38 protein-coding genes and 1 tRNA gene are annotated in these 43,342 nt (G+C 70.3%); 15 read left to right on the plus strand and 24 right to left on the minus strand.

Annotation, left to right across the window (positions count from 1 at the left end; genetic code table 11):
- Both AB7U46_RS10765 and AB7U46_RS10770 read right to left on the minus strand, forming a co-directional pair.
- On the minus strand, positions 1-6,704 hold a 6,704-nt coding region (locus AB7U46_RS10765; protein WP_428336972.1), incomplete at its 3' end, for a CHAT domain-containing protein.
- A 39-nt stretch (positions 6,705-6,743) separates the two neighbouring features.
- Positions 6,744-8,429 (minus strand): alpha/beta hydrolase, encoded by a 1,686-nt coding sequence (locus AB7U46_RS10770; RefSeq protein ID WP_428336973.1) that lies wholly within the window; start codon positions 8,427-8,429, stop codon positions 6,744-6,746.
- Between the two features lie 158 nt (positions 8,430-8,587).
- On the opposite strand from AB7U46_RS10770, the gene AB7U46_RS10775 reads away from it, so the two are divergent.
- The 4 genes from AB7U46_RS10775 to AB7U46_RS10790 all read left to right on the plus strand — a co-directional run bounded on the left by AB7U46_RS10775 (position 8,588) and on the right by AB7U46_RS10790 (position 12,841).
- Entirely contained in the window at positions 8,588-10,609 is a 2,022-nt protein-coding gene (locus AB7U46_RS10775) for a mechanosensitive ion channel family protein (RefSeq protein WP_428336974.1), read from the plus strand.
- A gap of 321 nt (positions 10,610-10,930) precedes the next feature.
- Positions 10,931-11,701, plus strand: coding sequence for a hypothetical protein (locus AB7U46_RS10780; protein ID WP_428336975.1), 771 nt, complete (start codon positions 10,931-10,933; stop codon positions 11,699-11,701).
- Between the two features lie 205 nt (positions 11,702-11,906).
- Positions 11,907-12,122, plus strand: a complete 216-nt coding sequence (locus AB7U46_RS10785) for an SH3 domain-containing protein (protein WP_428336976.1) — start codon at positions 11,907-11,909, stop codon at positions 12,120-12,122.
- On the plus strand, positions 12,086-12,841 hold the full coding sequence (locus AB7U46_RS10790) for a M15 family metallopeptidase (protein ID WP_428336977.1): 756 nt from the start codon (positions 12,086-12,088) through the stop codon (positions 12,839-12,841). Before AB7U46_RS10785 ends, AB7U46_RS10790 begins: the two co-directional genes overlap by 37 nt.
- A 187-nt stretch (positions 12,842-13,028) precedes the next feature.
- On the opposite strand, the gene AB7U46_RS10795 is transcribed toward AB7U46_RS10790, so the two are convergent.
- Genes AB7U46_RS10795 through phnG form a run of 8 tightly spaced genes read right to left on the minus strand, consistent with a single transcriptional unit; the run spans position 13,029 to position 19,193 of the window.
- On the minus strand, positions 13,029-14,165 hold the full coding sequence (locus AB7U46_RS10795; RefSeq protein ID WP_428336978.1) for an alpha-D-ribose 1-methylphosphonate 5-triphosphate diphosphatase: 1,137 nt from the start codon (positions 14,163-14,165) through the stop codon (positions 13,029-13,031).
- Positions 14,162-14,725 (minus strand): phosphonate metabolism protein/1,5-bisphosphokinase (PRPP-forming) PhnN, encoded by a 564-nt coding sequence (gene phnN, locus AB7U46_RS10800; protein WP_428336979.1) that lies wholly within the window; start codon positions 14,723-14,725, stop codon positions 14,162-14,164. The genes AB7U46_RS10795 and phnN overlap by 4 nt, the downstream gene beginning before the upstream one ends.
- A gap of 2 nt (positions 14,726-14,727) precedes the next feature.
- Entirely contained in the window at positions 14,728-15,411 is a 684-nt protein-coding gene (phnL, locus tag AB7U46_RS10805; RefSeq protein ID WP_428337009.1) for a phosphonate C-P lyase system protein PhnL, read from the minus strand.
- A gap of 15 nt (positions 15,412-15,426) precedes the next feature.
- The gene (gene phnK / locus AB7U46_RS10810; protein WP_428336980.1) at positions 15,427-16,230 is read right to left on the minus strand and encodes a phosphonate C-P lyase system protein PhnK; all 804 of its coding nucleotides are present in this window, start codon (positions 16,228-16,230) and stop codon (positions 15,427-15,429) included.
- Positions 16,230-17,093 carry an alpha-D-ribose 1-methylphosphonate 5-phosphate C-P-lyase PhnJ gene (locus tag AB7U46_RS10815; RefSeq protein WP_428336981.1) on the minus strand — a complete coding sequence of 288 codons (864 nt, stop codon included), beginning with the start codon at positions 17,091-17,093 and terminating at the stop codon, positions 16,230-16,232. The genes phnK and AB7U46_RS10815 overlap by 1 nt, the downstream gene beginning before the upstream one ends.
- Positions 17,090-18,178 (minus strand): carbon-phosphorus lyase complex subunit PhnI, encoded by a 1,089-nt coding sequence (locus tag AB7U46_RS10820; RefSeq protein ID WP_428336982.1) that lies wholly within the window; start codon positions 18,176-18,178, stop codon positions 17,090-17,092. Before AB7U46_RS10820 ends, AB7U46_RS10815 begins: the two co-directional genes overlap by 4 nt.
- Positions 18,178-18,747 (minus strand): phosphonate C-P lyase system protein PhnH, encoded by a 570-nt coding sequence (gene phnH, locus AB7U46_RS10825; protein WP_428336983.1) that lies wholly within the window; start codon positions 18,745-18,747, stop codon positions 18,178-18,180. Before phnH ends, AB7U46_RS10820 begins: the two co-directional genes overlap by 1 nt.
- Positions 18,744-19,193 (minus strand): phosphonate C-P lyase system protein PhnG, encoded by a 450-nt coding sequence (gene phnG, locus AB7U46_RS10830; RefSeq protein ID WP_428336984.1) that lies wholly within the window; start codon positions 19,191-19,193, stop codon positions 18,744-18,746. The genes phnH and phnG overlap by 4 nt, the downstream gene beginning before the upstream one ends.
- A gap of 77 nt (positions 19,194-19,270) precedes the next feature.
- Between phnG and phnF the strand changes: the two genes are divergently transcribed.
- Positions 19,271-19,990 carry a phosphonate metabolism transcriptional regulator PhnF gene (gene phnF, locus AB7U46_RS10835; RefSeq protein WP_428336985.1) on the plus strand — a complete coding sequence of 240 codons (720 nt, stop codon included), beginning with the start codon at positions 19,271-19,273 and terminating at the stop codon, positions 19,988-19,990.
- Here the strand turns inward: phnF and AB7U46_RS10840 are convergent.
- Genes AB7U46_RS10840 through phnC form a run of 5 tightly spaced genes read right to left on the minus strand, consistent with a single transcriptional unit; the run spans position 19,975 to position 24,627 of the window.
- On the minus strand, positions 19,975-20,595 hold the full coding sequence (locus AB7U46_RS10840; protein WP_428336986.1) for a chloramphenicol acetyltransferase: 621 nt from the start codon (positions 20,593-20,595) through the stop codon (positions 19,975-19,977). The genes phnF and AB7U46_RS10840 overlap by 16 nt on opposite strands.
- A 27-nt stretch (positions 20,596-20,622) precedes the next feature.
- Positions 20,623-21,960 carry a phosphonate ABC transporter, permease protein PhnE gene (phnE, locus tag AB7U46_RS10845; protein ID WP_428336987.1) on the minus strand — a complete coding sequence of 446 codons (1,338 nt, stop codon included), beginning with the start codon at positions 21,958-21,960 and terminating at the stop codon, positions 20,623-20,625.
- A complete protein-coding gene (gene phnE / locus AB7U46_RS10850) occupies positions 21,957-22,811 on the minus strand; it encodes a phosphonate ABC transporter, permease protein PhnE (protein WP_428336988.1) in 855 nt (284 codons plus the stop codon). Before phnE (AB7U46_RS10850) ends, phnE (AB7U46_RS10845) begins: the two co-directional genes overlap by 4 nt.
- Positions 22,812-22,864: 53 nt before the next feature.
- Positions 22,865-23,761 (minus strand): phosphonate ABC transporter substrate-binding protein, encoded by an 897-nt coding sequence (phnD, locus tag AB7U46_RS10855; RefSeq protein ID WP_428336989.1) that lies wholly within the window; start codon positions 23,759-23,761, stop codon positions 22,865-22,867.
- A gap of 47 nt (positions 23,762-23,808) precedes the next feature.
- A complete protein-coding gene (gene phnC, locus AB7U46_RS10860; protein WP_428336990.1) occupies positions 23,809-24,627 on the minus strand; it encodes a phosphonate ABC transporter ATP-binding protein in 819 nt (272 codons plus the stop codon).
- Positions 24,628-24,820: 193 nt separating this feature from the next.
- On the opposite strand from phnC, the gene efeU reads away from it, so the two are divergent.
- The 4 genes from efeU to efeO are packed head-to-tail and all read left to right on the plus strand — an operon-like array spanning position 24,821 to position 28,919.
- Positions 24,821-25,660: an iron uptake transporter permease EfeU gene (gene efeU / locus AB7U46_RS10865; protein ID WP_428336991.1), complete on the plus strand. Its 840-nt coding sequence runs from the start codon at positions 24,821-24,823 to the stop codon at positions 25,658-25,660.
- Positions 25,661-25,663: 3 nt separating this feature from the next.
- Entirely contained in the window at positions 25,664-26,797 is a 1,134-nt protein-coding gene (locus AB7U46_RS10870) for a cupredoxin domain-containing protein (RefSeq protein ID WP_428336992.1), read from the plus strand.
- Between the two features lies 1 nt (position 26,798).
- Positions 26,799-28,097 (plus strand): iron uptake transporter deferrochelatase/peroxidase subunit, encoded by a 1,299-nt coding sequence (efeB, locus tag AB7U46_RS10875; protein WP_428336993.1) that lies wholly within the window; start codon positions 26,799-26,801, stop codon positions 28,095-28,097.
- Between the two features lie 21 nt (positions 28,098-28,118).
- Entirely contained in the window at positions 28,119-28,919 is an 801-nt protein-coding gene (gene efeO / locus AB7U46_RS10880; protein ID WP_428336994.1) for an iron uptake system protein EfeO, read from the plus strand.
- Positions 28,920-28,988: 69 nt separating this feature from the next.
- Here the strand turns inward: efeO and AB7U46_RS10885 are convergent, their stop codons facing one another.
- Genes AB7U46_RS10885 through AB7U46_RS10900 form a run of 4 tightly spaced genes read right to left on the minus strand, consistent with a single transcriptional unit; the run spans position 28,989 to position 32,741 of the window.
- A complete protein-coding gene (locus AB7U46_RS10885; RefSeq protein WP_428336995.1) occupies positions 28,989-29,765 on the minus strand; it encodes a heme ABC transporter ATP-binding protein in 777 nt (258 codons plus the stop codon).
- Positions 29,766-30,824 (minus strand): FecCD family ABC transporter permease, encoded by a 1,059-nt coding sequence (locus AB7U46_RS10890; RefSeq protein WP_428336996.1) that lies wholly within the window; start codon positions 30,822-30,824, stop codon positions 29,766-29,768.
- A gap of 1 nt (position 30,825) precedes the next feature.
- Positions 30,826-31,668 (minus strand): heme/hemin ABC transporter substrate-binding protein, encoded by an 843-nt coding sequence (locus AB7U46_RS10895; protein WP_428336997.1) that lies wholly within the window; start codon positions 31,666-31,668, stop codon positions 30,826-30,828.
- Positions 31,665-32,741 carry a hemin-degrading factor gene (locus AB7U46_RS10900; protein ID WP_428336998.1) on the minus strand — a complete coding sequence of 359 codons (1,077 nt, stop codon included), beginning with the start codon at positions 32,739-32,741 and terminating at the stop codon, positions 31,665-31,667. Before AB7U46_RS10900 ends, AB7U46_RS10895 begins: the two co-directional genes overlap by 4 nt.
- Positions 32,742-32,925: 184 nt before the next feature.
- Between AB7U46_RS10900 and AB7U46_RS10905 the strand changes: the two genes are divergently transcribed.
- The 6 genes from AB7U46_RS10905 to AB7U46_RS10930 are packed head-to-tail and all read left to right on the plus strand — an operon-like array spanning position 32,926 to position 37,665.
- Positions 32,926-35,022, plus strand: coding sequence for a TonB-dependent receptor domain-containing protein (locus AB7U46_RS10905; protein ID WP_428336999.1), 2,097 nt, complete (start codon positions 32,926-32,928; stop codon positions 35,020-35,022).
- Positions 35,016-35,426 (plus strand): hypothetical protein, encoded by a 411-nt coding sequence (locus AB7U46_RS10910; RefSeq protein WP_428337000.1) that lies wholly within the window; start codon positions 35,016-35,018, stop codon positions 35,424-35,426. Before AB7U46_RS10905 ends, AB7U46_RS10910 begins: the two co-directional genes overlap by 7 nt.
- Positions 35,423-36,097 (plus strand): MotA/TolQ/ExbB proton channel family protein, encoded by a 675-nt coding sequence (locus AB7U46_RS10915; RefSeq protein ID WP_428337001.1) that lies wholly within the window; start codon positions 35,423-35,425, stop codon positions 36,095-36,097. The genes AB7U46_RS10910 and AB7U46_RS10915 overlap by 4 nt, the downstream gene beginning before the upstream one ends.
- A 12-nt stretch (positions 36,098-36,109) precedes the next feature.
- Positions 36,110-36,478, plus strand: a complete 369-nt coding sequence (locus AB7U46_RS10920; RefSeq protein WP_428337002.1) for an ExbD/TolR family protein — start codon at positions 36,110-36,112, stop codon at positions 36,476-36,478.
- Between the two features lie 3 nt (positions 36,479-36,481).
- Positions 36,482-36,868, plus strand: coding sequence for an ExbD/TolR family protein (locus tag AB7U46_RS10925; RefSeq protein WP_428337003.1), 387 nt, complete (start codon positions 36,482-36,484; stop codon positions 36,866-36,868).
- Positions 36,865-37,665: a TonB family protein gene (locus tag AB7U46_RS10930; protein WP_428337004.1), complete on the plus strand. Its 801-nt coding sequence runs from the start codon at positions 36,865-36,867 to the stop codon at positions 37,663-37,665. The genes AB7U46_RS10925 and AB7U46_RS10930 overlap by 4 nt, the downstream gene beginning before the upstream one ends.
- 3 nt (positions 37,666-37,668) lie before the next feature.
- Here AB7U46_RS10930 and AB7U46_RS10935 read toward each other — a convergent pair whose 3' ends face one another.
- The 5 genes from AB7U46_RS10935 to AB7U46_RS10955 form a co-directional block, all read right to left on the minus strand.
- The gene (locus AB7U46_RS10935; protein ID WP_428337005.1) at positions 37,669-39,063 is read right to left on the minus strand and encodes an MATE family efflux transporter; all 1,395 of its coding nucleotides are present in this window, start codon (positions 39,061-39,063) and stop codon (positions 37,669-37,671) included.
- A gap of 140 nt (positions 39,064-39,203) precedes the next feature.
- Positions 39,204-39,278 (minus strand) — tRNA-Glu (locus tag AB7U46_RS10940).
- A 155-nt stretch (positions 39,279-39,433) separates the two neighbouring features.
- Positions 39,434-41,176 carry a single-stranded-DNA-specific exonuclease RecJ gene (gene recJ / locus AB7U46_RS10945; RefSeq protein WP_428337006.1) on the minus strand — a complete coding sequence of 581 codons (1,743 nt, stop codon included), beginning with the start codon at positions 41,174-41,176 and terminating at the stop codon, positions 39,434-39,436.
- 174 nt (positions 41,177-41,350) lie between these two features.
- Positions 41,351-42,328: a class II fructose-bisphosphatase gene (gene glpX / locus AB7U46_RS10950; RefSeq protein ID WP_428337007.1), complete on the minus strand. Its 978-nt coding sequence runs from the start codon at positions 42,326-42,328 to the stop codon at positions 41,351-41,353.
- Positions 42,329-42,460: 132 nt separating this feature from the next.
- Positions 42,461-43,342 (minus strand): homoserine dehydrogenase (locus AB7U46_RS10955; RefSeq protein WP_428337008.1); only part of this gene is annotated, 882 nt, incomplete at its 5' end.

The raw sequence follows: 43,342 nt of genomic DNA on the forward strand, positions 1-43,342 counted from the left end.
GCCTCGCTCAGCGCCGCCGCATTGCCCGCCCCCTCCATGCGCTTGGCATAGAAAGTCTCGGCCTGTTCGCGGGTCGCCTCGTCATCCACCTGCCAGAGCGTCGCGATCACCGCCCGCGCGGGCGCGAGCACGAAAGCATGCGAGAGCGTGCGGTATTCGAGCCCATCCGCCCCGATCCCGCTTTCGCAGGCCGACAGGAACACAAGCTCGGTCTCTGGCATCGCAATCGACATGATCTGCGCCAGATCCATATGACGGTTGCCCGCCAGGAGCAGGAAGCTGTCCTTGGGCGAGGTCGGGTCGAGCTTGCCATGGGTGGCGAGGTGGATGAACGGCGCGTCGCCCGCATGGGCTTGCAATTCCTCGTAACTCGCCTCCTCGCCCAGCCGCAATTCGACCATGCCCTCGGCCTCGAGCAGCCCCGCCACGGTCTCGGCCTCGGCTTTTGCCGCGGGCAGAGAGCCGTCGGGATCGCCAAAGACGAGCGGCGCGAAACCTGCCGAGGGCAGCGCGCCGATCATCGTGTCGAGCGCGTAAAGGCTCGGCGCCACCGCCAGGTCGAAGCGCTCGACCGCATAGACCGGCCCGCGCGGGCCCTCCTCGCGAATGAGCGCGCCGAAGGGCAGGTAGGAGAGCGCGCCCGCGGGCGAGACCACCAGCGCGGCGCCCTCGGGGATGTCGTTCTCGATCGGGCGCAAGAGCTGATCGTAAAGCCAGGCCAGCGCGGCTTGCGTGTCGAGCACCTCGCCCGCCGCCATCGCGCCCGCCTGTGCCGCGACGGCCAGCGCGTCGGTGGGGGCGGGAGGCGTCGGATCGGGGCCCTCGTCGGCGCCAAACAGGCGCGTTTGCCCGCGCGCCTGGCCCGCCAGGGCCTGCGCCACTTGCCGCACCCTTGCGTCGAGCAGCTTCGGATCAAGCTGCACCTCGCGCAGGGTTTCGCCGGTGCTGCTCACGAGGTTGATGTAAAGGCTTTGACCCGCGGGCAGATATTGCGCCACCACCACGCCTTCGGGCAGCTTGCGGGCGAAGCCGCGCAGATCCATCGGATTGAGCTGCAACATGTTGAACAGGGACGGGTTTTCCTTTTCAAGCTTGCCCAGAAGCGCCAGGTCGCGTTGCTTGGCACGCAGGATCTGCCGCTCCAGATCGGCCTTGCGCGCGGCATCCTCGCCCACCGCGCGGTCGAGCTTTTCCTCGAGCGCCGAGATCGCACGGGCCGACTTGCGGAAATTCGCCGCCACCTTGCCGGCCTCGCTGTCGGGCGGCAACGCGTCCATCAGCACGTCGTTCACCGCCCGCATCCGCCCCTGTTCGAGCGCGGTAAAGGCGAATTCGCTTTGTGCCTGCGAGATCAGGAAGGCTTCGGGCCCGGCGCCGCGCGGATCGTAGACGGTCACCCCGGCATCGGTGGCGATGTAGACGCGGCCCTCGGGATCGGTCTCGAGCGCATGCACCACGCGCGCGCCGTAGCTGGCGAAGTCCTGATCGGGCAGCATCCAGTTCAGCCGGTCGGGGTAGAACCAGGTCTCGCCCTTGCGCGCGACGACCCCGGCGGCGGAACCGTAAAGCCAAAGGTCTTCGCCCAATTGCACCCCGCGCGTGCCCAGATAAAGCGCCGGATGCGCGTCGCGCAGCGCCATGTAGCTGCGGTCTTCGGCGATGCGGAACTCGGTCCAGGTCTTGCCCGCCAGCCGCGCGAAGCCGCGGTTGGTGCCAAGGATGGCCGAACCGTCGGGCTGGGGCGTGAGCGATGTGGCGAACCACGAGCCCGCCACATCGAGCGTGCTTGGCACGAAGCGGGTGCCGTCGAATTCAAACAGCCCGCCTTGCAGCCGGCGGTTGCGGTAGCTCAGATGGGCATTGTTCGAGGCCACCAGCAGGATGCGCCCGTCAGGCGCCTGATAGAGCCCGTGCAGGCTGTCGGACCAGACCGGGTAATCGGCGGGGCCGGTGTAAAGGCTGAACTCGGTCAGCTCACCGTCCGGCTGCCAGCGAAAGGCGCTCGCGCCGGCAAGGGCCCAGATCGTGCCGTCCTGCGCCGCCAGAATGTCACGCAGCGGGCCTTGGCCGCGGTCATCGGGCACGCTCTGCCGGGTGGTGAACAATTCCTCGGCGGCCGTGGCGCCGGGGGGAAAGCGCATCACCCGGTTGCCCGAATGGGTGATGAGCGCGCCATCGGGGGCGCGGCGCAGGATATGCGCGTCAAGTGGCGCGAAAAATTGCGCGCCCGCGGTCAGATCGTCGTGGTGGATCACCTCGAGACTGCCGCCGCCCGCAACGAAGGTGACGCCCAGCTCGGGGAAGGTGAGCAGATCGTCGACCCGCCCCTCGTGGGCGAGCCGGGCCTGCCCGCGCACCACCGCCGCCACGCCGTCCGAGGTCAGCATCCAGAGCTGCCCGTCGCGTTCCACCGCACGGCGCAGGCCGGTGGGGCGGTCGCGGCCGGGTTCGCCGAAGGCTTCGAAGCCCGAGCGCCCCATCACCGCGCCCCCCTGGTCGGTGAGCACGGTCAGCGCCACGCGGTCGGGCAAGGCCCGCAGCTCGACCAGCCCCGCCGGCGCATCGGTGCGCGCGATGGTCTCCTGTCCCGCGACGGGGGAGAGCGGCCCCGGGAGGGCGAGGGTGGCGGCATCGGGCTCGGTCTGCGGCCAGTCGGCGCGCAAAAGATCCTCGCCCGCGATCAGGTAAAGCGCGTCCTCGTGTTCGGGGGCGAGCGCGTCGGTGACCCGGTAATCGGTGAGAGCGACCTCGCCGCGCGGGCCGTGAAAGGAAAGCCCCGTGCGCCCAAGCACCAGAAACCCGTCGCGCGCGGGGCGCAGGGCCTCGATCGCCTGGGGGCTGCGCGCGATCTCGGTCAGCCGCTCCAGATCCCAGATCACCAGCCCCGCGCCATTGCCGAGCGCCATGCGCGGCCCGTTCACCGCCAGCGCCGCCAGCGGGCCTTCGGGGAGCGCCGGGTCGTCGGTTTTCCACAGTTGCGCCTTAGCGGTGTAGTCGCCCGACAGCATCATCAGCCCCGCGCCGGTGGCGAGCCAGAGCCGGCCCAGATCATCCTCGGCGAGCGCGGCGACGGCGGAATGCGGGTCGAGCTGCGCAGGCGCGAGCGAGGCCGAGAAGGCGCCCGCCGCCCGGTCGAAGCCGAACCATTCCCAAAAGCCGCGCCGAAAGACCGCCATGCCGCGATCCGAACCTACCACCACATCGCCATTGGCGCGAACCACCAGATCCGACAGGCGCAGGCCGCGTTCGACCAGCGCGCGGGGGAATACGTCGGCGCGCGGGTAGGAGCGCCAGAACCCCGGATTGGTCAGCGCCGAGGCGCGCAGCCAGCCCGCCTCGGACAGGAGCCGCAAGCCGCCCTGCGCGAGTTCCGCGCCAAAGCGCGCCTGCGCGCCGACCGCCTCGGGGGACAGGGGGGTAAGCCCCAGCGCCCAGTCTCGCATCTCCTCCCAGTCGGACCAGCGATCTTCCGGCAGGCCCTCGGGGCGGATCAGGGCCGCGAGCGCGCGCCAGCGCGACACCGCCTCGAGGCCCAGCGTCTGAAAGGCGGCGGCCTCGCCGGCCTCGACACCCTCTTCCTCGGCGGAGCGGGCGGAATAATAGATGTCGGACAGAAGATCCTCGGCGCGCCCGGCATGGGCGGGCAGATCGCCGAGCCGTTCAAGCAGCATCCGCGCCAGATCCATCTGCGCCCGGCGATAGTCGAGCATCGAGACCGTCTCGTCCTCGTTCGCCTCTTCCACCCGCGCCTGCATCGCGTTCAGCTCCGGGTCATCGACCTGCATGTCGGAGAAATTCCCGCGCTGGACGTCACGCAGATTGCCGAGCACCGTCTGAAAGCCGTTGAACGCGCCGATCACCGCCGCGGCGATGCGCGAGCCGCCCTCCGATCCGTCCGGCGCCTGCGCCTGCGTCTCGGTGATTTCGCCCGCGGCATCGTAGCTGACCAGAAGCCGGCCCAGTCCCTCGACCTCGATTCGCGTCGGCTTGCCCGCGGCATTGTAGTCGAAACTCAGCGCGGGGCTGCCCTTCTGCTCCATGCGCACGATCGGCGACACGGGATGTTCGGGGTCGTGCGGCGCATAGATCAGCCGCGTCTCGACGCGATCGCCGAGGAACATCCGCTCGACATTGCCATCCGCGTTGTAATCGACGCCGCCCTCGACGCGCCCGACCTTGAACCGCGTCATCCGCCCGGTCACCGGGTGATATTGCGCCTCCCATTCGGTGCCGTCGGGCTGGATCATCGAGACCCGCATCGCGTTCAGGTCAAGCTGGCGGATCGTCGGCTGAGGCTTGCGGGTATCGGCGCGGGCGGATTCGAACCAGGAGATGTAAAGGTCGGATTCCGAAACCGAAACGCCCTTGTCATATTGCTCGGCGTAGTGCCGCTTGTAGGCGCCGAGGGTCTTGTAGGCATGGTCGGTTTCGACCTTCACCGCAGCCTCGGGATCCCAGCGCTTCGCGCGTTCGAGATAGGCCAGCGCCACCACCGGCGAGCCGCCCCATTTGTTGTGTCGATGCGCAAAACCGCTCAACCGTTCGGCGTTGCGCGGCTGGCGCTCGACATAGGCGTGATGCGCGATGAAGGCGAGCGCGCCGCCGCCAAGGTTCTCCTGAACATCGCCCTTGTAGAGGTTTCCGACCGCGCCCTCGTCGTCGGGGTGGGTGCGCTGGTCTTGCAGTGCCGCGACGGTGAGCGCCTGCGACGGCCCGATCCGGCTCAGCAGGAAATAGCGCAATTTCCAGTAGCGATCCTCGCCAAGGCCAAGCGCGCGGGCACGGTCGAGATCGGCCAGCGCCTGCTCGATCCGCGCGACGTCATACATGCGGCCGGCATAGACGGCGTCGTCAACCTGCCCGGCACGTTCCTCCAGCAGCTCCGCGAGCTCGGGCGCCTCGGCCCCCGCCGCCTCGAGCCGCGCGAGCCCCGCATCGAGGCTGGCGATCGCGCCCTGCCAGTCGTCGGGGGCGGCTTTCGCAAGCGCTTTCGCGCGGCGCAGCTCGGGGAAGGCCTCGCGCGGGGCGGCCAGGCGGGCGCGTTCCCAGATCGAGAGATCCTGCTTCGTGGCGCGGCCGAGCTGCGCCCAGGCCTCCGCCTGGTCGGGATGGCGCGCCACCACCGCTTCGAGCAGATCGGTGGCCTCGGTCATCCGGTCGGACTTGTCCGCGTAATCGACGAGCCGGGCAAGGCGCCAGTCCGAGACCGGATCGAGCAGAACCGCGTCGCGGATGGTGTCGAAAGCCTCCTCCGGGCGGTCCTGTTTCGACAGGTCATAGGCGAAATTGCCGTGCAGCCAGGCGGCGCGGGGCAGCTCTGCGAGGGCCGCGACGTGCAGCGCGTCAAAGCCCGCGCGGTCGCCTTGTGCCGCCAATATCTTGCGGGCCGCGTTGAAGGCCGTGTCGCTTGGCGCCCCTCCCGCCGCGCGATAGGCCTCGAAGGCGGTCAGGGCCTCCTGTGGGCGGCCGTCCGCGTCGAGCGCCTTGATCAGCGCCGCCGCCGCGGCCGTGTCGCGCGGATCTTGCGCCACCGCCTTGTTCAAAAGCGGCACGGCCTCGCCGGCAAAGTCCTCGCGGGTCAGCATGTCCCCGAAGGACACCAGCAGGGGGCGCAGATCGGCCCCGCTTTCCATCGCCTTCAGCCCCGCCGCACGCGCCTCGCCCAATTCGCCCGCCTCGGTAAAGCCGCGCAGCGCGGTCAGCCCGGCCCATGCCGCGCGCGCGGCCTCGGGCTGGTCGGCGCGGGCCGCGGCCTCGGCGGTGCTGCGCGCCGCGTCGAACCGCCCGAGCACCGCGAGCGCCTTCGCGACCCGCTCGGCCGCATCGCGGAACGGATAGACGGCCTCCTCGCGCTCATAGGCGGCGAGCGCCTCCTCGGTGCGCCAGAAGCTTTGCTGCTGCGCGCCCAGGCGGCGCTGCGCATTGGGGTCATTCGGCGCGACGGCAAGCCAGAGCGCGGAGAGGTCGCGCATCTCGGCCGCGGTTGTGTCGGGCCGCGAGAGCAGCGCGCGGATCAGCGCGCCGCCGGGGGCCCGGTCGACGCCCGGATGCGCCACGAGCCAGTCGATCACCGGCGCGGGCTCCGCGATGAAGGTGCCGCCCAGCAGAAAGGCGGCGCCGAAATCGGCCGGGAAGGTCTCGACCAGCCGCTCGGCGATTTGCAGGCAATCCGCGCGCGCCCCAAGCCCGCAGCTCGCATAGGCGATCTCGTAATCGGCCCAGTAATCGGCGCGGGGCCGGGCGAGCGTCGCCTCGGAGAGCGCCGCCAGAAGATCGTCGCGCCCCATCCGCGCCGCCTGAAACGCCTGCGCGGCAAGGGTCAGAACGGGGGCAAGATCTTCGGGCGGGCTTGGCAGGAGGTTCGGCCCCATCGCGCCTTTCGCCCATTGCGCCCAGGCCCAGACATGGCTCGCCGAAGGGTGCGGGGCGGGGCTGCGCAGATCGGCTTCGGTCGCGGCGATCAGCCCGTCGATGTCGCCCGCCGCACGAAGCGCGATCCAGACGGCGATGCGCGGGTCATCCTCTTTCGCCACGGCGCCCTCGAACGCAGGCGCGAGATCGGCAAGGGCCGCGGGGGCATAGACGCCCTCGGCGCTGACCGCACCGGTCGGGTCGGGGGCAAAGGGGCTTTGCGCGGTCTGGGCGGCAAGAGCCAGCGGTGAAAGGCAAAAGGTGACGAGCAAGGCGGGGAAAAGGCGCGACATCGGAATGCTTTCAGTTGGGAAATGGGAGGGGGCGGCGCGCTATTGCGCCAGCGAAGCCTGCATGACCTTCATCACGCCCTGCCAGAATTCGACCTGATCGCCCGGCGACGCATCCAGCCGCCGTTGCCCTTCTGCCAGCGCGCGCGCGCCGTAGACCCGCATCAGATCGCCCGCCGTGCGCACCACCTCGACCCGGCAGCCATCGGGCTCGACCTCCCAGAGCCGCCCCTGCGTGGCCGCGCGCGGCGCCACCGAGCAACGCTCGTCCGCACTCCAGCCCAGCCGCACCAGCCCCAGAATGTCGCCCAGAATCTGCGGCGCGTCGCCGAAATAGCTGTGGCCCAGACTGTCGGCCTCGATCAACGAGGCATCCACCGTGTCGAGCCCGTCGATCGTCACCACCTGATCATTGGCGTCGCCGAGCCGCGCGCCGCCGTTCACCTGCCGCGACAGTTTCAGCGCCAGATCGTGTTTCGAGGCGTAAAGCGTCACCCCGTCGACATGGTCGCGCAGCACCGGAAAGCGCGCCAGAAACTCGGCGCGATCGACGTCGGGGGCGGCCAGAACCAGCTGGCCGATGTGCCGGTCGGGGTGGCGCAGCAGGAAGGTCTCGAGCGCCTCGAGCAGGTAGCGATTGCCCATCGAATGCGCGATCACATGCAGCTTGCCGCTGCCGCGCGTCGCGATTTCGAGGAATTCTTCCATCGCCGGGCGGGTCGAAACCACGCCATTGGCGTCGGACAGATAGCCGTAGAGCGAGCCTTTCGAGGGCCAGCTGTAATACATCGTCTTGCCCGGAAATTCGAGATCGTAGCTTAGCTGCGCCGCACGCAACGCGCCGTCGTGAAAGGACACATTGTAACCGTGCACGAACAAAAGCCGGTCCTCGGCCTCGCAACAGCCCGCGGCGAAAGCCTCGCGCCCCATCTGCTCGATCTCGGCCAGAACGACATGCTCGTTCGGGTCGAGATGGTCGGTGAAAAGCCAGCCGCCGGGGCGCTCGATCATCCCGGCGAAGTGGTTGGGCGGGATCGTCACGACAAGCTTGCCCACCGACAGATCGCCGCGCTCCGAGCCATAGGCCTGCGCCGGATCGGGGTTGCCGGTGGGGCGTCGGTTGGTGCCATACCAGACGGTGACCGCATCGGGCTTGCCCGCGATGCGAACGGAGGAGGGCGCGCCGGACTTGTTGGCCTCGACCACCACGGCGCGCATCGAATCGAGTTGCGGCAGGATTTGCGGCATCACGGCCTCGATCTCGGGGCGCAGCGCATCGAGACGCGCCAGCAGCGCCGGGTTCTCCGGCCCGAGCCGCTTTTCGAGCGTGTCATAGGCCGCGAGCCGGGCGTTCAACGCCGCCTGCGCATCGCCGAGGCTGTCCTGCGCCGCCGCGGTCAGATCGAAGCTTTCGGTGCGGCGCGGATCGGTGGCGGCGAGGCGGCCGGCCAGCGGCGCAAGGAACGTCAGCGCGCGGGCGGGCTCACCCGCCGTCAGGGCGGCGCGGGCGAAGATCAGCCGCAGGTCGTCGTCGTCATGCTCGGCAAGCAGTGCGTCGGCCAGATCGAGCGCCGCTTTCGGCTCGCTGGCCAGCAGCGCCTCGACCTGCGCGAACCGCTCGAGCGTCGCGACCGAGGGCGCCTCGGAAGGCGTGTCCTGCCCGAGAGCGGGCGCCAGGGCCGCCATTTGAAGGGCAAAAACGGCACAGGCAATGCTGAGAGCGCGCATCGAGATCCATCCTTCCTGTCGTTCCGACCCTCTCGGGGCAAGGCATTCCGGCCCGCATTCGCCGCGGTTTCCTTCCTATCCAAACCGTCTTGTTCGCCTGTGTAAACCTGCGATAGCATCCCAAACGTGACAAAAGACCGCGTTTTGGAGAGATGGGCATGAGACGGGCCTATATGTGGGGGCTCGTGGGCCTTCTCCCGATGCACGCCTTGGCCGGATCGCCCGAGGCGCCCGCAATCGCCACCTCGGGTTTCGTGCAGGGCGCGATGGCGGTCTTCGAGGTGCTGGCGCAAAGTTCCCGCCACGCGGCGCTGCAACTTGCGGCGCTCGGTGCCGATTTCCCCAACTTTCCCGCCACGCTGGCCGCGTTTTTCGCGCGTCTCGGCGAGACCGGCTTCAGCCTCGGCGCGCTGGTGGCGCGGGTGGCGCTGTGGCTGGCGGTCGGCGCGCTGGCCGAGCTTGGCTTTCGTGCCATGCTGGCCCGGTTCCGCCGCGCGGCCGGAGAGGGCGGCAGAACCCTTTGGCTCCTCGGCAATCTCGCGGCGATGATGGTCTTCGCGGTGGTCGGCGGCTGGCCCCTGCTGATGAGTGTGCAGGCCAATACCGGAGCGCAGAAGTTCGTCGTCAGCTACATGCTGGCGCTTCTGATGATGCGAGGCTTTGCGCTGCTCGCCCGCCTCGTGCTGGCGCCCTGGCGCCCCGCGCTGCGCCTCGCCGCGGTCAGCGACGCCGAGGCGCTTCGTCTGTATCGTCACCTCGTCATCCTCGCCGGCGCAGCGATCTTCTTTCTGTGCACCACCACGCTTCTGCGCGTGGGGGGGCTCGCCCCGTCCGCCGTTTTGACCTTCGCGCTGATCACCCGCACGCTGGTCGCCGCGGGCGTGATCGCGGCGATCCTGGTGCATCGCGCGCCCATCGCCCGGATCCTCTCGAGCGATCGCCACGGGCGGCGGCGCGCGGCGGGCTGGCAGGGGCTCGCGGGCGTCTGGCATCTGCTCGCGGCCTCCTATGTCGCGCTGTCCTGGGCCATGAGCTCGATGCTCCTGCTCCTCGGCCGGTTCGAGGCCAATACCCTCGCCGTCGCCAGCGTCTTCCTGATCGTTGGCCTCCTCGCCCTCTGCCTGCTGCTCGACGACTGGGCCGCGCGCAGCGATGCCGCGACGCCCCCCCCGCCGCCCGGCCTGAGCGCCCCGCCGAGTTTCGCGCAATTCTTCTCGCGGCTCGGGCGCGCGCTGGCCACCGTCGGCACACTCACCCTTCTGGTGCGGCTCTGGAGCGGGCCCTGGGACATCTGGCGCAACCCGCTGGCCGAGGCGTTGGGCCCGGCGCTCACGCAACTGCTGGTGACCCTGCTCATCGCCTATGTGCTCTGGCAGGTGGTGGCGATCGGCTCCGAGCGGGTGGTTTGCGCCGCCACCTCCGGCGGTGGCGCGCGCCAGACCCGGGTTGCCACCTTCCTGCCGCTGATCCGCAACACCACCTTCGTCGCCATCGCCCTCACCGCGACGATGATCGGGCTCTCGGCGATCGGCGTCGATGTGCTGCCGCTGCTGGCGGGCGCCGGGGTGGTGGGCATCGCGCTGGGCATGGGCGGGCAGGCGCTGGTGAAGGACATCGTCTCGGGCATTTTCTTCCTGCTGGACGATGCGTTCCGGGTTGGCGAATATGTCGACACGGGGCTGGCCGAGGGCACGATCGAACGTGCCGGGATCCGCTCGCTGGCGATCCGCCATCCGCTTGGCGCGCTGCACACCGTGCCATTTGGCGAGATCCGCACCATCGCCAACCATTCGCGCGACTGGATCTCGTTGCGGCTCGATTTCCGCTTGCCCTTCGATACCGACCTGAGGCTCCTGCAGGCCGAATTCGAGCATCTGGCCGAGGCGCTTCTGGCCGATCCGCATCTGGCGCCGCTGTTCGTCGGACGGCTGGAGTTCGGCGGTGTGGTGATGGTCGATGAGGGGGCGATGATTGTGCGCACCAGCTACAAATGCGTGCCCGGAGAGCAATACCGGCTGCGCCGGATCGTCTATGACGCCGTGCAAAAGATGTTTCAGGACAAGGGGATATCGGTTGCCGTGCGCGAGGTGCGGGTGCGCGGCGAGGGCGCGGCAGAGCATGGCCCCGCGGCCACCGCAGGCGGCGTCGCCGCGCTTGGGGCCGGGGAGGAGATGCGCTGAAAGCCGGCGGCAAGGTCGGCCGGGGCTCCGGTGCGGCTTTGGGGAGCGGACAGAGGGGATGTTTCGCGATGCGCCTAATGCTCTGGCCCCGATCGTCTGCGCCTCTGATCGCGGTCGCGCGGCGCCCCGCGCACGGCGGGGCCGCGCACCCGCGGCCTTCCTGTCGGAGAGCTGGCGACATCGCCCGGACCTGAGCCGTGAAAGCTGTGCGCTCAGCTGCGGATCGCGCTTCTCGCCACGGTTGCGAGCGGCGGCTCCCTTGGGCTAGGCTTGCCCCGACGCCAACGACACTTCTTCGCCCCCCAGCCCCCGAAGAGAACCATGCATCGCCGTACCTTCACGCTTTCCGCGCTCGCCGGTGCTGCGGCCCTGTGTCCGCTCTGCGCGCGCGCCCAGCAGGGCGCCGCCGCGCAGGGCCGCGCCGAGGATATCGTGCTCTGTGCCTCGGGGGGCGGCGCGGAAATGGACGAGCTCAACCGCGTCAGCGGCACCGGGACTGCGGCGCTCGATCGCGCGCTGAGCGAGGAACTCAACAGCCAGTCGCGCTTCTTCAACCTGCGTCCGGCCTTTTACATCTACACCGGCGGGCTCGCCAATGCCTTCGCCACCCTGCGCACCTTCCCCGAAACGCCGCAGACCGACGGCTCGATCCTCTATCAAAAGGCGCTGCTGTTGCAGCATTTGTCGCAAGGCGCACTGGGGGGCTCGGTCGTGGCCGGGGTGATCGCGCATGAATTCTCCCATATCGCCCAATATCATCATGCCGCGCTGTTCCAGCGGCTGCGCGACCGACATCGTTCGGTGAAATTCGTCGAGCTGCATGCGGATTACATGGCCGGCTTCTACATGGGCAACAAATTCGCAGACAGCCCCGAGCAGATCGACACTTTCGCGCAGGCGCTCTTCGAACTGGGGGACGATCACTTCTCGCAAATTGGCCACCACGGCACCCCCGAGCAGCGCTATGTCGCGATGAAGGCCGGGTTCAACTACTACCGCAGCTTTCCCGGCCGAGGCATCGAACCGGCCCTGCTTGAAGGGGAGGCCTTTATCCGGGAATATTTCCCGGCATTCGACCGGAAGGGGAACTGAGATGATGCGACTGGGCGGCCCCCTGGTGACGGGCCTTGCCGTCGGCCTGCTCCTGGCTTTGCCCGCCCGGGGGCAGGCGCAATGCTATCCGGGGCTCGGGAATTGCTCGGACGGAGGCAGCGTGCCGCAGGCCCAGCCCGTCCCGGCCCCCAGCCCCGCGCCTCAGAGTGCCCCTGAACGCTCCGTCAGCGGTCCGAGCTGGAAGGTGAAGGCCTCCGTCTCGCAGGGCTATCAGAATGTGCGCTCGGGACCGGGCACGATGTATCCGGTGCTCTTCGCGATCCCGGCGAGATCGGGTGGCATCCGGATGATCGCCTGCCAGCGCCCCGATGCGGGCGGCGGGCGCTACGACTGGTGCCAGATCGAATGGAAGGGACAGACCGGATGGTCCTCCGTCAATGGCTTCGAGCCGGAGTTCTGACCTGCCTCGGGCTTGCCGCGCCCGCCGCGGCGCAGCCCCCGCAGAAGGGCTTCGTGCGGCTCTCCGACGTGGCGCCGGGGATCGCACAGGATATCCGCTACGCCGGCCCCTATAATTTCACCGGCGCCCGGGTGCCGGGCTACGAGGCGCCCGAGTGCCTGCTCACGAGCGCGGCCGCCGGGGCGCTCCTGCGGGCGGAGCGGGCGCTGCGTCCGGCGGGGCTCAGGCTCGTCGTCTACGATTGCTACCGGCCTGCGGGCGCGGTCCGGCATTTCGCCGCCTGGGTCCGGGCGGCGGGCGCCCCCGCCTACAATCCCGCATTCTTCCCCGAGGTGGCGCGCCGCGATCTTGTCCGTCAGGGCTATATTTCCGACAGATCCAGCCATTCGCGCGGCTCCACCGTCGATGTCGGATTGCTCGCGCTTGGCGAAGAGCCGCCGCGCATGCGGGCCAATGGCGCGCCATGCGATGCCCCCCACGGGCAACGCCCCCTTGAATCGAGCATCGACATGGGCACCAATTTCGACTGTTTCTCGCCACGAAGCGCGCAGGAGGCCGCTTCCTCGCCCGAGGCGGCGCGCAACCGCCGGACGCTGAGCGCGGCGATGGCCCGTGCCGGCTTCCGGCCCTATGCGCTGGAATGGTGGCATTTCACCCTGCGCGACGAGCCATTCCCCGGCACGCAATTCGAGTTTCCCGTCACGCGTGAGGCCCTGTGATCCCATTGTGAGCTGACTGGGGCAGGGCCGCTTTCCGCGTCTGCCGCGCGCCCTGCGCCGCCTGTCCTGCGCTCGGACCAGCGCTGCCGGCGCTTCGACCGCGAGGGGCATCTGTGCGCCGGCCGGCCTTGCGGAAACAGCGCATCACCGATCATGCACAGGACGAGGTCCAGCGCATGAAATGCCGTCACATGCGCGCGCCCTTGATCCAGACCCCGCGCACCGCGCCCGCGCCGCCGATCCGTTTCACCCGGATCAGATCGGCGCGCTTGCCCGGCGCGATCTCGCCGCGATCGGTGAGCCCCACCGCCGCCGCCGGCGCCGCCGTCACGGTGCGGATGCCGCGCGCGATGTCGCCCCAGAGATCGCCGAGCATCAGCGCCGAGGACAGCAGCGCCGAGGGAACGTAATCGGAGGAGACGATGTCGAGCAGGTCGGCCTCGGCCAGATCCTTCGCCGCGACATTGCCCGAATGCGAGCCGCCGCGCACGAGGTTCGGCGCCCCCATCATCACCGCGATGCCCTGCGCATGGCAGGCCGCCGCGGCCTCGATCGTGGTCGGGAATTCGGCGAAGCGCACGCCATGCGCGGCCGAGCGCGCGACCTGCGCGGCGGTGGTGTCGTCATGGCTCGCGAGCACCGCGCCGAAGCTCCGCGCCGCCGCCACCGCGGCGATCTCGTGATCGTCGCCGAAACTCTCCCGCAGGCTTTTCAGCTCGGCGACGTGATCGTCGAATTCCGGGTCGCTGAGGCCAAGCTTGCCCTGCACGTAATGTTTCAGCTTCGTGATGTCGCGGAACTGCCGTTCGCCCGGGGTGTGATCCATCAGCGAGACGATGCCGACGCGGTCCTCGGGGCCGAATTCGTCCAGCTCCTCGCGCAGCGTCTCGGAGCAGACCTCGGCGCGCAGGTGCAGGTAATGGCTGATCTTCAGCCCCCCCGCCGCGCGCAGCTCGAGCAGTTCGGAGGCGAGCGCGCGGGCATATTTCGGGTAGCGCCCGCGGCTGTTCGGGATCGAACCGACGCGCATCGCGTCGAAGACGGTGGTGATGCCGACCGAGCAGAGCTCGGCGTCATGGGCGATGATCGCGGCGGCATGGGGCCAGTTCACCTTCGGGCGCGGCTCCATGTGGCGTTCGAGGTTGTCGGTGTGCAGCTCGATCAGCCCGGGCAGCAGCAGATCGCCCTCGCAATCGGTGGCGCCCGCCGGCACCGCGGCGCCCGGCACGATCTCGGCGATCTCGCCCCCGCGCAGAATAAGCGCGCCGCGCAGCGCCTCCCCGGGCAGGATCAGCGTGGCATTGGCAAGGATCGTTTCGGTCATTCTTTGGCTCCGGTCAGGGCGGGGAGGGGCGCGTCGATCGCGGCGATCAGCCGGGCGACGCCCTCCTCCTTCGTGCGGTCGTTGGGCAGGCTGCGGCGGGCGATGCCGGCAGGCAAGGCGAGATCGGCGCGCGCGAGGCGGCGGGCGATCTCCTCGGCGCTTTCCCGCCCGCGCGCGGCAAGACGGTGAGCGAGCACCGCGGGATCGACGGTGATCTCGATCACCTCGAGCGCGGGGAAAAGCGTCTGCGCCTCGGTGAGCGCGCGGCGGGCGCCGTTGAAGATCACGGTGCGGCCCTGCGCGACGGGCGCGAATTCGGCGGTGCGGATGCCATAGCTGAGCCCATGCGCCGACCAGTGCAGCGCGAAGGCGCCGGCGGCGCGCAGCGCGGCGAATTCCGCGGGGGTGACGCTTTCGAAGGGCTCGCTCGCGTCGTCGGCGGGGCGCGAGATCACGCGCCGGGCGCGGTGGATTCCGGGGCGCGCCGCGATCAGCCCGGCGAGGAGCGTGTCCTTGCCCGCGCCCGAGGGGCCGACGAGCGCGATGATCCGCCCGGCCATCGTCAGGCCGCCTTCGCCGGGGTGAACCGGGTCACGTCGATCTCCAGGTCGCACAGCCGTGCGCGTGCCGCGTCGTCGTGGAAGATGCCGACGATCGCCGCGCCACGCGCCTTCGCCGCTTCGATCAGTGCGAGCACCACCTCGCGGTTTCGCGCGTCGAGCGAGGCGGTCGGCTCGTCGAGGAGCAGCACCGGAAAGGGATGGGCGAAGCCGCGCGCGATGTTGACGCGCTGCTGCTCGCCACCCGAGAAGGTGGTGGGGGAAAGCGGCCAGAGCCGCTCGGGGATGTTGAGCTGCCCGAGCAGATCGGCGGCGCGGGTGAGCGCCGCGGCCTCCGGCACCCCCAGCGCGAGGAGCGGCTCGGCCACCACGCGCAGGCAGGGCACTCGCGGCACCACGCGCAGGAACTGGCTGACATAGCCGAGCGTCGCGCGGCGCAGCGCGATGATCTCACGCGGGGCGGCCTGCGCCACGTCGAGCCCGGCGACCCGGATCACACCGGAGGCGGCGCGATAATTGCCCCAGATCATCCGCATCAGCGTCGATTTCCCCGCGCCCGAGGGGCCGGCGAGGGCCACGCATTCGCCGCGGGCGACGGAAAGCGCGGCGCCCTCCATCACCGAAATCACCGCCCCGCCCTGATTGTGCAGGGTGAAGCTTTTCGACAGGTTCTCGATCAGGATCATCGGTTCGGTCATCGGCTACACCTGCAGGACGGAGGACACGAGAAGCTGGGTATAGGCGGCCTGCGGATCGTCGAGCACCTGATCGGTCAGCCCCTGTTCGATCACGCGCCCGTCCTTCATCACCATCAGCCGGTCGGCGAGCAGCCGCGCGACGGCGAGGTCATGGGTGACGATCACCACGCTGAGCCCCATGTCGCGCACGAGCCCGCGCAAGAGGTCGAGGAGCCGCGCCTGCACCGAGACGTCGAGCCCGCCGGTCGGCTCGTCCATGAACACGAGCCGCGGCGCGGTGACGAGGTTGCGCGCGATCTGCAGCCGCTGCTGCATGCCGCCGGAGAATTGCCGCGGCCGGTCGTCGATGCGGCGCGCGTCGATCTCGACCCGACCGAGCCAGTCCTCCGCCGCCGCCCGGATCGCACCGTAGTTGCGCGCGCCGACCGCCATCAGCCGCTCGCCGACATTGCCGCCGGCGGTGACCCCCATGCGCAGCCCGTCGCGCGGGTTCTGATGGACGAAGGCCCATTCCGTCCGCGCGAGCACGCGCCGCTCCGGCTCGCTCATCGCGCCGAGGTCACGCCCGCGATAGGCGATCGTCCCGGCCTCGGGTGCGAGATGCCCGGCGAGGCAGCCCAGCAGCGTCGACTTCCCCGACCCGGATTCGCCGACGATGCCAAGCACCTCGCCCGGGTAGAGATCGAAGCTCACCCCGGTGCAGCCGATCCGCGCGCCATAGCGCTTTTCCAGCCCCGCGACGGTGAGGAGCGGTTCCTCCGCGCCCGGGCTTTTCCTGGCGAAAATACTCGGATCCGGCCCCTCCATCACGCGGCCTCCCCGGGCGAGAGGCGCCCGCGATGCCCGGCCGCGCGCCGGCTTTCGCAGAAATCCGTGTCCGAGCAGCAGAACATCCGCCCGCCGCGGTCATCGACGATCACCTCGTCGAGATAGCTCGTCTCGCAGCCGCAGAGGTCGCAGGCGTGATCGGCTTTCGTCGCCTCGAACGGGTGATCCTCGAAATCGAGGCTGACGACCCTGGTGTAGGGCGGCAGCGCGTAGATCCGCTGCTCGCGCCCGGCGCCGAACAGCTGGATCGCCGGGGTGTCGCCAAGCTTCGGATTGTCGAATTTCGGGATCGGCGAGGGGTCCATCACATAGCGATCCTCGACCAGCACCGGATAGGCGTAGGAGGTCGCGATCGCGCCATGCCGCGCGATGTCCTCGTAAAGCTTCACATGCATGAGCCCGTATTCGGCCAGCGCATGCATCCGCCGCGTCTCGCTTTCGCGCGGTTCGAGAAAGCGCAGCGGCTCCGGGATCGGCACCTGATAGACGAGGATCTGCCCTTCGATGAGCGGCGCCTCCGGGATCCGGTGGCGGGTCTGGATCACCGTCGCTTCGCCGGTGTGGGTGGTGGTCTCCACCTCCGCCGTGCGCGCGAAGAAGCGCCGGATCGAGACCGCGTTGGTGGTGTCGTCGGCGCCCTGGTCGATCACCTTGAGCCGGTCCTCGGGCACCAGGCAGGCGGCGGTCACCTGCACCCCGCCGGTGCCCCAGCCATAGGGCATCGGCATCTCGCGCGAGGCGAAGGGCACCTGGTAGCCGGGCACCGCGAGCCCCTTCAGGATCGCGCGGCGGATCATACGTTTCGTCGCCTCGTCGAGATAGGCGAAAGTATAGTCGCTCATTGCGCGGCCTCCTGCCGGGCGCCTTCCGCCGCGCGCCGCAATTTCCGGATCAGCTCGAGCTCGGACTGGAAATCGACGTAATGCGGCAGCTTGATATGTTCGAGGAAGCCGGTCGCCTGGATGTTGTCGCAATGCCCAAGCACGAATTCCGCGTCCTGCGCCGGGGCGCCGGTGTTCTCCTCGCCGAGCTCCTCCCAGCGCAGCGCGCGGTCGACGAGGCTCATCGAGATCGCCTTGCGCTCGCTCTGGCCAAGCACCAGCCCATAGCCGCGGGTGAATTGCGCGGGCTCCGTCTTCGATCCGGTGAACTGGTTCACCGTCTCGCATTCGGTGAGCTCGATCTCGCCGATGCCGATCGCGAAGCCGAGCTCGGGGATCTCCATCTCCACCGCGCAGCAGCCGATCCGCAGCTCGCCGACGAAGGCATGCGTCCGGCCATAGCCGCGCTGCGTCGAATAGGCGAGCGAGAGCACGAAGCCCTCGTCGCCGCGGGCGAGCGCCTGCAGCCGCAGCGCGCGCGGCGCCGGCATCTCGAGCGGTTCGCGGGTGAGATCGGGCGGTTCGCCCGCATCGGCGCCGAGCGGCTCCATCAGCCCGTCGCGGTCGAGCAGGCCAAGCACATGGGGCGCCGCGGCTTCCTCGGCCGGGCGGCGCGCGGCCTGCGGCGGGGCCTCGCCCTCGGCCATCAGTTTGAAATCGAGCAGCCGGTGGGTGTAGTCGAAGGTCGGGCCGAGGATCTGCCCCCCCGGCACGTCCTTGAACGTGGCCGAGATCCGGCGGTCGATCGCCATCGTCGCGGTCTCGACCGGGCGCGAGGCGCCGAAACGCGGCAGCGTGGTGCGATAGGCGCGGATGAGAAAGATCGCCTCGATCAGATCGCCACGCGCCTGCTTGATCGCGAGCGCGGCGAGGTCGGGGTCATAAAGCGAGCCCTCCGCCATCACCCGGTTCACGGCCAGCGCCATCTGCTCGCGGATTTGCGCCACGGAAAGTTCGGGCAGCGCGGGATCACCGCGGCGCGCCTCGGCCAGCCAGTCATGAGCGGCCTCGATCGCGCGCTCGCCGCCCTTGGTCGCGACATACATCAGAGCGCCTCCACTTCGGTGGACCGGGGCAGGGCGGCGATCTCGGTGCCCGCGCAGAGGTAGAGATCGAGGCCGAGCGGATAGAGCCGGTGGTTGCGCGCGGCCTCCTCCGGGTCGGGCAGGCGGGCCAGCATTTCGGTCGCGATGCCCGGGCCGGAGAGCCGCGCGTTCGGCGGCGTCAGCGCCGGCATCTCGACGATCAGCGTCGCCGCGCGGTCGGGGTAATCGGCGGTGCCGATGGCAAAACGATCGAGCGGTTGCAGCGCCTCCCACGTGCCCAGCGCGAAGGTGGCCTGCGATGCCGCCACCAGCGGCGCGCCGCAGTGAAAGGCGATCCAGCTGCGCAGCGCGGGGCTGTCATGCGAAGGGGCGAGGTGCAGCGGCGTCGCGGCGTCGCACAGCGTCAGCAGCACCGCGCCCGCCGCGGGCGAAAGCGGCGCGGGCGGGGTGGCGCCGGTGATCGGCTGCAGCCGTCCGGGGCGCGCCATCGCCTCGAGACAGGCGCGGAAGGCGCGGGCCGCATCGCGCGGCGGATCGGCGAAACCGCCCGAAAGCATCGCGTCCTTCATGCGTCTTCCCCCCGCACCATGGTGAAGAATTCGACCTTCGTCGCCGCCGCCTTCTCGGCGCGGGCGCTGCGGCGCGCGGCCTCCTCGGCGCGCAGCGGGGCCAGCACCTCGGCCGCGATCCGCGCCGCCCGCGGCCCCTGCATCAGCGCGTCGATCAGCGCGGCGCGGGTCGCATGCGCCTTGTCGCGGCCCTGCACATAGCCGTGGCCGACGCTGCCATCGGCAAGCCGCAGCGCGCAGCGCGTCACCGTCATCTCGCCGAGGTTGAAGGCGCCGCCCGCCGCCCCGATCCGCCCGCGCACCATCACCGCGCCCACCTCGGGCGCGCGCAGCCAGTCATGCGGGGCGAGGTCGGGCATCAGCGCGGCCAGCCGCTCGGGCCGCGCCCGGGCGATCAGCCCCATCCTCTCCTGTCTCATCTCGGTCGTCTCTGGGTCACTCGACATCTTGCGGACTTGTCTAGGTTTCTATACAACTAGACAAATATGATCCGGAATGCGCGGCGGAGGCAAGTGAAACTTCGATGACGAGGAAAGACCCGGTCTGGGCGGCGATCGCCGCCACGCTGCGCGGCGAGATCGCCGCCGCGCTTTACCCCGAGGGCGCGAAGCTGCCGACCGAGGCGGCGCTTGCGGCGCGCTTCGGGGTGAACCGGCACACGGTGCGCCACGCGCTCGCCGCGCTCGCCGAGGAGGGGCTCGTCGTCGCGCGGCGCGGCGCCGGGGTCTTCGTCGCCGCCGCGCCGCCCGCCGATTACGCGATCGGGCGGCGGGTGCGCTTCAATCAGAACATCGCCGCCTCGGGCCGCACCCCCTCGCGCCGGGTGCTGCGGATCGAGACGCGCCCGGCGGACCCGGCCGAGGCGGCGGCGCTCGGCGTCGACCGGGTGCATGTCTTCGAGGGGGTTTCCTTCGGCGATGCGCTGCCGATCTGTGTCTTTCGCTCGGTGTTCCCGGCGGAGCGTTTCCCGGCGCTGCCCGAGGCGCTCGCGCGGCTCAGTTCGGTCACCGCGGCGCTCGCCGAACAGGGGGTGGCCGATTATTTCCGCGCCTCGACCCGGGTCACCGCGAAGATCGCGCGCGGGCCGCGGGCGGGGCTTTTGCAGGTGGCCGAGGGCGCGCCGATCCTGCGCACCGAGGCGGTGAGCGTCGATCCCGCGGGGCGGCCGGTCGAATATGGCATCAGCTGGTTCGCGGGCGATCGCGTCGCGCTGACACTGGCGCCCGATCAGGACCGCTCGTAACGCTCGAGGAAGGCCTCGGCGGGCAGCGCGCGGAAATCGGCGAGCCGCGCGCGCAGCGTCGCGTGGTCCCAGTCCCACCAGGCGAGCGCGAGGAGCCGCTCGGCCACCGGTTCGGGGAAGCGGCGGCGCAGCGGCTGCGCCGGGCAGCCCGCGACGATCATGAAGGGGGCGACATCCTTCGTCACCACCGCGCCCGAGGCGACGATCGCGCCGGTGCCGATGGTGACTTCGGGCTTCACGATCGCGCCATGCCCGATCCAGCAATCGGCGCCGAGCGTGGTGCGCCGCGCCGCGCGGGCGGCGAAGAAATCGGCGTCATCCGCGGCATCGTCGAAATAATAGGACGAGCGGTAGAGGAAATGGTGCTGCGCCGCGTTGCGCCACGGATGATCGGTCGGCCCGATCCGCACCATCGCGGCGATATTGGCGAATTTGCCGACCGAGCTATTGGCGATGTCGCACAGCCGCTCGCAATAGGCGTAATCGCCGAAGTCGGAATTGAGCACCACCGCCCCCGCGCCCACCTCGCAATAGGCGCCGAAACGCGCGTTGGTGATCTGGGCGCCGTCATGGATCAGCGGCTCGGTGGGGGACAGTTTCGGCATCTTGCCTCCGGGGCAAAGGGGGCGGGCTCAGCCGCGGATGAAGCGGCGCCGGATCCAGCCCGAGAAGCTGTCCATCGCCATCACCGTGGCCACGATCAGGATGATGTAATAACACACCTCTTCCCAGTCCTTCTGGGTCAGGATCGCCTGCGTCAGCAAAAGACCGATCCCGCCGCCGACGATCGCGCCGATCACCGTGGCGGAGCGGGTGTTCGATTCGAGGTAGTAGAGCAGCTGGCTCAGGATCACCGGCGCGACCTGCGGGATCACCCCGAAGCGCGCGCGCTGGGCGGCGTCGGCGCCGGTCGAGGCGATGCCCTCGACCTGCTTGCCGTCGATGTTTTCCAGCGCCTCGGAGAAGGTCTTGCCGAAGGTGCCGGTGTCGGTCATCAGGATCGCGAGCGCGCCGGTCATCGGCCCGGGGCCGAAGGCGCGGCTGAGGATCACCGTCCAGATCAGCCCGTCGACGCCGCGGAAGAAGTCGAACATCCGCCGCAGGCCAAGGCGCAAGAGCCGCGCGGGGGCGAAATTCGCCGCGGCGAGGAAGGCGAGCGGAAAGGCGATCAGCCCCGCGCCCATGGTGCCGAGGAACGCCATCAGCACCGTCTCGCCCATCGCCCAGATCACCACGTCATGGTGCCAGACCTTGTTGTGCCAGACCTCGGAGAGCATCGCCGCGAGGTTCGAGCGCGTCGGGTCGAGCCGCGGCTCCCAAAGCGCGAGCGCGGCCAAGTCGCCGAGGCCTTTCCCGTGGAACGGGCTGTCGAGGGTGAAGAAGAACATCTCCCAGCCGGGCTGGTAGCGGAAGGTCTCGGTGCGGTTCTGCGTCATCGCGAAACGCCACCAGGGGCCCGAGAGGCTCACCCGCGTCTTCGAGGCGGAGATCCAGCGCGGCATCGGCGCGCCCTCGGGCAGGGTGAGGATGATTTCCTTCGCCGCGCGGGTCACGAGGATGGTGCCGAAGCCCTTGCGTTCGATCTGCGCGGCATCGGGCAGATAGGTGATGCGCGAGCCGTCGGGCAGCGCGATCACCGGCTCCGCGCCCGGGGTGACCCAGTCGGGCGCCGCGCCCGCGGGGTAGCGCCCCTTCGCCTCGCCCTCGATCGCGATCTCGATCGCGCCGGAGCGGTTGTCGCGGGTGACATGGGTCTTGTAGCTCCAGAAATCGCCGATCAGCGCGGCGGCATTGTCGGGGCGCAGCCGCCCGGCGATGCCGGCGATGTCGAAGGCGACGAAAATATAGGCGAGGTAGCCGAGCAGCAGGAGCGGGATCAAAAGCGCGCGGCGGCGCCGGGCGGCGAAGGCGCGCGCGATCTGCACCTGAAGCACGACGCCGGTCGCCGATTGTGCGGTGGCGAGGCTCATGCCGTGGCCCCTCCCTTGACGAGCCGCGCCCGGGCGCGGTCGGAGAAATGATCGACGAGCGAGATCGTCAGGAACAGCAAAAGGAAGATCGCGACGACCTGGTCATACCGCCCCTGGCCCCATTGCAGCGCGGTCTTCAGGTCATAGCCGATGCCGCCCGAGCCGACGAAGCCGAGGATCGCCGAGGCGCGGATGTTGATCTCGAAGCGCAGCAGCGCATAGGAGGACCACATCGGCGCGACCTGCGGCCCGATGCCGAACCAGATCCGCTGTAGCCAGCTCGCCCCGGTGGAGGCGAGCCCCTCGACCGGCTTCAGATCGGCGTTCTCGGCGACCTCGGAGAAAAGCTTGCCCAGCGCGCCCGCGGTGTGCAGCGCGATCGCGAGCATCGCCGGCACCGGGCCGGTGCCGATCAGGAAGATCAGCACGAGGGCGACGACGATCTCGGGCATCGCGCGCATCACGTCCATCGCGCGGCGAAAGAGCGGCAGCGCCCGCGGCCAGAGCGCGAGCCCCCGGGTGGACAGCACGGCAAGCAGCGCGGCGGCGATCCCGCCCGCCAGCGTCGAGACCGCGGCGATGTTCAGCGTTTCGATCAGCGAGGGCAGGAAGCGCGCGAAAAGCGCGGGCAGATGCGCGCGGTCGCGCCAGGCCTCGCTCAGGATCTCTTTCGGAAAATCGAAGACATGCGGCAGGCCCTGCAGGAAACCGCCCGCGTTGCGCGCATCGGCGAGGCGAAAGCCCGAGGCCATCAGCGCCACGAAAAGCACGATCAGCACGGTGCCGTAAAGGCGACGGCGCCGCACCAGCGCAAGATAGCGCGCGGCGGGCAGGGCGGGGGCATCGGTCATCGCGGGCCTTTCGGAAAACGGGCGGGGGGTGCCCCGCCCGGGATCGTTTCGGATCAGTTCGACTGCATCTTGCGCACGGCGATGATCTGCTCGTAGGCGGCGTTGGTGACCGGCACGAAGCCCGCGGTCTCGCCCGAGTTCACCGCATTGGCACACTCCGGATCCTTCTCGTGCAGCCCGGCGATCAGCGCGGTGACCTTCGCCTTCACATCCTCGGGCAGCGCGTTGCGCAGCACGAAGGGGCCTTCCGGGATCGGGTTCGATTTCCAGATCTCGACGAGGTCGTTCATGTCGACGAGACCGGCCTGCACCGCCTTGTGCAGCGCGCCCTCGTTATAGCCGTCTTCCCAGGCGCCGTTGCCGTCGGCCCAGGTCACGCCGGCGTCGATGTCGCCGTTGTTCACCGCGACGATGGTCTGTTCGTGACCGCCGGTGAACTTCACCTCGCCGAAATAGTCCTCCATCTTCGCGCCGATCACCTGCGGGATCTCGAGCGAGGGGATCAGGTAGCCCGAGGTCGAGTTCGGATCGCCGAAGCCGAAGCGCTTGCCCTTCGCGTCCTGCAGCGTCTTGATGCCGCTGTCCTTGCGCGCGAAGCCGATCGAGTAATAGGTCGAGGCGCCATCGGGATGGGTGGTGACGAGCACCGGCGTCACCGCGTTCGGGTCGGTCAGGTAGATCTTCGCATAGCCCGAGGCGCCGAGCAGCGCGGTGTCGATCGTGCCGCCGAGCAGGCCCTGGATCACGCCGTCATAATCGGCCGGCGCGAAAAGCTTCACCGGAACGCCGAGTTCGTCCTCGACATATTTGCGGAAGCATTCGTTCGACGAAAGGCGGTCCTGCGCGTTCTCGCCGCCGAGGATGCCGATGTTGAACGCGGTGATGCCTTCGGCCTGGGCCGCGCCGGCAAGCGCGGTGGTCGCGGCGATGATCGCAACGAGTGTCTTCATGGTCTTCTCCGGGTTCGGGCTCCGGCCACCCCGGCCGGAGCGCGGGGTCAGTCTTCCATCAGCTCGCGGGCATAGGCGTCGTCGCCGGGCAGCGCGCCGATTTCGGTCGAGGTCGCGCTTTCGGAAAAGCGCTCGTCGGCGCCGTAGATCTCGCGCGCGACGCCGTGGGTAAGCTGCGCCGGCGTGCCGTCGAAGACGACGCGGCCGTCGCGCATGCCGATCACCCGGTCGCAATAGCGCCGCGCGGTGTCGAGCGTGTGCAGGTTGGCGATCACCATCCGCCCGTCCTCGCGGTTGATGCGCTTGAGCGTGTCCATCACCACCTGCGCATTCATCGGGTCGAGCGAGGCGATCGGCTCGTCGGCGAGGATGATCTTCGGATCCTGCATCAGCGCGCGGGCGATGGCGACGCGCTGCTGCTGCCCGCCCGACAGCGCCTCGGCGCGTTTGGGCGCCTGTTCGGCGATGCCGAGGCGGTCGAGAATCGCGATCGCGCGGGCGATGTCCTCGGCCGACCAGAGGTTGAACAGCGTGGCGAGCGTGCCGCGCCGGCCGAGCAGCCCGTGCAGCACATTCGCCGCGACATCCATCCGCGGCACCAGGTTGAATTGCTGGAACACCATCGCGCATTGGCTTTGCCAGGCGCGTTTCGCCGCGCCGGTCAGCGCGAGCACGTCGCGCCCCTCGACCCGGATCTCGCCCGAGCTCGCGTCGGTGAGCCGGTTCATCATCCGCAGGAAGGTCGATTTCCCCGCGCCCGAGCGGCCGATGATGCCGACGAAGGCGGGGCCGTCGATGCGAAAGCTGATGTCGTCCACCGCGGCCTTCGTGCCGAAGAGACGTGTCACGTTGCGAACCTCGAGCACCCGGGCCCCCCTCTTGCATTCGGCGCCGGGCTTAGCCTCCGGCCGTGACGGAAAGGTCGAGATCGGGTGAAATTTCGGTGACGACGTCGCTGCCGTCGCGGCAGGGCGGGGGCGTGCGGGGCGGGCGATTGTTGGTTGACTCTTTTTCTCGGTATTAATACCAAAGCAAAATCATCAACAATAAGGCGCCGCCATGCTCGCCCCGTTCCTCATCATGCTGCGCGAAGGGCTCGAAGCCGCGCTCGTCGTGGGCATCATCGCCACCTATCTCAAGCAGACCGGCCGCGGCGCCTGGATCGGCGCGATCTGGGTCGGCGTGCTGCTGGCCGTGGCGCTCTCGCTTTTCGTCGGCGCCGGGCTGCAGCTTTTGCACGCGGGCTTCCCGCAAAAGGCGCAGGAAGGGTTCGAGGCCGGCGTCGCGCTGATCGCGGTGGGCGTGCTGCTCTGGATGGTGTTCTGGATGCGCAAGGCCGCCCGCACGATCAAGGGCGAGCTGCAACGCTCGGTCGACGCGGCCTTTGCCACGCCCGGGCGCGCGGCGGTCTGGGCGCTGATTGGCGCGGCCTTTTTCGCGGTCGCGCGCGAAGGGCTCGAATCGATGTTCTTCCTGCTCGCGATCTTCCAGCAAAGCCCCGGCCCCGCCGCGCCGATCGGCGCGCTTGCCGGGGTCGCCGTCTCGCTGGTGCTGGGCGTCGCGATCTATGCGGGCGGCGTGCGGCTCGACCTGCGCCGTTTCTTCCGTCTCACCGGCATCTTCATTCTCTTCGTCGCCGCCGGGCTGTTTGCAAGCGCGCTGCGCTCGCTCCACGAGGCGGGCCTGTGGAACCATCTCCAGGCCCCGGCCTGGGATCTGAGCCAGGTGCTGCCGACCTCCTCGGTCGTGGGCACGGTGCTCTCCGCGCTCTTCGGCTATCACGAGAGCCCGGCCGTGGGCGAGGTGATCGCCTGGGCGCTGCTCGTCGCCGTCACCCTCTTCTTCTTCCTGCGCCCGGCCACCGCGCCGCGCGCCACGATCCCCGCGCAGGAGGCCTGAGCGATGACCGGACCGACGCAATCCGCCCCCCGCCACATGGGGCTTTTCATCGCCGGCGCCGGGGTGCTGGTGGTCGCGGGGCTCGGCCTCTTCTGGGCCGCCTCGCGCAATGCCGCCCCCGCCGATCCGGGCGCGGTCGAGGTCACGATCCGCGACGGGCGCTGCGAACCGATGGCGCTCGAAGTGCCGGCGGGGCAGGCGAGTTTCCTGATCCGCAACGAGTCCGATCGCCCGCTCGAATGGGAGATCCTCGACGGGGTGATGGTGCTCGCCGAACGCGAGAACATCGCGCCCGGTTTCTCCGCCACGCTGACCGAGCGGCTGAAACCCGGCAGCTATGACATCACCTGCGGGCTGCTGTCGAACCCGCGCGGCACGCTCACCGTGCTGCCGACCGCCGAATCGGAGGCCGCCCGCGCGAAACCGCCGCTGCGCGATTTCATCGGCCCGCTGTCGGAGCGCCGGGTGCAGATGATGCGCGCCGCGGGCCGGTTCGAACGCGCCGCGAAGGATCTCGACGCCGCGCTGCAGGCGGGCGATCGCGCCGCGGCGCAGACGGCCTGGAGCGCGGCGAGCACCGCCTGGGCCGGGCTCGGCCCGGTCATGCTGCGCGCCTCCGACCTGATGAACCGGATCGCGGTGCGCCCCGAGGTGCTTGCGGGCGGGGAGGCGGATCCGGCCTTCACCGGGCTTTACCGGATCGAATACGGGCTTTGGCATGATGGGTCGGCCGAGGGGCTGGCGCCGGTCGGCGCCGCGCTCGTCACCGACGCCGCCGAGATGCGCGCCCGCGTCGCCGCACTCGATCCCGCGCCCGAGGATATCGCCGGCGATGCCGCGCGCTATGCCCGCCATCTGGCGGAGGGGCAGATCGCCGCCGGGCTCGACCGCTACGCGGGCGATGACCGCGCCGTGCTGAGCGCCGCGCTCGACGGCGTCGCGCGGTCCGGTGCGCTGCTCGATCCGCTGACGAAACCCGCCGATCCGGCCGCCCAGGCCGCTTTCGAGGCCGCGCTCGCGCAGACCCGCGCGGCGCTCGCGGCCGATCCCCTCGACCCCGCAGCCGTCGCCAGCGGGTTCGGCGCGCTCGCCGAAACGCTCACGACGCTGAACTCCAAACTCGGACTGGAGGACTGAGATGAGCCTTTCCGACCCCCGCCGCCGCGCGCTTCTGACCGGCCTTGGCGCCGCCGCGCTCGGCTGTCCCTTTGCCCTCGCCGCCCGGGCCGAGGCGCCTGCGCATGGCTCCGTCACCGCCGCGCCGCAGGCCGATACCACGAGCCCGGAGGATTTCGTTTCCCCCCACGGCCTGCATCAGGCCGGCATCGTCACGCCGCGCCCGGCGAATGGCATGGTCGCGGCCTTCGACGTGATCGCCGACACGCCCGAGGAGCTCGACCGGCTGTTCCGCCGCCTGACCGAGCGCATCCGCTTCCTCACCCATGGCGGTGAGGTGCCGCAGCTCGACCCGCGGCTGCCGCCGGCCGATTCCGGCCTGCTCGGCCCGGTGATCAAGCGCGACGCGCTCACCATCACCGTCTCGCTCGGCGCCTCGCTGTTTGACGATCGCGACTGGCTCGCCGGGCTCAAGCCCGCGAAATTGCAGCGGATGGAACAGTTCCCGAACGACGCGCTCGACGCCTCGCTCTGCCATGGTGACATCACGATCCAGCTTTGCGCGAACACGCAGGACACAACGATCCACGCGCTGCGCGACCTCATCAAGTCGATCCCCGACCAGCTCGTGCTGCGCTGGAAGCAGGAGGGCAATGTGCCGGTGATCCCGCCGCTCGCCCCGGGCGAGGTGGAAAACGCGCGCAATTTCCTTGGTTTCCGCGACGGTTCGGCGAACCCCGATCCGGGCGACGAGGGGCTGATGGGGCGCATGCTCTGGGCCGCGAAGGGGGAGCCCGACTGGGCCGCGGGCGGCTCCTATCAGGCGGTGCGGATCATCCGCAACTTCGTCGAACGATGGGACCGCACGCCGCTTCGCGAGCAGGAAGAGGTCTTCGGCCGTACCAAGAACACGGGCGCGCCGCTTGATCGGCGCGACGGCACCGAGGCCGACGTGCCCGATTACGCCGCCGACCCCGAGGGCGCGAAGACGCCGATGGACAGCCACATCCGCCTCGCCAATCCGCGCGACGCGCAGGCCGAGCGCAACCTGATGCTGCGCCGCCCGTTCAACTATTCGAACGGGGTGACGAAGTCGGGCCAGCTCGATCAGGGGCTGTTGTTCATCTGCTATCAGGCCGATCTCGAGGCGGGCTTCATCACCGTGCAGAACCGCCTCAACGGCGAGCCGCTCGAGGAATACATCAAGCCCGTGGGCGGCGGCTATTTCTTCACCCTCCCGGGCTTTTCCGAAGCCCCCGACGATTACCTCGGCCGCCAGCTGATCCGCGAGACAGGCCGCACCGCGCCGCAAAAGGCGTGACCCCGACCGAAAGGACAGACGATGAAACTTCTTCCCGCCGCGCTGATCGCGCTTCTGGCCACGCCGGCCTTCGCCGAGGGGCCCTCGCTCGACCTCGTCGCGCCGATCGCCGAATACAAGCTCTATGTCTCGGATCAGACCGAGCAGCTGGTCACCGACACCCGCGCCTTCGTCGCCGCGGTGAAGGAGGGCGACACCGAAAAGGCCAAGGCGCTTTTTGCGCCGACGCGCCTCAGCTATGAAAAGATCGAGCCGGTGGCCGAGCTTTTCGCCGATCTCGACGCGCCGATCGACGCGCGCGCCGATGATTACGAGAAGGCCGAGGCCGATCCGGAATTCACCGGCTTCCACCGTCTCGAATACGCGCTCTGGGTGACGCCCGAGGGCACCGACGTGCCGGCGATCGCCGACAAGCTCCTGGCCGATGTCGAGGAGCTGGCGAAGCGCATCGACGGGCTGACCTTCCCGCCGGAAACCGTCGTCGGTGGCGCCGCGGTGCTGATGGACGAGGTCGCGGCGACGAAGATCTCGGGCGAGGAAGACCGCTATTCGCACACCGACCTGTGGGACTTCCGCGGCAATTTCGACGGCGCGAAGAAGATCGTCGACCTCTTTGGTCCGCTCGTCGAGGACAAGGATTTCGTCGCCTCGGTCGAGGGCAATTTCGCGAAGATGGACGAGACGCTCGACAAATATCGCGATGGCGAGGGCTATGTCAGCTACGAGAAGCTTTCCGACGACGACCGCCGCAAGCTCTCGGCGCTGGTGAACACGCTGGCCGAGGATCTCTCGACGCTGCGCGGCCGGCTCGGCCTCGGCTGACCCAGCCTGCACAAAGAGATGGGGCGCGTCCGCGAGGACGCGCCCCTTTTCATTTGGTGAGTGCGAAGGTCAGGCGCCGACCGATTGCGGCAGCACGAAACGCGCCCCGGCGGGGGCATGGCCCACGCGCAGCGCGCAGCCATAGGCCGCGGCGAGTGGCGCGTCGCGCAGCACCTCCTCGGGCGGGCCCGCGGCGATCACCCGGCCCGCGGCCAGAAGCGCCATCCGGTCGGCGACCATCGCCGAGAGGTTGAGGTCGTGCATCACCGCGACGACGCCGCCACCCGCCTCGGCGAAGCGGCGCATCACCGCCATCACCTCGAGCTGGTGGCCGATGTCGAGGCTCGCGACCGGTTCGTCAAGGAAAAGCCAGCGCGCCCCGGCGTGACCGCAGGGCGCCCAGACCTGTGCGCGCACGCGGGCGAGATGGGCGCGCGCCTGCTGCCCGCCCGACAGCGCATGGATCGGGCGCTGCGCGAGATCGGCAAGCCCGACCTCGGCCAGCGCGGCGGCGACGATCTCGTCATGGTCGGCCTCGATCCCGGCATGCAGCCCCATCCGCACCACCTCGGCGACGGTGAAGGGGAAGGCGGCGCTCGCCTGCTGTTCGAGCACGGCGCGGCGCGCGGCGCGGCGCCAGGGCGGCGTGCTCGCGACCTCCTCGCCGGCGAGGCGGATCGAGCCGCGATAGGGCAGATCGCCGCTTGCCGCGCGGATCAGCGTCGACTTGCCCGAACCGTTCGGCCCGAGGATCACGGTGACCTCCCCCGCCGCGGCGGTGAGGTCGATCCCGCGCAGCACCGGGGCGCGGCCGAGGTCGAGGTGGAGATCTTCGATCTCGAGCATTCAGAGCCCTCCGAAACCGCGGCGGCGCAGCAGGATCCAGAGGAAGACCGGCGCGCCGAGCAGGGCGGTGATGATGCCGATCGGCAGCTCGGCCGGTGCGGCGACGCGGCGCGCGATCAGATCGGCGGCGATCAGCAGCGCGGCGCCGAGCAGCGCGGCATCGGGCAGCAGGCGGCGATGGTCGGGCCCGGTGGCGAGGCGCAGCAGATGCGGCACCACGATGCCGACGAAGCCGATGCCCCCCGCGAGCGCGACGGCGGCGCCCGAAAGCGCCGCGACGGCGATCACCGCGCGCCGCTTCAGCCGCTCGACGTCATGGCCCATATGGGATGCTGCGGCCTCACCGAGCGCAAGCGCGTTCAGCCCGGCGCCGAGGCGCGGCGCGAAGACCAGCGCGGGAATGATGAGCAGCGCGGCGACGGCGAGCTTCGGCCAGCTCGCCGCGGCGAGCGAGCCCATGCCCCAGAAGGTGAGGTCGCGCAGCTGCTGGTCGTCGGCGATCGCGACGAGCAGGCCGGTGACCGCGCCGGCCAGTGCGGCGAAGGCGATGCCGGCCAGAAGCAGCGTCGCGATCGAGGTCTCGCCGCCGGCCCGCGCGGTGCGATAAAGCAGCAAGGTGACGATCCAGGCGCCGGCGAAGGCCGCGACCGGGATGAGCCAGGGGCCGAGCGTGGCGCCGATCGTCGCGGGCAGGAGCCCGCCGAGCACGATCGCCGAGACCGCGCCGAGCCCCGCCCCCGCGCCGGTGCCGACGATGCCGGGATCGGCGAGCGGGTTGCGGAAGAGCCCCTGCATCAGCGCCCCGGCGACGGCGAGCGCGGCGCCGACCAGCAGCCCCATCGCCAGCCGCGGCAGGCGGATGTCGAAAAGCACGACGCGGTCGCGCGCCGAAAGCGGTGTGCCGGCGACAAGATCGCCGAGCACCGCGGAGAGCGAGACCCCCGCCGCCCCGGTGCCGATCGACAGCGCCGCCGTGAGGATCAGGAGCGCCACGAGCCCGAGGCGCAGCCCCGGGCGGGGCAGGCGCAGGCGCGCGGGGAGGGCCTCGCTCAGCGCCATTTCAGCCGGCCTCGGGGTAAAGCGCGGCGTGCAGCGCCTCGACCGCCTCGGGGGTGCGCGGGCCAAAGCCGAGAAGCAGCATCCCGTCCATCCGGATCACCGCGCCGGCCTTGCCCGCGGGCGTCGCGCCAAGGGCGGGATGGGCCAGCACCTCGGTGCCGCTCATCGCGCCCTCGCCCGCGCGGTCCATCATCACGATCACCTCGGGCGCGGCGGCGAGCAGCGCCTCGTCGGTCATCTGCTTGTAGCCGGAAAAACCGGTCGCGGCATTCTCGGCTCCCGCGAGCGCGAGGATCGCCGCGGCGGAGGAACCTTCGCCGCCGACGATCACCCGCCCGCCCTGGGTGCCAAGCACGAAGAGCGCGCGCTTGCGGGTGCCGGTCGCGGCGGTCCTGGCCTCCGCCGCCTGCATCCGGGCGGTGAAATCGGCGGCGAGCGTCGCCGCCTCCGCCTCGCGGTCGAGCGCGGCGCCGACGGCGGCGATCTTCTCGAGCACGCCCTCGGGCGAGGCCGCGCCGGGCAGGGTGCGGAAATCGACGCCCGCCGCGCGCAGCACCTCGATCGCCTCGGGCGGGCCCGCCGTCGCCTCGGCGAGGATCAGCTCGGGCCCAAGCGCGAGCACCCCCTCGGGCGAGAGCGCGCGGACATAGCCGACATCGGGCAGCGTCGTGACCGAGGGCGGGAAGGTCGAGGTGCTGTCGCGCGCGACGAGCTGTTCCCCGGCGCCGAGCGCGACGACGATCTCGGTCACCGCACCGCCGAGCGACACGATGCGCGCGGGCGCGGCGAGCGCGGGCGCCGCGGCGAGGGCCGCGAGCGCCGTGGCCAGAAGGAGCCGTCTCATTCCGCCGCCTCCGCGCGGTCCGCGCCGAGCCGCGGCAGGGTGTCGAGCGCGGCGTTGAAATCGGCGACGCGGCCATGTTTGCGCGAGGCGAAGATCTGGAGGATCAGCCCGCCCTCGGCGTCGAAGGCCTCGAGGCTGCGCGCCGGGCCGTTCTTCGTCGGCTTGTCGACGAGCCAGAGCTCGGCGATGTGGTCGCCGCGCAGATGCAGGTTGAAGCGCGGGTCGAGCACGTTGATCCAGGGGCCCATCGGGGTGACCTTCGCGATTGGGCCGCCGTGGATCTCGATGCAGCCCATGTTGCCGACGAAGATCATCAGCGGGATCCCCTCCGCCGCCACCGCCTCGAGCAGCGCAGCGACCGAGCCGGGCGCCATCGGCGTGGCCCAGGGCGCGCCGGCGACGCGATAGGCGCCGAGCCGGTTCATCTTGAACTTCGAGACGAGGCGCAGGAACTGGTGGGTGTCGGTCATCTTCTCCCATTCGGCGCGCAGCACCTCGGCGCGGGTGGGGTCGGCCTTCGCCGCCTCGACCGGGGCGCGCGGGGCGATCTCGATCCGCTCCGGCTGCGCGGGCAGGCGCAGCGCGGCGACGAGCCGGTGAAAGGCCGCGACGTCGGACTCGGGCTTCAGATGGATCTTGTGCACCGCATCGCCCGCGGCGTCGAAGATCTGCACCGAGCGCTTCTCGCCATCGTCGAGCGCGAAACCGTGCACCCAGTGTTTCGCGAAAATCCGCAGGTCGATCTCCTCGCCGAGCACCATCTGCGCATGGGCGCCGGAATGGTAGTCGCCATAGATCCCGCGCCGCTCGATCACGCAGCTTTCGTTGCGGGTGAGCGCGAGCACGTCGCCGAGCGCGCCGACGAGCGGCATCAGCGCGTCGGGATGGGCGGCGATCGCGGTCGCGCCGTGGCCGAGCTGGGCGGCGACGAGCTCGGCCTCGCTCAGCCCGTGGCGGGTGGCGAAATCGCGCGCGCGCAGCTTCGGCTCTTCGGCGCGCAGGGCGCGGATGGCGTCGGGGGACAGGGGGGCGGGCGACAGGGTTTCGGGCAGGGTGGTGCCGTCGGCAGACATGGCGGTCCTCTCTCGGGTTCGGGTGAGGCGCGGATCTGGCGGAGCGGCGTTTCGATGGCTCGGCTGGGCGCGGTTTATACTTGACTAGTTTTGTCGGAATCACTAATCGGCGGGGACATCGAGATCAAGACCAATTCTGCACCGCCAGCCAAGTGCCAGCCCCCGCAGACCGAAAGGGGACATCATGACACTGGCAAGGACCGCCCTGCGCGGCACCGTTTTCACCACGCTCACCACCGTCGCGCTGCTCGCGGCGCAGCCGGCCGCGGCGCAGGAGGGCGAGGGCGCCTTCACGCTGCTTGGCCGGATGATCTTCGGCTGGGGCACGCCGAAGGTGGCGATCGACACGCCGCAGGCGGTCACCGTGATCGACCAGGAGGATCTGGACGAGGAGCAGCCGCGCACGATCGGCGATCTTTTCGCCAATGTGCCGGGCGTGCAGGCGGCGGGCGCCTCGGCGCGCGCGCTTGGCCAGGCCTTCAACATCCGCGGCATCGGCAACGCCGAGCAGGCGGGGGTGCAGAACCGCATCATCGTCACCGTCGACGGCGCGGTGAAATTCTTCGAGCAGTATCGCACCGGATCGTTCTTCGGCGATCCCGAGCTTTACAAGCGCGTCGAGGTGCTGCGCGGGCCGGCCTCCTCCACGCTTTACGGTTCGGGCGCGATCGGCGGCGTCGTCGCCTTCACCACCAAGGATGCGACGGATTTCATCCCCGAGGGGGCGCGCGGCGCGCTCAAGTTCAAGGGCGCCTATGACAGCAACGGCGACGGCACGATCGGCACGGTGACGCTTGCGCAGAAATTCGGCGAGAATGCCGATCTGCTCGCGAGCTTTTCCACCGGCAGCTCGGGCGACATGAAGGACGGCGGCGGCGCCACGATCCCGGCGACCGAGGGCGAACGCTGGTCGGCGCTGGTGAAGGGCAACTACCGTTTCGGCGAGGCGGGCGACCAGCGCGTGACGCTGAGCGCCTCGCGCACCGACAGCGATCTCGACGATGCGGCGGTGGCGCAGACCGGCGGCGCGGTGGCGACCTATTTCGGCACCTCCGACCTGCATGCGATCGACGACACCGTGACGCTGAGCTACGCGCATGAGGGGGCGGGCAACCCCTGGCTCGATCTCGAGGCCACGCTGAGCTATTCGAAGACCTCGACCGAGCGCGACAATTTCACCCTCGGCATGTATTGTTCGAGCGGCACCTACCAGGTGCTCTGTCCGAATACGGCGTCGTATGAAACCACCGCGCTCAAGGTCGAGAACACGATCGAGATGAGCGCCGGCGCCTGGGAGAACTACCTCACCTTCGGCGCGCAGCTCTCGCATCAGAACCGCTTCGCGACCTCCTCGCTCGGCGCGCTCGCCTTCCACCCGGGCGGCACCGAGGACAAGCTGGGCCTTTACGTCCAGGGCGAATTCGTCTGGAACGAGAAGCTGACGATCACCCCGGGCCTGCGCCTCGACCGCAGCTGGCTGAGCCCCGACGCCTCCGCGGCGGCTGCGGGCGCGCGCGACATCGACGGCACCGCGCTCTCGCCGAAGATCGCCGCGCTTTATGATCTGAACCAGAACTGGGGCGTCTTCGGCTCGGTCGCGAAGACCGAACGGATGCCGACGCTCGACGAGCTTTATCAAAGCGACGGGCGCGGCACCGCCGGGCGCACGCCCAGCCTCGATCTCGACAAGGAAAAGGCGCTCACCGTCGAGGCCGGCCTCACCTATCAGCGCGAGGGCTGGCTGAGTGCGGGCGACAGTTTCACCGCCAAGGCGACGCTTTTCCACAACGACCTGAAGGATCTGATCGCGGCGAACCCCTCGGGTTCGGTCAATGTGCCCTATTTCCACAACATCGACCGCGCGAAGATCTGGGGCGCGGAGCTCGAGGCGGCCTATGAGGCGGAGCGCTGGTTCGGCCAGCTCGCGCTCTCGCAGGTGCGCTCGAAGGACAAGTCGACGGGTAAGGTGCTGACCGACACGCCGGCGAAGAACATCGCGCTGACGCTGGGCGCGAAATTCCCCGATCAGGCGCTGCGCATGGGCTGGCGGGTGCAGGGGTTTGGCGGCATCACCACCGCCTCGACCACGACCTCGGCGGCGGGCTATGCGCTGCATGACGCCTTCGTCAGCTGGAAGCCGGAAGAGGGCGCGCTCGCCGGGCTCGAACTCAACCTCACCGTCGAGAACCTCTTCGACCGCGAGTATCGCAACAACCTCGCGCTCGACAACGGCGTCGGGCGGAACGTGAAGCTCTCGCTCGCCAAGGCGGTGACGTGGTGAGGGGGCTGGCGCTCGCGGCCGCGCTCGTGATGGCGGGGGCGGCGGGCGCCGAGGAGGCGCCGCGGCTCGGCCTCACGCTGGTGGGGGCCGCGCCGCAGGAGGGCGGTTGCCGGCTGAGCTTCCTCGCCGAGAACGCGCTTGGCGCCGATCTCTCGGCGCTGGTGCTGGAGGCCGTGCTCTTCACGCGCGCGGGCGGGTTCGAGCGGCTGATGCTGCTCGACTTCCGCGATCTGCCGCAGGGCAGGCCGCGGCTGCGGCAATTCGATCTGCCGGGCGCCGATTGTGCGGCGCTCGGGCAGGTGCTGGTCAACGGCGCGGCGCGCTGCGACGGGGTGGCGGAGGGCGGCTGCATCGCCGCGCTCGCCCCCGCCTCGCGCGTCGCGGGCATGGAGGTGACGGGATGAGCGGTTGGGTCGCGGCGGCGCATGAGGCGGTGATCGGGCTCGTGCAGCTCGGCGGCTGGGTGGTGGCGCTGCTGCTCGCGCTGTCGGTGCTGGCGGGGGCGGCGGTGCTCTGGAAGCTGTGGCATTTCCGGGCCTTGCGGATCGGCGCGCATCCCGCGCTCGAGCGCGCGCTTGCGCTCTGGCAGGCCGGGGCCGAGGGGCAGGCGCGGCTCGCGCTCGACGGGCAGCGCGGCGCGCTCGAGGATCTCGCGCGGCGCGCGATCGCCGCCGACCCCGGGCCTGATCTGCGCGCGCGGCTGAGGACCGAGGCCGATCTGCACGCGGCGCGCGCCGAGGCGGGGCTGCGGCTTCTGGATGCGATCACCCAGGTCGCGCCGCTGCTTGGCCTTTTCGGCACCGTGCTCGGCATGATCGAGGCCTTTCAGGTATTGCAGTCGGGCGGCTCGAGCGTCGATCCGGCGCAGCTCGCCGGCGGGATCTGGGTCGCGCTGCTCACCACCGCGATGGGGCTGGGCGTCGCGATGCCGGTCTCACTGATCCTGACCTGGGCGGAGGCGCGGATCGCGCGCGAGGCGCAGGCCGCGACGCTGATGGCCGAGGTCTTCTGCGGACCGCCGCTGCCCGAGGTCGCGACGCGGGTCGTGCCCGGTTTCGCGCCGGCGCCGGTCTGAGCGCAGGCCGCGATGCGCCCCCGTTTCGCCCGCCGCCGGCTTTCGCTCACCTCGCTGATCGACGTGATCTTCCTGCTGCTGATGTTCTTCATGCTCGCCACCAGTTTCACCCGCACGACCGATCTGCCGCTCACCGGCGTGGCGGCGGGTGGCACCGGTGCCGCCGATCCGGCGCGCGGCTTCCTCGCGCTCGGCCCCGAGGCGCTGAGCCTGAACGGGGCGGCGCTGACCCTCTCCGAACTGCCCGCGCGGCTTGGCGCCCCCGGCGCGCCGCGCCAGCTTCTCGTCGCGCTGCGCCCCGGGGTCGAGGCGCAGCGCCTCGCCGATCTTCTTGCCACGCTCGCGCCGCTGCCGGGGCTGGGCGTGCAGGTGCTGGAGTAACCGATGCGCCACATTCGCCGCCCCGCCGATCCGACGCTGATGCTGATCAACGTGGTCTTCCTGCTGCTCGCCTTCTTCGTGATCGCCGGCACGATCGCGGCGCGCCCGCCCGCCGGGCTGACCCTCGTCTCGCTCGCCGAGGGGGAGCCGGCGCCCGCGGCGGACACGGTGCTGCTCGGCGCGGATGGCGCGGCGGTCTGGCCCGAGGGGGTCACGGATGCGGCGGGGCTCGTTGCGGCGCTGCCGGCGGAGGCCGGGGGGCGGGTCTGGATCCTGCCCGACCGCGCGGCCCCGGCGCAGGCGCTGGTGCATCTCGCGCGTGGGCTTGCGGCGGCGGGGGCGGGGCAGGTGCGGCTTCTGGCGGAGCGCAGCACGGGAGGCGGGCAATGAGCCGGCTCGGCCTGATCGCGCGCCCGGTGGCGCTTGCCGCGCTGTTCGTGTCCGGCGCGGTGCATGGCGTGGTGCTGGCGGGCTTTCCGGCCGCCGAACCGGAGCCCTCCCCGGGTGGCGGCGCGGCGCAGGCGGAGGTGCCGCTGCTCGGCAGCGATTTCGCCGATCTCGCCGCGGGGAGCGTGGTTCCGGTTGCGGCAGCTTCCGCGGCGCTGACGCCGGTGGCGCCCGCGGCGGCGCTGCCGCTGGCCGCGCCCGCGCCGCCCGAGGTTTCGGTGCCGGTCGCCGCGGCGCAAAGCGTGCAGGCCCTGCCCGAAAAGCTCCCCGAACCGGCGGCGAAATCCGCGCCGACCCCGAAGGCGGCGGAGAAGCGGGCCGAGAAGAAAGCGGCGCCGAAGCCGGCGACCGCGAAGCCGGAAAAGCCCGCGCCGCGCGGCAATGCCGATCGCGACGCGCGCAAGGGCGCGGCCTCGGGCACGGAAAGCGGCAAGGGCGCGGTGGCGAAAGGGGCCGGCGGCGGCGGGGCGGGCGCGACGCTTTCGCCCGCGCGCTACGGCGCCGCGGTGATCCAACGCATCCGCAAGACGCCGCAAAAGCGCGGCTCGGGCCGGGGCACCGCCCGCGTCGGTTTCGAGATCGGCGCCTCGGGGGGGCTCGCCGCGGTGCGGATCCTGCGCTCCTCGGGCTCCGCCACGCTCGATGCCGCGGCGCTCGACCATATCCGCCGCGCCGCCCCCTTCCCGCCGCCGCCCGAGGGGCGCGCGACGTTTTCCTTCGATTTCACCGCGCGGGGCTGAGGCTCAGGCTTCCTCGCCGCCGGGGGCATCGGCGACCTGCATGTCATGCTCCGCCCGCCAGTTGCCGAAGCGGTAGAGCAGGCTCGCCATCACCAGCGTCGCGACCATGCCGGTGGGAAAGCTCAGCCAGATCGCATCGGCACCGAGCCGGTCGTAAAGCCCATGCGCAACGCCGAGCCGCACCGGGAACATCGAGACGAAGAGAATCGCGAGCGGCCAGATCACCTGCCCGTTCGCGCGGATCGTGGCGAAAAGCACCATCGTCACGCCGAAGGGAATGAAGCCCCAGGTCGCGAGCGTGGCGATGTGGCGGCCGATCTCGACCGCGCCCGAGCCGGCGCCGAGGAAGATCTCCATCGCCTGCCGGTCGGCGACGAGCAGCAGGAGCACGAGGCTCCCGGTCAGCGCGATGTTGTAGAGGATGCCGGTGCGGGTGACGGTGCCGACCCGGTCCCAGCGCCCCGCGCCAATGTTCTGCGCGGCCATCGCGCTGACCGCCGCGCCGAGCGCCATCGCCGGCATCTGCACATAGGTCCAGAGCTGCTGCGTCGCGCCGAAGGCGGCGGTGGTGTCGATGCCCTCGCGGTTGACGAGCGTCATCATCGCCAGCATCGAGCCGGAGACGACGATCATCTGTACCCCCATCGGCAGGCCCTTGCGCAGCATCAGCGCGAGGATCGCGGGATCGGGGCGCAGGTAGCGCAGCTCTGCCCCGCGCAGCCGCAGCGGCAGATCGCGCGCGTAGACTGCGGCGAGAATCGCGGCGAGGGCGACCCAGTTCGCGATCGCGGTGGCCATCGCCGAGCCGCCGATCCCCATCTCGGGCGCCGGGCCGAGGCCGCGGATGAAGACCGGGTTCAGCCCGGTGTCGAGCACGACGGCAAGGGCCATGAAGATCAGCGGCGTCACCGCGTCGCCACTGCCGCGCAGCGCCATCATCAGCATCGTGAGCGTCAGGATCGCGGGCAGGGCGAGGAAGGTCACCTTGAGGAAATCGCGGGCCAGCGGGGTGATCGCCGGATCGGTGCCGAGAAGCGCCAGCACCTGCGGCGCGAGGAACCAGCCGACGACGGCGAGGACCAGCGAGACCGGCACGAAGGTGCCGACCGCGGTGCCGACGACGCGCCGCGCCGCCTCGATGTCGCCGCGGCCGAAGGACTGGCCGACGAGGATCGTCGCCGCCATGCCGAAGCCGAAGACGAAGGCGGTCATCAGGAACATCACGAGATTGCCGTTCGTGGTCGCGGCGACGGCGTCCTCGCCCAGAAGCTGGCCGACCCAGACGGTGTCGATCGAGCCATTCGCCGATTGCAGCACCGAAGAGGCGAGGGTGGGCAGCGCGAAGACGAGCAGCGTGCGCGCGATCGGCGCGGTGACGAGATTCAGGCGTTGCTTCATGGCGATCCCTCCGGTCCGGGACGGATCCGCGCCCGTCATGACCCGGTTCTAGTGGGCTTTGCGCCGGATGTCAGGTGGCCGCCGCGCAGGGAGACCTGTGCGCTTGCGCCGGGAACCAGAGGCAGGGATGGGGGAGATTTTGGCAGTCCGTAGGGGAGTCGAACCCCTCTTCCCAGGTTGAAAACCTGGTGTCCTAACCGATAGACGAACGGACCACCGTTGCCGCTCTGGCGTTTGCCGCGCGGCGTGGAGCGGTGTTTAGGGCAGCTGCGCGTGACTCGCAAGAGGGTTTTTTGCGTTTTTGCGAAACTTTCTTTGCGCCCAGTGCATGGCTTGGAAAATGCAGGTTTTGCATGGGCTTGACGGGGCGTCAGCTGCGCGCGGCATCGTCGAGGCGCAGCTGCACCTTGTTGCGCCCGCCCCAGGAATTGATCTCGAGCTTGCCGGCAAGATGGAAGCGCCCGGCGCCGCCCGCGCTCAGCGCGGGGCCGAGCGGGCCGTCGAAGGCGCCGAAGGCGACCGCCTCGATCCGCGCGCCCATGCCGTCGCCGAACATGAAGCGCAGGTGGCTCTCGCCGATCCGGCGGGGCGAGACGACCTCGACATCGGGGAAGGCGAAACGCGGGGCGGGGGCGCCCTGGCCGAAGGGGCCGGCGCGGTCGAGATCCTCGATCAGCGCGGCGGTGGCGGCGCCCGGCATCAGGAGCCCGTCGAGGCGCAGATCGGCGGGGCCGCCCGCGCCCGCGCCCTGTTTCGCAAGCAGTTCGGCAAGCCGCGCCATCGCCGGTTCGAGCTTGTCCGCCGCGACGGTGAGGCCTGCCGCCATCCGGTGCCCGCCGCCCTTGAGCAGCCAGCCCTCGGCCGCGAGGCGCTGGATCGAGGCGCCGAGATCGACCCCCGCGACCGAGCGCGCCGAGCCCTTGCCGATGCCGTTCTCGAGGCCGATCACCACCGCGGGGCGATTGGTCGCCTCCTTCAGCCGGGCGGCGACGATGCCGACGACGCCGGGGTGCCAGCCCTCGCCCGCCGCCCAGACGAGCGGCGCGTCGAGGCCGCGCGCCTCGGCCTGGGCCATCGCGGCGTCGCGCACCCGGTTCTCGATCTCGCGGCGCTCGGAATTGAGTGCGTCGAGGCGCTGGGCAAGCGCCGCCGCCTCGGCCGGATCCTGCGTCGCGAGCAGCCGCGCGCCGAGATCGGCGGCGCCGATCCGCCCGCCGGCATTGACGCGGGGCCCGAGCAGGAAGCCGAGGTGATAGGCGGTCGGCGCCTTGTCCATCCGCGCGACATCGGCGAGCGCGGTGAGGCCGGGCCGCTCGCGCCGCGCCATCACCTTGAGCCCCTGCCGCACCAGCGCCCGGTTCACCCCGGTCAGCGGCGCGACATCGGCGACGGTGGCGAGCGCGACGAGATCGAGCAGCGCCATCAGGTCGGGGCCGCTTTCGCCCGCGGCGCGGAGCTGCCGGTTCGCCTCGACCAGCATCAGGAAGACGACCGAGGCGGCGCAGAGATGGCCGAGATCGCCGCTCTCGTCGAGGCGGTTCGGGTTCACCACCGCGAGCGCTTCGGGCAGGGTCTCGCCGCCGAGGTGGTGGTCGAGGATCACGACATCGGCGGGGCGCGCGGCGGCGACCGGTTCGTGGGAGAGCGTGCCGCAATCGACGCAAAGGATCAGCGAATGATCCTTCGCGAGGGCCTGCATCGCCGGCACGTTCGGGCCATAGCCCTCGTCGATGCGGTCGGGGATATAGAGCGTGGGCGTGCGGCCGAAGGCGCGCAGCCAGGTGATCAGCAGCGCCGCGGAGGAGCCGCCGTCGACGTCGTAATCGGCGAAGACGGCGATCTTCTCGCGCGCCTTCAGCGCCTTGAGAAACCGCGCCGCGGCCTTTTCCATGTCGCGCAGATGGCGCGGGTCGGGCAGGAGTTCGCGCAGCGTCGGTTCGAGGAAACCCTCGGCCTCCTCGGGCGCCACGCCGCGCGCGACGAGCACGCGGGCGAGCGCGAGCGGCAGGCGCGTCGCCTGCGCCATCGCCTCGGCGAGGCGATCGGCCTCGGCCGTCGGACCGACCCAGCGTCGCCCGGTCAGCGAGGCATCGACATCGAGGAAACTGCTCATGGGTCTGGTCTAACGGAAATGGAAAACGCCCGCCAGTGGCGGGCGCGGGAGGGGGCGCTGCCCCCGCTCCTGCGGAGCTCCCCCGGGATATTTGGCCTCTGCAGAAATGCAGGTTTTCTACAGAGCGGAAATATCCCGCGGGGGTGCGGGGGCGCGAAGCCCCCGTCCGCGCTCTCAGTAATCGCGCCGCTTGATCGGGTTGCGATAGGACATGCGACGCACCGAACCGGTCTTCGAACGCATCAGCACGGTTTCCGTCTCGATATAGTCCGGGGTGCGGTGCACGCCCTTCACGATCGAGCCGTTGGTGACGCCGGTCATCGAGAAGATCACGTCGCCGGTGACGAGCTCGTCGCGCGAATAGATCTTGTCGAAATCGGTGATCCCCGCCTTCGTCGCGCGCCCGCGTTCCGCGTCGTTGCGGAACAGGAGCTTGCCCCACATCTGCCCGCCCATGCATTTGAGCGCGGAGGCCGCGAGCACGCCTTCCGGCGCGCCGCCCGAGCCCATGTAGATGTCGATGCCGGTGAGCCAGGTCTCGGCGGTGTGGATGATGCCGGCGACGTCGCCGTCGGTGATCAGCCGGATCGAGGCGCCGGTCGAGCGCACTTCCTCGATCAGCTCCTTGTGGCGGTCACGTTCGAGGATACAGGTCTGGATGTCGCGCGGGGTGACGCCCTTGGCCTTCGCCAGTTCGAGGATCCGCTGGCTCGGGGTCATCTCGAGCGAGACGACGTCCTTCGGGTAGCCCGGGCCGATCGCCAGCTTTTCCATATAGACGTCGGGCGCGTGCAGGAGCGTGCCGCGCGGCGCCATCGAGACGACGGTGAGCGCGTTCGGCATGTCCTTCGCGGTGAGCGTGGTGCCTTCGAGCGGATCGAGCGCGATGTCGACCGCCGGGCCTTCGCCGGTGCCGACTTCCTCGCCGATATAGAGCATCGGCGCCTCGTCGCGTTCGCCTTCGCCGATCACCACGACGCCCTTGATCTCGAGCGCGTTGAGCTGCTCGCGCATCGCGTTCACCGCGGCCTGGTCGGCGGCCTTCTCGTCGCCGTGCCCGATCAGGCTGGCGGAGGCATGGGCGGCCGCTTCGGTGACGCGGGCGAGGCCCAGCGAAAGCATGCGGTCATTGAAATCGATAGGGGGGGTCATGGTCGTATCCTGTCTGCGAAAAGCGAAGGGCCGCGGACAGGTAAGCCCGCACCGGGGCGGGGCGCAATACTGAGAACGCTAACGGAACCGAAGACGGGTGCGCAACCGGGGCGCGATTGCGCGAAACCCCGCTCAGACCTCTTCGATGCGCAGCGCGACGGGCTCGCCCTCGACCACATTGGTGGCCGGCAGTGCGGCGATCGCCAGGTCGATCGCGTCGCGCGTCGTCTTGTGGGTGACGATCAGCACCGGCGCGGTGGCGTCGGCATGGCCATATTGGCGCATGCGCGAGATCGAGACGCCGGCCTCGCCGAGCACGGTCGCGACCTTGGCGAGCGCGCCCGGTTTGTCGAGCAGATGCAGGCGCAGATAGAAGGATGCCGGTGCGGAAACGGCGGCGGCGACCGGGGCGGTGAGCGTCACCGCGGGCTGGCCGAAGGTCGGCAGCCGGAAGCCGCGCGCGAGGTCGAGCACGTCGCTCATCACCGCCGAAGCGGTCGGCCCTTCGCCCGCGCCCGCGCCGCGCAGCACCACCTGACCGACCGAGTCGCCCTCGATCACCACCATATTGGTGCCGCCGGTGAGCTGGCCGAGCGGCGAGGAGGAGGGCACGAGGCAGGGGGTCATGCGCTGTTCGAGCCCGCGGCCGGTCATCTGTGCCACACCGAGCAGCTTGATCTTGTAGCCCATGTCGCCCGCGCGGCGAATGTCGTCGATCGAGATCCGGCCGATGCCCTCGAGCACGACATCGTCGAAGCTGACCTTCGTTCCAAACGCGATCGCGGCGAGGATCGAAAGCTTGTGGCCGGCGTCGATGCCGCCGACGTCGAGCTGCGGATCGGCCTCGAGATAGCCCAGCTGACGGGCCTCCTCGAAGACGGTGTCATAGGGCAGGCCGGCGTCTTCCATCCGGGTCAGGATGTAGTTGCAGGTGCCGTTCATCACCCCCATCACGCGGCGGATGCGATTGCCGGCGAGGCCCTCGGTCAGCGCCTTGATGAAGATCGGAAGAGC

Source organism: Paenirhodobacter sp., assembly GCF_050177655.1.
Lineage (GTDB): Bacteria > Pseudomonadota > Alphaproteobacteria > Rhodobacterales > Rhodobacteraceae > Rhodobacter.

Coding starts and splice junctions, on each gene's coding strand:
- efeU (WP_428336991.1), top strand. CDS start 24,821: ATGCTCGCCCCGTTCCTCATCATGCTGCGCGAAGGGCTCGAAGCCGCG.
- AB7U46_RS10795 (WP_428336978.1), bottom strand. CDS start 14,165: ATGACCGAAACGATCCTTGCCAATGCCACGCTGATCCTGCCCGGGGAG.
- AB7U46_RS10870 (WP_428336992.1), top strand. CDS start 25,664: ATGACCGGACCGACGCAATCCGCCCCCCGCCACATGGGGCTTTTCATC.
- AB7U46_RS10920 (WP_428337002.1), top strand. CDS start 36,110: ATGCGCCCCCGTTTCGCCCGCCGCCGGCTTTCGCTCACCTCGCTGATC.
- AB7U46_RS10840 (WP_428336986.1), bottom strand. CDS start 20,595: ATGCCGAAACTGTCCCCCACCGAGCCGCTGATCCATGACGGCGCCCAG.
- AB7U46_RS10905 (WP_428336999.1), top strand. CDS start 32,926: ATGACACTGGCAAGGACCGCCCTGCGCGGCACCGTTTTCACCACGCTC.
- AB7U46_RS10915 (WP_428337001.1), top strand. CDS start 35,423: ATGAGCGGTTGGGTCGCGGCGGCGCATGAGGCGGTGATCGGGCTCGTG.
- AB7U46_RS10885 (WP_428336995.1), bottom strand. CDS start 29,765: ATGCTCGAGATCGAAGATCTCCACCTCGACCTCGGCCGCGCCCCGGTG.
- phnL (WP_428337009.1), bottom strand. CDS start 15,411: ATGATCCTGATCGAGAACCTGTCGAAAAGCTTCACCCTGCACAATCAG.
- AB7U46_RS10930 (WP_428337004.1), top strand. CDS start 36,865: ATGAGCCGGCTCGGCCTGATCGCGCGCCCGGTGGCGCTTGCCGCGCTG.
- phnE (WP_428336988.1), bottom strand. CDS start 22,811: ATGACCGATGCCCCCGCCCTGCCCGCCGCGCGCTATCTTGCGCTGGTG.
- phnN (WP_428336979.1), bottom strand. CDS start 14,725: ATGGCCGGGCGGATCATCGCGCTCGTCGGCCCCTCGGGCGCGGGCAAG.
- AB7U46_RS10890 (WP_428336996.1), bottom strand. CDS start 30,824: ATGGCGCTGAGCGAGGCCCTCCCCGCGCGCCTGCGCCTGCCCCGCCCG.
- AB7U46_RS10790 (WP_428336977.1), top strand. CDS start 12,086: ATGGTCCTCCGTCAATGGCTTCGAGCCGGAGTTCTGACCTGCCTCGGG.
- AB7U46_RS10935 (WP_428337005.1), bottom strand. CDS start 39,063: ATGAAGCAACGCCTGAATCTCGTCACCGCGCCGATCGCGCGCACGCTG.
- AB7U46_RS10780 (WP_428336975.1), top strand. CDS start 10,931: ATGCATCGCCGTACCTTCACGCTTTCCGCGCTCGCCGGTGCTGCGGCC.
- AB7U46_RS10770 (WP_428336973.1), bottom strand. CDS start 8,429: ATGCGCGCTCTCAGCATTGCCTGTGCCGTTTTTGCCCTTCAAATGGCG.
- efeB (WP_428336993.1), top strand. CDS start 26,799: ATGAGCCTTTCCGACCCCCGCCGCCGCGCGCTTCTGACCGGCCTTGGC.
- phnD (WP_428336989.1), bottom strand. CDS start 23,761: ATGAAGACACTCGTTGCGATCATCGCCGCGACCACCGCGCTTGCCGGC.
- AB7U46_RS10925 (WP_428337003.1), top strand. CDS start 36,482: ATGCGCCACATTCGCCGCCCCGCCGATCCGACGCTGATGCTGATCAAC.
- AB7U46_RS10895 (WP_428336997.1), bottom strand. CDS start 31,668: ATGAGACGGCTCCTTCTGGCCACGGCGCTCGCGGCCCTCGCCGCGGCG.
- glpX (WP_428337007.1), bottom strand. CDS start 42,328: ATGACCCCCCCTATCGATTTCAATGACCGCATGCTTTCGCTGGGCCTC.
- phnF (WP_428336985.1), top strand. CDS start 19,271: ATGACGAGGAAAGACCCGGTCTGGGCGGCGATCGCCGCCACGCTGCGC.
- phnH (WP_428336983.1), bottom strand. CDS start 18,747: ATGAAGGACGCGATGCTTTCGGGCGGTTTCGCCGATCCGCCGCGCGAT.
- phnG (WP_428336984.1), bottom strand. CDS start 19,193: ATGTCGAGTGACCCAGAGACGACCGAGATGAGACAGGAGAGGATGGGG.
- AB7U46_RS10900 (WP_428336998.1), bottom strand. CDS start 32,741: ATGTCTGCCGACGGCACCACCCTGCCCGAAACCCTGTCGCCCGCCCCC.
- AB7U46_RS10775 (WP_428336974.1), top strand. CDS start 8,588: ATGAGACGGGCCTATATGTGGGGGCTCGTGGGCCTTCTCCCGATGCAC.
- phnK (WP_428336980.1), bottom strand. CDS start 16,230: ATGGAGGGGCCGGATCCGAGTATTTTCGCCAGGAAAAGCCCGGGCGCG.
- AB7U46_RS10820 (WP_428336982.1), bottom strand. CDS start 18,178: ATGTATGTCGCGACCAAGGGCGGCGAGCGCGCGATCGAGGCCGCTCAT.
- recJ (WP_428337006.1), bottom strand. CDS start 41,176: ATGAGCAGTTTCCTCGATGTCGATGCCTCGCTGACCGGGCGACGCTGG.
- phnE (WP_428336987.1), bottom strand. CDS start 21,960: ATGAGCCTCGCCACCGCACAATCGGCGACCGGCGTCGTGCTTCAGGTG.
- efeO (WP_428336994.1), top strand. CDS start 28,119: ATGAAACTTCTTCCCGCCGCGCTGATCGCGCTTCTGGCCACGCCGGCC.
- AB7U46_RS10815 (WP_428336981.1), bottom strand. CDS start 17,093: ATGAGCGACTATACTTTCGCCTATCTCGACGAGGCGACGAAACGTATG.